The following is a 49,796-nucleotide window of genomic DNA, read 5'->3' on the forward strand; positions in this document are numbered from 1 at the left end:
CGAACACGTCTCGTGACGTCCGCTCACGGCTGCCGTCGTGGGGTCTCTCGTCGGTTCCCTGTAGTCTGGGCCACTCGACACACGACGGACCACCGCGCGTGGTGACGAGCGCTCCGCGAACACGATGCGGTGCAGTGCGGTGTGGTGCGGTGTGATGCAGGCAATGCGGTGTGGTGCAGTGCGGTGTGGTGCGGTGTGATGCAGTACAATGCGGTGTGGTGCAGTGCGGTGTGGTGCGGTGGCGCGCGCCTCGCGAGGTCGCCGCAGGCGGCCTCGTGAGCGCGTGCGAGGGATGAGCGAGAGAGCGAAGCGACCGAGCGAATCGGTTGGGGAGGGTGTGGCTAAAGTGGTGTCCGGCTGTCGCGGGGTCGTGTCCGTCACGTACCCCTCGGCATATGCGAGCGAATCGGTTGGGGAGGGTGTGGCTAAAGTGGTGTCCGGCTGTCGCGGGGTCGTGTCCGTCACGTACCCCTCGGCATATGCGAGCGAATCGGTTGGGGAGAGTGTGGCTGAAAGGAGTGCTCGGCAGCCACGGAGTCGTCTCGAGCACACGACACCTGTGTCACACTCTTTCGAGCCGATTCGATACGTTGTTGACATCCTCCCCGCGCTGAAGCGCGAGGCTTTCTCCTCGATTCTCCGTACTGATTATATGACCGAGACGACCGCGCGACACCCGGGCACCACTTCGCCACGCCCTCCCCAGCCGATTCGCTCGGTGGTCGTCGTTATATGACCGAGACGACCGTGCGACACCCGGGCACCACTTCGCCACGCCCTCCCCAGCCGACTCGCTCGGTGGTCACGAGTCGTCGCCTCCGGCTCCTCCTCGTGCCACCTCGCTCATCCCTCGCACGCGCTCGCGAGCACGCCTCTGGCGGCTCGCGAGGCGCGCGCCAGTAGGATCGTACGCGTGCTATCGACGCACGGCGTTCGTCAGCGCACCACGCTAGCGGTTCGTCGGCTCCCGTGGGAGGTCAAGCGCCTCCGTCAGGTCGTGCTCCTCACCGGTGAGCACGTAGAGCACGTCCTCGAGGATCACGACGAGCTCCGGCAGCTGCCGTGCGACGAGGTACGTGATCCCGATCAGCGCGACGAGCGCGAGCAGCTGGCTCAAGATTCGGTCGGAGACGAGAAACGAGACCCGGTACGGGTTCGTCGCGCCGAACATCGCCAACACGAGCTCCGGCTGCCAGTGCATGTACTGGTTGCCGGCGACGACCGTGATGAACGTGGTCCGCAGGATGTTCAGCCCGTAGATGAGCGGTATCGACACGGCGAGCGCGCGCAGCTTCCGGTCGAACGGACCGTCCACCGCGGCCACGAGCCCGCCGAAGATCGCCATGCTCCCGAGTCCGGTACACGCGAGCACGACGTTGATCCGCATCAGGTGGCCGTCGGAAAGCGTCCACGCGAAGGCCGCGTCGTACCCCTCGTAACTCGCTACGCGCTCTGGTGCGTACCCCAATAGATCGATGAGCGCGCCGGTGTGGCCCGCGACGATCTCGATGAGCACTCGACGAGGCTCCGGCACCGCCACGCCGGCGAGGCTGAGCGCTGGGATCGTCTCGAACGGGAGGTAGATGAAGAACATGATCGACACCGCCCGGGTGAGCGTGAACAGCGAGGCTCGACCGTCGTACAACAGGTACCCCACGTACACGCAGGCGGGGACCGCGACGAGCGCGAGAATCGACTCGACGTAGCTCTGGTGTTCGAAGACGAAGTACGGCACCGTCGAGAGCCAGAACACTCCGAACAGCCCCCACGTGCCGGCCGCGAGCGACCGCCCGAGCCCAGAACCGCGGGCGTCGAGGACCCACGCGGCCGCAAAGAGGATCGCCACGACCCACGCGAACGTGAACGTGTCAGGGAGGGCGCTGAGTGCCGCGGACGCGGCGGGTATCGTCATCGCCTCTTCGTCGGCCGGCATCGGATAAAATCCTTGTCGTTAGGCGTGATCGACCGCAGAGCCGACACAGCGCGTCGTAGCCGCCCGGGGCCGGTCGCCTCAGCGCTCGTCGCTGTCGAGCACGCGGATCTGGTCGCCGCGGACGGTGACCGGGATCGGGACCGTCGCCTCGTACAGCTCGACGGTCACCTGGTCTTTGCCCTCGTCGATGCGCTGCACCCGCGCCTTCTCGCCTTTGAACGGGCCAGCGATGAGCTCGACGATGTCGCCCTCCGCGATACCCTCGACGTCTGGCGTCGGCGAAAGGAAGTGTTCGACCTCGGAGAAGGGGCTTTCAGCGGGTCCGTCGGGCCCTTCGATGACGCCGCGGGCGTGTGGGATCTCGTCGAGTATCCGGGCGAAGACGGAGCCGTCGGCGGCTTCGACCATCACGTAGCTGGTGAGCTGGTCGGGAGCGATCACCGCCTGGATCTCCGGCATCTCCTTTTCGGCGAGCATGTCGGCGACGGTCCGCTCCTGGCGAGCGGTGGTCTTGACCGAGTAGATCGGCATTACGCGCCGACCCCCGGCAGGAGGCTCATCGTGGCGAACATCAGAAAGCCCAAGAACCCGATGAGCAGGATCCCGGCGCCGGCGATCTTCGCCACCTGGAGGAACTCGTCGGTGCTCGGCGTGCTCGCCAGCTTTAACACGCGAACGTAGCTGGTGAGGTCGTACGGGACGTCCATGTTGGTCGGTGGTTCGTCGTGAGACGGTTTTTACCTTTTGATGCGACGCGTCCGGCTACGAGCCGCTCGCGTTCGTCCGATTTCCGCGGGCTCGTTCGTCGTCGGGGCCGACGATCGTCGCCTCCTGGCCGGGTTCGACCGGGATCCGCTCAATCACCTCGCCGTCGGCGTCGGTGACAAGCACGTAGTACACCGCGTCGGCGGACTCGCCCGTGCCCGCGTCCTCCGTCGGCGTCAGGTCGTCTTCGGTCACCGTCCCACCGACGAACGACCGGACCGCCGCGTCCTCGCGTATCTCCACGGTCCGGTCGGTGTCGGCGTTCACGAAGACGCTGCGGGTCACGTCGGTGGCGTCCGTCGGTGTGACCTTGAGGTGCCACCAGAGGTCGCCGTCGACGGTGACCGGCACGGGTTCTGTGACGACGAAGTTCTCTCCCCAGTTCGTCCGCGAGTCGGCCGAGCGAGCGATCCCCATGGCGCGTTCGGGACCGGTGAGCGTGCTCTCGCCGGTGCTGAAGAACCGGTACTCCCCGGTCTCGGCGTCGGCGAACCACACCTCGTCGAGCCCGCGAGTGTCTTCGCCGTACGGCTCGAGAGCGGTCACGTACGAGAGGCGCTCGCCCTCGAGGTCGATCACGAACGGCTGGTCGTTGTCGGCACCGGCCGGGAGGCCGGCAACCTCGACTTCGCCCTCGTGTGCGCCCACCACGGGCAGCTGGTTGACGATCCCGTTACGGTACCCGAGCGACGCCATCTCGGCGCGGGTGAGCGTGAGCGGATACAGCCGCTGTCCGTCGAGTATCGCGCTCTCTTGAGCGGCCGCAGGCGTAAGGTGTTCGACCGTGCCGTCCGGATGGACGAGGGCGCCGCCGTCCCACGTCGGTGTCGTGTGCGGGATCGGAAGCAGATGCCACTGATGTGTCGTCTTCGGGTAGTACATGTACGGGCGTCCGTTGTGAATGAACTCGACCGCGTCGTCGTCGTACCGCGCAAAGTAGTCTGTCGACTTCAACAGCCAGTCGGCTGACCGCCACAGGATCATCCCCTCACCGCGGACGAACGGCTCCTCGGCCGTTCGTATCTGCCGGTCGTCCATCCGAGTCATATCGGTGACGAGCACGCCCTGTTGGCGCTCGATCAACGCGTTGCGGAATCCGTCCGGCTGGATCGGGTACGACCACGCGAGCGACCCGTTCTCGGTGCGCGCGATGTCACTCGTCCCCAATCGATACTGGCGATACGAGACGGACCCGCGCGTCGTCACGTCGGCCACCCGGCGAGGAACGACCCGCGGGTTGTCGGGATTCGCCTGCGGGAACGTCTCGACCGGTGTCGCCTCGCTCGTCGTCGTCTCGGCCAGCGTCCGTTGTTCGAGCGCGCCCGCCGGCACACCCACGAGGACCGCGAGGAGCCCGAGGACGCCGAGGACGCCGGCGAAGATCCGAATCTTTCGGCCGGCCGTCCCCTCGAGTTCGAACAACAGCGCGACCGGTGAGTCCGCTGCCCGAAGCGCGTCGAGGTGGCTGCGAGACGATGCAGACTCCCCACCGACCGCGCTCGGGGGAAGCAGCCAGAGGGCGAGCGCAGCGAGGGCTCCGCCCCCGCCGACGATCGCTCCCGACGGCGAGTAGGCGATTCCGTACACGACCCCGTGCCAGAGCGGTCTGGTGAGATACCCGACGCCAACCAGTGGTGCGAGCATCGCCACCCGTGTCAGCAGGTGGACCGCGAGCGACCGACCGCCACCGGATCGGCTACCGTCTGGTCGGCCACCGTCCGGTCGGCTACCGTCTGGTCGGTCCGCAGCAGGCGTGCTGTCAGTCATCGAGCGGTCGAGGCGGCAGTCGTGCTCGTTCGGTACCGGTCAAGCGACCCGTGTGGCCGGAGCCGTCGCTCGGGTGCGGTACGATCCGATGATAGCTGTACGATAGTCGGTGGTGTCGTCGAGAGGTGCATCGTGGAGGGTGATCGTGGGTGAGTCGGTGTGCGTCTGCGGTCGCGTATGCGTCTGCTGTCGTGCGTCTGCGTTGCGTTTCGGTCTGCGGTCGCGTGCGGTCGCATTCTCGCTGCGTCGCGTTTCGGGCTGCGGCCCCGTCACGAACTCGGGGTGCCGAGCGGGGCGACGGTGTCGGACAGTGGGATAGTGCCGGGAGGAGCCGAGGCCTCGGATGGAGACCAAACCACCGCAGCCGACACTGCCGGCAACTCACTCGACGAAGTCGATGTCCTCGTCTTCGGTGTCGGCCGGGTCAGCCACGTCGTTGGTGCCGTAGATCTGTGGCGACTGCACGCCCGTGACGACGATCATCGTGCGCATCGTCCCCTCTAGCCCATCGTCAACGGAGGTGCCCCAGATGATCCGGGCGTCGGGGTCGATCCGCTCGTAGATCTCTTCGACGACGCCCTCTGCTTCCTCTATCGACATGTCGGCGCCGCCGGTGACGTTCACGAGCGCCGAGTTCGCGCCGGAGATGTCGACGTCGAGCAACGGCGAGCGCAGCGCCGACTTGACCGAGTCCTGCGCCTTCGACTCGGAGTCGGACTCGCCGAGGCCGATCATCGCGACGCCGCCCTTCTCCATCACCGTGCGGACATCGGCGAAGTCGAGGTTGACGAGCCCTGGCTTCGTGATCAGCTCCGTGATCCCCTTTACCGAACGCATCAACACCTCGTCGGACACCTTGAACGCCTGCCGGACGGGGAGTTTCCCGACCGCGTCGAGCAGGCGGTCGTTGGGGACGACGATCACGGTGTCGCTCACGTCACGGAGGCGCTCTAAGCCGGCTTCGGCGTTCGTCCGTCGCACCTCGCCCTCCGCCGTGAACGGCGTCGTGACGATGGCGATGGTGAGCGCGCCCGAGTCGCGGGCGGCCTTCGCGACGACCGGGGCCGACCCGGTTCCCGTCCCGCCACCGAGGCCGGCAGTGACGAACACCATGTCGGAGCCGTCGATCGAGTCTTGGATTTCCTCTTGTGACTCGATGGCGGCCTCCTCACCGACCTGCGGGAGCGAGCCGGCACCGCGGCCCTGAGTCTTCTGCTGGCCCATCAGGATCTTGGTGTCGGCCTCGACGTTGACGAGGTGTTGCACGTCGGTGTTGGCCGCGACGAGCTTCGCGCCGCGGATCCCCTCCTCCGTCATCCGGTTCACCGTGTTGCCGCCGGCACCGCCGCAGCCGACGACGGTGATGTTGGTCTGGAGGTCTTTGAGAACGTCCTGTAGCTCCTCGTCGGTCATCGTTCCACTCTGTGGTGACGTGCCGGCGTGGCCGTCGGCGTCGCCGCCCCCGCCCGCGGCGTCCGCCGAGGCGTCCTCGGCCTCGTCGATGGCGTCCTCAACGATGGAGTCCATGATACCGTGGCTTGCGACCCCGAGGTATATATTATTGACCGATCGTCGGACCCACGTCGGACTCGAGCAGGCGCGTCGGCTGGCTCGCTGCCCGATTCGAGACGATCTGCGGCCGCGTCGAACGGCCACCCCGGCCGGCGGGCCGGGGTCAGACCGGAAATCGGTCTTCTCGGTCCGTCGAGACGTCGGTCGGCGTGACCGTCTCGCCGTCGACGTCGACCGGTTCGCCGGACGCGAGTCGGCCGAACGCCGGACCCTCCGGCACGCCCTGGTCGGCCGCGAGCGCCGGGTCGAACGCAGTCTCACGCGCGATCACCGCCTCGTCGTCCACGCGAACCGTGTCGTATCCGTGTTCGAGGACGGCCGCCAGCGCCTCGACGAGACCGGCGTACCCGGGCGTAGCCTCGTCTGCGCCGAACGCGACCGACCCGGCTGCGCGCGTGCCGGCCTGCTCGGTGTCGAACGCGACCGCGTGCGACTCCACGGCCGCGCGGGTCGCCTCGGCGTCGATTCCCTGCGCTCGCGACAGCAACGCGGCCGGGAACGACCGGACGGCCACCGCGGAGGCGCAGTCGGCCGGGTCGGGGTCACTGTCGACGGGGACGACCGACCCGAACCGGAGCCCCTCGTCGACGGGTCCCACGGCCGCTTCGAGCGTCTCGACGAGCGCCAGGGGGCGATCCCCGACCGTCCGGACCCACGTCTCGCTCACGATCCGATGTCCAAGGTCTTCGATCACCGCCGCGAGCGCGGGCCGGTCGCCGTCGATCACGGCGTGGTCGGCGCGGCTCCGCTCGAAGGCCGCCTCGATCACGTCGGGGTTCGCGGCCGGGTCGCCGAGTTCACCCAGCGCCCAGTCGGCGCCGACGTGACCGACGGCCCACGGCGTCTCGCGGACGATACGGGTGAATCGCGGGGCGTAGTGGCCTCCGCCGAAGCCGACGAGGTGGCGGCGCTGCCCGTCCGATCCCCGCACGTCCGGGCCGGTGCCGCGGAGGTCTAACACCGCGCGGGCGACCGCCTCGGCCCCGGCCGGGTCCCGCCACTGCGGCTCGTCGGAGCCGAGTTCGGCGAACAACGAGGGGACCGCGGTGTCGGTCGGGCCGTGGTGGGTGCACTCGATGCCGACGTCGTAGCCGTCGGGAGCGTGCGCCGCCATCGCATCGACGACCCGGGAGACCGCGCCGGGCGCCGCGAGGGCGAGCGTTTCGGGCGCGCCGCCGTACGGCGACGGGCCGAAGTTGCCGGTGACGTGTGCGGTCAAGAGCGGGCCGGAGTCGCCGGCGTGTCGCGAGACGAAGACGAGGAGGTCGACGTCGTCGGAGGCGGCATCACCGTCCGCACCCCCGAAGGCGGCCGCCGGGTTCGACAGCTCGACGTGGAGCGTCTCGAACTCCCGAAGCTCGAAGCCGTCGGTTCGGTAGTAGGTGCCGCCGCCCGCGGCGTCCGATCGGGTCGTGTCCTCGTGGGCCGTCCAGTCGCCGACCGCGAGCAGCCGGTCGCCGACGTGCTCGGAGGCGCTGTCGGCCCGGCTGACGACGATCGCTATCACGGACGCGACTGCGTGATCGACGCACGAATAGCCGTCGGTTCGCCGCCGAGCCGGCACGTGGACGGCCGGCTCACGGCACCAGTAGGTAGACGAACGCGCCGTACGCGCCGAGGAGGACGCCGCCGTCGAGCCGGGTTATGCGACCGCCGCGAACCATCATCCCAGCCGCGACGAGCGTGAACGCGAGAAGCGCCGGAAACTCGAACGCCCGGACGCCAGGACCGACGTCGATCGGCGAGAGGACCGCGAGGATGCCGACGACCGCGAGGACGTTGTAGATGTTCGACCCGAGGACGTTGCCGACGCTGAACGTTCCCTCGTCGCGGGCGGCGGCGACGACGCTGGCGGCGAACTCCGGCAGCGAGGTGCCGACGGCGAGCACCGTGAGCCCGACGAAGAGGTCGGAGAACCCGGCCGCTGCGAGCAACGACCGGCCGCCGGCGATCAACCAGTTCGATCCGGCGACGAGCGCGACGAGCCCACCGACGACGGCAGCGACCTCGCGGACCGTGGCGTTCGGCATGCCGTCGCGCTCGCTCGCCGTGATCGCCGACTGCGTCCGTCTGACTCGGCGCAACACGACGAGGGTGAACCCGACGAGCGTTGCCAAGAGGACGCCGCCCTCCACCGACCCGATCTGTCCGTTCCAGCCGAAGCCGACGAGCAGGGCCGCCGCGAGGAGCATGAACGGCACGTCGCGTCGAAGCGCCGCCTCGGAGACGTCGAGCGGGCGGATCAGGGCGGCCGCGCCGAGCACGAGCCCGATGTTGGCCACGTTCGACCCGAGAATCGCGCCGAGCCCGATGTCGGTCGAGACGGTGAGCCCGCCCAAGACCGCGACGAACAGCTCCGGGGCGGTCGTCGCGAATGCGACGACGGTGACGCCGACGGTCGCCGCCTTCAGGCCGACCGCCAGCGCGAGGTCCCGTGCGCCCGCGACGAGCAGTTCGGCACCGACGTACAACAGCGCGACGCCGGCGAGCAGCAGCGCGAGTTCGGTCACGGGCGACCCGAGTGGCATATCCGAGGAACAGACCGTCGTCACAAAAGGAGCGCGGTTCGTGCGACCGCCGCCCGCGGCCGGCCGCTCAGACGTTCGTCGCGCGGAACTCGCCGTGTTTCATCCCGAGGACGAAGACGATCGCGCCGAAGACGGCCATCGAGGGGACGACCATCATGAGGACCGTCTGCAGTGCCATCGGGGTTCCGACGCTGATGCCCACGGTTCCGACGGCGATGATCAGCGCCACGAGACCGGCCGCGCGCGGAAGGTCGTACTCCATGGGCACAGTAGCACGCTAACCGATATGAACGTTCGGTCGTCGGCTCGCGCGGACGACGGTGAGCACAGATGCGTCCTCGCCGGCGATCGCTAGCGTATTTGTCGACCGCTTACGGAACGAACGCATGCGCGTACTGTGCGTCGCCGGACCGTCGGACTCCGGCAAAACGACCGCCGTGGCAGCGCTGACGACCCAACTTCGGGATCGCGGCAGCGTCGCGACCGTCAAACACCTCACCCACGAACCGGACGTGGACACCGAAGGGAAAGACACCGACCGCCACCGCGCGGCGGGCGCAACGCACACCGTCGGCATCACGGAGGACGGCGGGTGGTTCGCGACGGGAGACGACCGCACGCTCGACGCGGTCCTCGACGACCTCACACCACACGTCGACTACGTCCTCGTCGAAGGCTTCAGCGGGCGTCACCTCCCGACGGTCGTGCTCGGCGGCCGCGAGACGGCCCCGCCGGTCGTCGCCGAGGCGCCGTGTGCTGACGATCTCGACTACGGGCGTGTACTCGATCGGATCGAAACGATCCCGCCGACCGAGACGCCGAGGTCGCTCGCCGCCGCGGTCCGGGCCGTCGTCGGCGAGCCGTCGGTCCCGGTGGCGACGAGCGAGGTACCGATCTCCGCCGAGCGCGTCTCGGGCGAGTCGTCCGGGCAGCGCGCTGCACGCGCGTCGAGCGTCGAAGAGTCCCTCCGTACCGACGACAGCGTACGGGCGGTCCGCGTGCACCACCGCCGGCCGGTCGACCCGACGGCCCCGACGAGCGTCTGCGTCGCCGTCGCGGCCGACACGAGCCGACTCGCCGCCGAGGCGGTCGCCGACGCACTCGAGCGGTTCGGTGACGTGTCGTCCAGATAACACGGTGCGGAACGACTGTGGGGTCGTCCGACCGGCGCGAAACCAAAATCGGCTCCGTTCTCACGTATCTGCAATGCCGGCAAGTTATAACCGGTGCCGAACCGACCGTACACTAGATGCAGACGCGAACGCGCCGGTCCCTGCTCACGACGGTCGCGGCGGGGTGTGGCGTCGGGGTCACCGGCTGTCTGGGCGGGACGGACGCCGTCTCGGTGCTCGCGGCCGGCAGCCTCGCGGTGGTGTTCGAAGACCACGTGGGTCCGGCGTTCGAAGCGGAGACGGGGACCACGGTTCGCGGCGAGTACCACGGCTCGACGGCGGTGATGCGGATGATAACGGACGACCAGAAGCACCCAGACGTGGCGGTGAGTGCGGACCACCGGTTGCTCCGGGACCGGCTCTACGAGCGCCACACCGACTGGGACGTCGCGTTCGCGTCGAACGCGGTCGGACTCGCGTACGGGCGCGACACGTGGGTCGCAGACAGACTCGCGGCCGGCGATCCGTGGTACGAGGTGGTCCGTGACGCGCCGGCGGGCGATCTGGCGATCAGCGATCCCGCACTCGACCCGCTGGGGTACCGCGCCGTCCTGGCGTTTCGACTGGCGGAGCGCGAACACGGACTCGACGACTTCGCCGCGCCGACGCTCGAGCGGGCGTATCGGGAGCCCGAGGAGCCGCAGCTGCTCGCCGGCGTCGAGACCGGCAACCGCGCCGCCGCCGTCGCCTACCGGAACATGGCGGTCGCACACGACCTCTCGTTCGAGCCGTTCCCGGCCGCGTACAACTTCGCGGACCCCGATCGGGCCGAGACGTACGCCTCGGCGTCGTACACCACCATGGACGGCTACACCGTCACCGGCGCCCCGATCGTCTACAACGCGACCGTGCTCGCGGACGCAGCGGCACCGACGGCGGGCCGTCGATTCGTCCAGTTCCTCGCCACTGCCACCGACGTGCTCCGCGAGAACGGCCTCGCTGTGGCGTCGTTCCCGCGCGCACACGGTGCGGTCCCGAGTGGGGTGCTCCCGTGAGTCTCGCGAGCGAGACGATCCGACACCAGGGGAGTCGGGCGCCGGCGCGGCTCGTCGCCGGGCTGCTCGGGGGACTCCTCGTCGCCGGGTTCGCGCTGCCGTTCGTCGCGTTCCTCTGGCGTGCCGGGTCGGTCGCCCTCTGGGAGACGCTCGCCGAGCCGGCGACGCGGACCGCGATCCGCAACTCCCTGCTCACCGCGCCGGTCGCGACGGGGATCGCGACGGCGCTCGGCGTCCCACTCGCGTACGTCCTCGCACGGGCGTCGTTCGTGGGGAAGCGCGTCGTCGAGGCGCTCGTGATCCTCCCGCTCGTCGTGCCGCCGGTCGTCGGCGGAGCACTGCTGTTGAGCGTCGTCGGGCGGTTCACGCCCCTCGGGGCGGCCGCCGCGAGCGCCGGCGTTCCGCTCACCGACAGCCTGCTCGGCGTGATCCTCGCACAGACGTTCGTCGCCGCCCCGTTCGTCGTCATCACCGCCCGTGCCGGGTTCGCCGCCGTCGACGAGCGGTTAGAGCAGGCGTCGCGGTCGCTCGGCCACGGACCGATAGCGACGTTCACCAACGTATCGCTCCCGCTCGCGCGCGGGGCCATCGTGGCTGGCATCGTCCTCACCTTCGCGCGGGCGACCGGCGAGTTCGGCGCGACGATGATGGTCGCGTACAACCCGCGGACGATGCCGACACAGCTGTGGGTCGCGTTCATCTCGGGCGGGATAGACGCCATCGTGCCGCTCGCGGTTGCGCTGTTGACGATCACCCTCGCCGTGCTGGCGCTCGTCAGGCGTGTCGCGCGCGTCCCGACGGTGGTGGACGCGTGACTGGCGTCGAACGGACACGCGACCGAGCGGTCGCCGACCGGGACGGCGACGAGACCCCGGCGCTGGAGGTCGACGGGCTCTCACACCGATACGGCCGGACGCAGGCGCTCACCGACGTGTCGGTCGCCGCCGCACCCGGCGAGCTGATCGCGCTGCTCGGGCCGAGCGGGTGTGGCAAGACGACCCTCGTGCAGGCGATCGCCGGCCACCTCCACCCCACCGCCGGACAGGTGGCGCTCCACGGGACGACAGTCACGACGGTGCCTCCCGAGTCGCGCGGCGTCGGCGTGGTGTTCCAGCGGTCGACGCTGTACCCGCACATGACCGTCGCCGAGAACGTCGCGTACGGCCTCGCCGCCCAGGGGGTCCCCGACGAGACGCGCGCAGAACGGGTTCGTCGGTACCTCGAACTCGTCGAGCTGACATACCTCCGTGCGGCCTCCCCGGACGCCCTGAGTGGCGGTCAAGCGCGCCGCGTCGAGCTCGCGCGTGCGCTCGCGCCAGAGCCCGACGTCTTGGTGCTCGACGAGCCGTTGTCCGCACTTGACAGGCGACTCCGCGTCCGGCTTCGCGACGAGATCACACGGATCCAGCGAACGACGGGTGTGACGACGCTGTTCGTGACGCACGACCAGGCCGACGCGATGACGGTCGCAGACCGGCTCGTCGTCATGCGTGACGGGACGGTGGCCGCGACCGGCACGCCGCGGGCGCTGTACGAGTCGCCCCCGAACCGATTCACCGCCCGGTTTCTCGGCCGGTCGAACGAACTCGCCGGGCGGGTCGTCGACGACGATGTCGGCCGCGCGCTCGGCGACGCCGCGAGTGACGACGAGCTCGATCTCGTCCGCGTCGCCGTCGGCGAGACGCGCTTCGTCGTCCCCGACACGGCACCGAAGACGGACCGGGTTCTGGTGCACGTTCGCCCGGAGGCCGTTCGCGTCGCTGCGGCGGGTGTCGGTGACGACCGCGAGAGGACCGATCGAAACGGGAGCGACCACGACGCCGAGAGCGGCGGTCCGAACGCGGACCGCGACGCGACCGTCTCGCTCGACGGGACCGTAGCGCGCGTCGCGGACGCCGGAAGCCGGTACGACGTGCACGTGAGCCTCGATTCGGCGACGGCTATCGACGAGGGCCTGGAGACGCCGCGAGCAGTCGACTCGCCGCCGACGGTGACGGCCGAGTGTACCCGATGTCGGCTGGCTGCGGGCGACCGGGTTCGGATCGCGTTCGACGGCCGCGACGTCTCCGTGTTCCCGCGGTCGACCGAACGTGCCGAGTCGGGCGGCGCAGGCGACCCCGTTCGGTAGTCGTCGCTCGTCGGTCACCGGCGGGTCGCCGTCGTTCGTGGCCGTTCACGCTTCGACGATGTCGTCGTCGGCCGCGGGTGGGACGCGGAGCGTGGCGTCGAGGGCGACCACGGCGTCCCCGCCGACGCTCACGCGAACCGCGTCGTCGGCCGCAGCGTCGGTCGGCTCGGTCAGTCGAACGTGGACGCGGCCGGGGCGGTCCAGGACGTGTCCCTGTTCGAGGACGAACTCGTCCGGTGGGTCGCCGTCGAACGCGTCGACGGTCCGGAGGTAGCCGGCGGCCGCGCCGCTCGCCGTGCCCGTCACGGGATCTTCGGGCACCCCGACCGCCGGGGCGAAGGTCCGACCGTGGAGGGTCGTCGACGGCGACAACGTATCGAAGGTGAACGTGTACACGCCGGCGATGTCGAACTCGTCCGAGAGCGCTTCGACGGCGGCCCGATCCGGGTCGGCCTCGGTGAGTCGTTCGAGGAAGTTGACCGGAACGACGAGGAACGGCAGCCCGGTCGAGGCGACCGCGACCGGGAGATCCGCGCCGACGTCACGGAGGGCGGCGGCGTCGATGCCGAGCGCCGCCGCGAGTCGATCGAGGTCGACGTCGACGGCGTCGACGCGGGGCGCATCCTGACGCATCCAGACGCGTCCCGTGTCGGTCACGCGGACGGTGAAGCTCCCGGCGTTCGTATGGATCGCGTGTTCGCCGGCATCGATCGCGCCGTCGTCGAAGAGGACGGCGAACGCCGCGATGGTGGCGTGTCCACAGAGGTCGACCTCCGTGCTCGGCGTGAAGTAGCGAACGCGGTAGCCGGTCTCGAGGCCGTCGGTCGTCGCCGCGGGCGTCACGAACGCCGTCTCTGATGCCCCCAACTCGGCGGCTATCCGTGCCAGCTGGTCGTCCGTGAGGCCGGTCGCGTCGGGAACGACGCCGGCTACGTTGCCGGCGAGCGGCTCCGTGGTGAACGCGTCGACGAGGAGCGCACGTGTGGTGTCCATCGCTCGTTCGTCGTCGAGCGTGAGGAAAAATCTCCCGGCGGTCGACCTCAACCCTTTTTTCCCCGCTCCGCCGACAGAGTGGGTATGGGCCTGTTCGACCGCTTGCGCGGGAACGACACACCACGGGTGGCGTTCGTCGGGATCGAGGGGCTCCCGTACGACCTCGTCGCCGACGAGCCGGAGACGTTCCCGACGCTCGCGGCTATCGCCGACGCGGGCGACGCCGGAGCGATAGACAGCATCGTCCCGCCGGAGTCGAGCGCCTGCTGGCCCGCGCTCACGAGCGGGGTAAATCCCGGTGAGACCGGAGTCTACGGCTTTCAGGACCGCGAGATCGGGTCGTACGACACCTACGTGCCGATGGGCCGTGACGTCCAAGCGACGCGCATCTGGGACCGGGCGACGGCCGCCGGGCTCGATGCGACGGTGTTGAACGTCCCCGTCACCTTTCCGCCCCAGCGCGACCTCCAGCGAACGGTCGCCGGGTACCTCTCGCCCGACGTCGACGCCGCCGCACACCCCGAGGAGCTGCGGTCGTACCTCGAGTCGGCCGGCTACACGCTGTCGGTGAACGCGAAGCTCGGTCACCGCGAGGACAAGTCGGCCTTCCTCGAGGACGCCCGCGAAACGCTCGACGGACGCGCCGCGCTGTTCGGGCGATACGTCGACCGCGACGACTGGGACCTCTTCGTCGGCGTCTTCACCGCACCGGATCGGGTCAATCACTTCCTCTGGCGTGACTACCGCGAGGCGGGCCGCTACCACGACGCGTTCGTCGACTTCTACGCCGCACTCGACGCACACCTCGCGACCCTTCGCGACGCACTCGCGGACGACGTGACGCTCGTGGTCGGCTCGACGCACGGCTTCGCCAGCCTCGAGTACGACGTCTACTGCAACGAGTGGCTCGAACAGACCGGGTGGCTCTCGTACGCGGACGACGACCACGCCGCGCTCGCCGATATCGACGACGACACTCGCGCGTACTCACTCGTGCCCGGGCGGTTCTATCTCAACCTCGAGGGGCGCGAGCCGAACGGGGCCGTCCCCGAATCGGCGTACGACACGGTCCGCGCCGAGCTCGCGGCGACCCTCGAGACGTGGGAGGGACCGAACGGCGAGCCGGTCGTCGACCGCGTCGTCGAACGAGAGACCGCCTTCCGCGGCGACCACGACGAGATCGCACCGGACCTCGTCGCACTCCCGAACCCGGGGTTCGACCTGAAGGCCGGATTCCGTCCACGCGACCGCGTGTTCGACCCCGACGGTCCCCGGACAGGAATGCACACCTTCGAGGACGCCGCGCTGTTCGTCGACCACCCGGCGGCGACCGTCGAGGACGCCGACCTACTCGACGTCGCACCCACACTGCTCACGCTACTCGACGTCGAGTACGGCCGGACGGACTGCGACGGCGCGAGCCTGGTGTGAACCACGCCACGATCAACGGAGACAGACATGGAACGGACCCCAGACGGCACGCCGGTCGGCGTCGACGACCCGTACGCGGTCGCCGGCATCTGTGACCACCTCACCGACGACGGTCGGTGTCGGTTCGCGCTAACGCGGGCCGGCGACGACCCGGGATTCGCCGACGCGCGCCGCGCCGACGACTACGCCTGCCACGTCGGACCCGAAGGAACCTGGCGGGCGTGTCCGCACTACCGGTCGACGACCGACGGTCGAGAGTGCGTGCGGTGTGGCCTCGAAGAGGTCCGGCTCGCGGGCGAGGACGCACGGCCGCTCGTGGAGGCACACCACCTCTCGTACGGTGACGCCGAGACACCGGACGAAGCCGAAACGTCGGGCGACGCCACGACGACGGCCGACGCCGCAGCTGCCGGCCCACACGAGATCACCGTCGCGCTATGCCGGTGGTGTCACACCAAAGTACATCGATCGATAGCACGGATCGACGACGACGCGAGCCCGGATCCAGAGGCGATCGCCGAGTGCGAGGGACGCCGGACAAGAGAACGCGAGGAGACGGCGTTCGAGACCGCACGCGAACGGTTCGACGAGTCGACGTGAGGGACGGTCAGCCAGTGACCTCGCCGGGGCGGTTCACTCGGGTGCCGGCCGGACGAGGTCGGCGAGCGCGACGAGCGCGCCGAGGAACCAGCCGATCGGAATCGAGATTCCGATCCACATCAGCAGGTAGCCGATCCCTGGGAGCCCGACGCCCGCACCGAACGTCTCGAGGTCGAACGCACCGCGGATGACCTCGTTGAGACCGCCAACAGCAAAGACCGTATCGAGGATCCAGACCGCGAGCGCGTAGCTCGGGTCGAGGACGTACGGCTCGAGCGAGGGGGTGACGAGTGCGGCGACGACCGGCGGGAGAAACAACGCGGTCATCGCCAGCGGGTACGCGAGCAGGACGCTGGTGAGTCGACCGCCTGTCTTCGAGGTGACCGCAGCGAGCCCGGCGGCAACGACGGCGACGACGCTCGCGATCCCCACGGCGAGGACGTCGGCGAGCCCGAGTTGGAAGTACGTGAACAGGGTGAGCGCGCCCCACCCGAGCGCGGCCGCGAGGATCACGCCGGCGACGCCCAGCCGCGTCACCGCACTGTCGAACTTGCGGGCGTAAAACCTGGTCGCGAAGCCAACGAGAAGAAACGGGTACACGAGAGCGACGAGCGGTGCGCCGAGCGCACCCCACAAGTAGTACGCGGCCCGCTGCGGGAGCGTCTCCGGCTTCCACTTGCCGAGCACCGTGCTCGGGTCGAGCTGTCTGGGGAAGACCGTCTCCATCCAGGTCTCGTGGAGGCGAACGACGTCCAACGCGAGCGCCTCCAGCAGACCGGGCTGCCCTCGTCGTTCCATTTGGCTCTTCTCTCGGGGGAGTCGACGTGAAGGTTGTGGGTTCGTCGGCCCGTGCGTGAGGGATGCAGACCGGACGCACGACGTGGCGTCGGGATCGGATGTGCTTTGTCCACCAGCCGCCGAGCGTGACCGAGTATGTCTCTGGCCGCGTTCACGCACGGACTGGTGCTCTCGTTCGGGCTCATCGTCGCGTTCGGGCCACAGAACGTGTTCATCGTTCAGCAGGGCGCCACACAGCCGCACGTCGGCCGAGCGCTGCCCACGGTCGTCACCGCCGGCGTCGCCGACACGCTGTTGATTCTCCTCGCGGTGGGAGGGGTGTCCGTCGTGGTGCTCGAGTTCGCGTGGCTGCAGACGGCGTTGTTCGCCGCTGGGTTCGTCTTCCTCTGGTACGTCGGCTGGGTGCTCTACACAGCACCGGACTTCGAGCCCGGAGCGATCGGAGCAGACCGACTCGGGACGCGCGAGCAGGTCGGTTTCACCGCCTCCGTCTCGATACTGAACCCGCACGCCATTCTGGACACGGTCGGTGTGATCGGGACGAACGCCCTGGCGTACGCCGGAGGAAGCCGCTGGTCGTTCACCGTCGGCTGTCTGATCGTGTCGTGGGGATGGTTCACCGGACTGGCCGTCGCGGGGCGGCGACTCGGCGGGGCCGCACCCGGGTGGCTGCGCCACCTCAACACGATCTCGGCGGTGCTCGTCTGGCTCGCCGCGCTCTACATGGGCGTACAGCTTGTCGATCTCGTCGTGTGAACTTGCCGACGAGTGGGACGAGACGTCGGACGAGGCGTGGTCTGGACGTAGTGAATGAGCAACGACACCGAGATTCAGCGCGGTGATGTCGTTGTCGTTCGACTCGATCCTGCCGAGGGCCATAAAATGCGGAAAACGCGGCCTGCGGTGGTGGTGCAGAACGACGTCGGGAACAAGAACGCTACTACCACAATCGTCGCACCTGCGACGGGAACGTACCGAGGCTATCCATTTGAGGTACTCGTGGAAGCGTCTGGCTCACCGTTCGAGAAAGACGCCTCCGTGCGGCTTGACCAGATTCGAGTCGTGTCTGTTGAGACGCGAATCCATTCGGTGGCTGGCAGTCTCGCCGACTCGACGATGAGCGAGGTCGACGACGTGCTCACATTGAGCCTCGGACTCAACTGAAAGCCACGAAAACGACGGCGGAAAGTCACGGGTGACGACGAAGCGGGGAGAATCGTATGCATTGCGGTGACCAGCCTCAACCACTGCGAGACGAGATTTTGATATCGTAGAATACGATTTATTGAGCGTCGATAGCCCGCACCGACTCGAAGGTACCATCGACGATTGCGTCGGCGACCGCACGGATATCGACCGGCTCGACCGCATTGGGATACTTCCGAGTGAAGTACCGCGAGAGGTTCCGAACGTCGCGTTCGAGGAACTCCCGGGCGTTCTGGTGGTCAACGGGAACGGCCTGCGGCCAGTCGAAGACGGTGACACCACTCGCTGCGACCGCGACGTTGTGTTCGGAGGCATCGGCGTGGACCCATCCCAGATCGTAGGCGGTTGCGAGTTCGCGATAGACCAAGTCTAGGACGCCCGATGCCTGAGCGGGCTCCAGCGTAGCCCGGGCGAGTTCCACGCCGTCGAAGGTGTCCATCACGATGGCGTGACGGTTGTGATCGACCGGGCGCGGAACGGAGACGTCCGGGTACAGCGCTTCCATCACCTCGTACTCGCGTTCGGCCGCCTTGCGCGCCGTGTAGAACCAGGAGACGTGGTCGCGGTCGGCGGTGTACTCGCGCTCGCGGTTCACCTCACGGAAGTTGGTGTACCCCTCGCGGTGGTACTTCAGCGCGTGCGGCCGGAACGACCGCACCTCGTAGACGTCACCCTCCTTGCCCAGCCCCAGTGGTGAGCCGACGCCGTCGATGGTCCCACGCTCGGAGAACGTCCGTAGCGCCAGCGCGTCATACCCCTCGAAGGTCAGTTGGTACCCCTCGTACTGGATCGTCTTACGCTGGATCAGCTCGCGGTCGAGACAGCGATCGAGTCGGTAGTCGACCTCCTCGCGCGTGAGCGTAGCGTACTCCGGGAGTTTGTCCCGTCGAACCCACTCGGAGAACCGCATCCCCTGCTCGACACCCGAGAGGAGATAGAAGTCCTCGGGCTCGAGCTCCGCCATCTCGCCGGCGACGTTTCGAACCATACGGGCTCTACTTCGGCAGTTCCTAAAAGCACCGCGCGTCCGGTCGATGGAGTTGATAAAGTATATGTCGCAATAGCAAATTTGCAGGAGGACGACATCGGGTGGCGGACCGGTCGTCGGTAACGAGGCCCGCCACAACGGCAGGCCGACACAGAGCACAACCGATTTGATCCCACAGCGTCCAGACAGCGTATGACCGCGCCGGCGGGCGAGTGGCGGTTGATCCGCGAAGAGTGCCGACCGGGACCGATGCAGATGGCACTCGACGAGGTGGCCGCAGAGACCGTGAGTGCGGGAGGCCCGGCGACGATCCGGACGTATCGGTGGGACCCGAGCTGTCTCACCCTCGGGTACAGCCAACCCCCCGACACGGTCGACTGGGAGGCCTGTGCGCGGGCCGGCGTCGACGTCACGCGGCGGCGGACCGGCGGCGGTGGGATATACCACGACCACGTCGGCGACATTGCGTACTCGATCGCCGTCGACGCAAACGACGTGCCCGGTGCGCTCCTCGAGGCGTATCACCTGCTCTGTGCGCCAGTACTGGACGCGTTCGGGCGACTCGGCGTCGACGCCGACTACGTCGACGAGACGGTCCCAGCGCTGTACCACCCGGCATGTTACCTCCGCGAGCTGCACCCGGCACACGACGTCGTCGCCGACGGTCGAAAGATCGCGGGGAACGCCCAGTATCGAACCCGTGAGGCGGTCGTCCAACACGGCTCGCTCACGTACACGGTCGAGGCGGCAGCACATCTCGACAGCTTCACTGACCCGCCGGTGTCGGCCGCGACCGTCCGCGAACGAGTGGTTGGGATCGACGAGCTCGCCGACGTGGACGGGGCGACCGCTGTCGACCGAGCGACGGCCGTCGACCGGTTGGAGGCCGCACTCGCCGACTGGGTGGCCGCCGGCGGCGGGACGCTGGACCGGGACGGCGCATGGACGGACGACGAGCTTGCACGTGCCCGAGAGCTCGTCGAGACGCGCTATCGCGACGACGAGTGGGTCCGCCAGCGACCGGGTACGTGAGTCGGGCTGACGTCCGGAGGCGTCGACCGGCGGTTTCGAAGCGGCTTTGAGACTCCCGGCCGTGGTCCGGGTATGAGTCTTCGAGTCGGTGCACACGTCTCCATCTCGGCGTCGCGCGCGTCGAACGACCCCGAGACGCCGCCGCACGGCAACATCGCCAACGCGGTGTTCAGACAGACCGCGTTCGGCGGAAACTGCGGGCAGATATTCACCCACTCGCCGCAGGTGTGGGAAGACCCGAACGTCGATGCGGCCGAGGCCGAACAGTTCCGATCGGCCACCGAGAGCGACCTCGATGGACCGTGGGTGATCCACACCTCGTACCTCGTCAATCTCTGTACGCCGAAAGACGACCTCCGTGAGAAGTCGCTTCAGTCGATGCAGCGGGAGGTCGACGCCGCAGACCAGCTGGGTATTCCGTACGTGAACGTCCACCTCGGAGCACACACCGGGGCGGGCGTCGAGGGCGGGCTCGATAACGCGGCGGGGGTCGTCGACGACGTCGACGTGCCGTCGGACGTCACGATCTTGATCGAGAGCGACGCGGGCGCGGGGACCAAGCTCGGCGGCGAGTTCGAACACCTCGCGGGGATCATCGACCGAACCGACACCGACATCGACGTGTGTCTCGACACCGCGCACGTCTTCGCGGCGGGCTACGACCTCTCGTCGGCCGCCGCCGTCGACGAGACCGTCGAGGCGTTCGACGACGTGGTCGGCTTAGAGCACCTCCAGTGTATCCACCTCAACGACTCGAAACACGACTGTGGAACGAACAAAGACGAGCACGCACACATCGGTGAGGGACTGATTGGCGAGGCGGGAATGGAGCGGATCGTAAACCACCCCGACCTGCAGTCGGTGCCGCTCGTCTTGGAGACGCCGACGGAAGACGGCAAGAGCTTCGCGTGGAACATCGACCGGGTTCGGTCGTTACGACGCGAGTGAGCCGGTGGACGGACCCGTGAGGCGGTTTTCGGCGTCGTACCTCGCACACACCCGCGAAGGGATGTGGAGCGGCGGCCGCGAGGCGCTCGCCGACTGTTCGCTCGGGGACCGCGACCGCGCCCTCGACGTCGGCTGTGGGACGGGCGCGTTCACTCGGGTGCTCACCGAGGAGACACCACAGGACGCGACCGTGATCGGCGTCGACGCCGACATAGGGTTGTTAGACGTCGCGAGCGACCGATACGACCCGGGAGATGGCAGTGCCCCGTGCCGCCCGCAGTACGTCGCCGGTGACGCCACGCGGCTGCCGGTCGGTGACGACGCCGTCGACCTCGCGGCGTGCCAGGCGTTGTTGATCAATCTTCCCTCGCCGGCGGCCGCGGTCCGCGAGCTCGTTCGAGCGTCGTCGGATCTGGTCGCCGCGATCGAACCGAACAACGCGGCGGTCGCGGTCGCCTCGACGGTCGACCGCGAGACGACTCTCGAACGGGAGGCGCGGGCGGCGTACCTCGAGGGTGTCGGCACCGACGTCGCGCTCGGGGACCGCGTCGAGACGCTGTTCGAAGCGGCCGGGCTCGTCGACGTGCGGTCGCGTCGGTACCTCCACGAGAAGCGGACGGTACCGCCGTACGACGATCGGTCGCTCGAGTCGGCCGCGCGAAAGGCGTCGGGAGCCGGGCTCGACGCACATCGCGAGGCGCTTCGTGGCGCGCTTTCGGCGGCTGACTACGACGACCTCCGACGGCGGTGGCGAGCGATGGGCCGCGAGGTCGTCGCCGGAATGCGCGACCGCGACTACGAACGCGTCGAGCTCGTCCCGTTCGAGGTGACGGTCGGGCGCGTGCGGTGAGGCCGGAGCCCACGGCCGGACGACTCGCCTCGGTCACCGGGGTCGGTACACCGAAGTCTTCGGGGGACCAAGACGACAGATATGCCAGCCACGCTCGTGACGGGCTCGTCGAGAGGGATCGGCCGCGGGATCGCACGCCGCTTCGCCGACGACGGGTACGACGTCGCCGTCAACTACCACACGAACGAGGAGGCCGCCAACGCCGTCGCCGAGAGCGTCCGCGACCGCGGACAGTCGGCCGTCGTCGTCGGTGCGGACGTGTCGGATCCAGACGCTGCGACGCGGTTGGTCGAGACCGCAGTAGACGCATTCGGCGGGCTCTCGCACGTCGTGAACAACGCCGGAATCGACCAGCACGTCTACACCGAGTCACTCGACCCCGCCGACTTCGACCGGGTGATGGACGTCAACGTCAACTCGGCGTTCGCCGTCACGAAGGCGGCACTTCCCCACCTACGCGCCGCCGACGAGCCCGCGTCGGTCACGAACATCTCTTCGATCCTCGCGCACACGGGTGCGCCGATCGAGTGTCACTACGCCGCCTCGAAGGGCGCACTCGTCTCGCTCACGCGGAGTCACGCCGCCGACTTCGCGCCCGACGTCCGGGTGAACGCCATCGCGCCGGGCCACGTCGAGACCGACATGACGGCCGATCGAGATCCGGAGCGCAAACGCGAGGAGCTCGCGGCGATCCCCGTCGACCGATACGGACAGCCGGCAGACATCGCAGACGCCGCGGCGTACCTCCGCGACGCGACGTTCGTCACAGGGGAGACGCTAAACGTGAACGGCGGCGAACGGATGGGGTGAGCCGCTCAGTACGCCTCAAGGCCGGCTTCGATCCGGTCGAAGCCCTCGCGTAACTCGGCCGGCGAGCTCGCGAACGAGAGTCTGAGGTGACCCGGTGTCGTCGCCCCGAAGCCGTCGCCGGGCGCGAGCACCACGCCGTGCTCCTCAAGCAGGTACGTCGCGACGTCGAGAGCGGGCTCGTCGAGTCCGGGGTCGAGGTAGGCGTAAAACGCCCCCTCCGGCCGGGGACACGAGAGCCCGTCGATGGACGCGACGCGGTCGACGACGAGGTCGCGACGGGCCTCGAAGGCGTCGTACATCTCCTCGAACGGCTTCTGTGGCCCGGTGAGCGCGGCGATCGCGGCGTGTTGGGCGACGCTCGACGCGCAGGCGGTCGTCGATTCGTGGATCGTCACCACCTCGTCTGTGAGGTGGCGGTCACCGGCGAGCCAGCCGAGCCGCCACCCGGTCATCGCGTACGTCTTCGAACAGGAGCCGACGGTGAGCACGTGCTCCGGGTGGTCCGTGTACGCGGCGATCCCCTGACCCGGCCCGTCGTAGGTGAGTCCGAGGTACACCTCGTCGGCGATCACGTACGCGTCGTGGTCGGCCGCGGCCTCGACGACCGCGCGACAGGCCGCCTGGTCGTAGACCCGCCCGGTCGGGTTCGACGGGGTCGTGAGCACGATGGCGGCCGTCTCGTCGCTCATCTCGTCGATCACGCGGTCGGCGTCGAGCGCGAAGCCCGTCTCGGCCGGCATCGGCACCTCGCGGAACGTTCCCTCCGCCAGTCGCGCCTGGGTCTCGTAGTTCGGCCAGACCGGGCCGGGCGCGAGCAGTTCTTCGCCCGGCCCGACGGTCGCGAGCACGGCGAGGTGGAGCGCCTCCATACCGCCGACGGTGACGACGATCTCGTCGGGATCGTGCGTCACGCCGTACCGATCGGCGAGGGTGTCCGCGATGGCACGACGACACGCCGGCATGCCGGCGTTCGAGGTGTAGTGGGTGGCGCCCCCACGAGCCGCCTCGGCCGCCGCATCGACGACGTGGTCGGGCGTGTCGAAGTCTGGCTCGCCGACCTCGAGACGGATCAGGTCGCCGTCGTGTCGTTCGGCCAGGTCGTACATGACCCGGATGCTCGAGCGACCCGCCTCACGGACGCGGTCGGTGGGTGTGGGCATACGATCCCCACGGCCATGGACGGCAAAAGCCGTCGGGTGGCGGAAAACGTCGTCTTCTCCCGCGGGGAGCCTGAAGCCGACGTCAACCCAAAGCGGCTCACACCATGTCGCCGCGAACCGAGGTCGTCGCTTGCTCGGCGCGGGCCGTGGCGATGGCGTCGGCGATTCGCTCGGCAGTCGCCTCCTCGTCGACGCCGAGCATCTCGAGTGCGGCCGGGAGCGTCGGCATCGCGAACGTACCGGCGCGGAGCCGCTCCATCGCCGCCGTGTCGCGCTCGCCGTCGACCCACAGACACACCCCGCGGGGATCTATCACCTCGTCGTACGCGTCGCGGGCGAGCGCCCCCCGCAGTCGCTGGGTGACGGTATCGTCGAAGCTCGCGTTACACACTTCGAGGTGGATCGGATCGTCGTCGGGTGCAGGCGCGAGCAACTCCGCCCCAAGACACTTCTCGGGGGCGGCGTACCCGTTGTCGCTCGCACGGACCCGGTCGGGGTGTGCCTCGGCCCACGAAGCGCGGACGGTGCTTCCGACGCCCTGAACGCCGTACCGGTCCGCGAACGACGCCGCGGCCTCGTCGTCGCTCGCTAAGAGCACGTCTTTCGTGAGGTAGACGTCGAGTCGGTCGATCGGGTCGAGCCCGAGTGCGACGTCGCCGTACGCCCACACCTCACGGACCGGGACCGGTAGCGGCTCCCGGTCGACCCGGTCGAGAATCGATTCAAGCCGGTCGACGGCCCGTTCGCGTTCCATCGACTCCGGATACATCCCGGCGAGTAATACCGGTTGCGCCGTCGATCGGGCCGAGTCACGAGGGGTCGTCTTCGCCACCCGGCAGCCCCGCCTCGGCGAGCCGCTCGTCGACCGACGCCCAGTGGCTACCCTTCCAGAACCACTGGCCACAGTCGCGACACCGCCAGTGTCGCTCCGGGCCGTCCGCCGGGACGTACGAGGGGCGGGGCGCGTCGAGAGCGACGCGTTCTACGGGACTGTTGCAGGCCCCACAGCGGGTCGGCTCGTCGGCGAGTCCGATCGCATAGCCGGCCGCGTCGAGTTCGCGGAGCTGGTCGAGGACGTCGCGCTCCGTGAGACGGACCGCATCCTCGACGCGGGCGGCGAGCGCACGATCGCGGGTCAGGAGCGTTCGGTCCGTCTCGGCGGCCAGCGTCGCGAGTTCGTCGTCGGCTTCGATTCCCCGGTCGAGTGCGTACAGCGCGTCGTACCCGCACATCCGGAGGTACGTCACCAGCGTCCCACACATGACGTCGACGAGGACGCGTGGCCGCTCGGTCTCGGCGGCGTGGTCCGCGTCGCGGCCGTCGGTCGTCACGAGAGGAACGACCGAAGCGCGGAGCGGTCGTAGGTGTTGAGCACGTCCGCGGTCTCGGCCCAGCCCCGACGAGCGGTGTGGACCCCGTACCGAGCGTTGTCGAGCTCTTCAGGCGCGTGGGCGTCGGTGTTCACGACGATCGTTGCGCCGGCGTCGACGGCGGCACGAACCGCGGTGTCGTCCGCGTCGAGCCGTGCCGGATTCGCGTTCACTTCGATCGCCACTCCTTCGCGCGCCGCCGCCTCGGCGACGACCTCCACGTTCGGCGACAAGCCCGGGCGACTGTTGATGAGCCGGCCGGTCGGATGCCCGAGGACGTCGACCATGGGGTGTTCGACGGCGCTGACGAGTCGTTCCGTAGCGGCCTCCGGATCGGCATCGAGTGCCGCGTGCGGCGAGGCGACGACGATGTCAAGATCTGCGAGAACGTCTTCGTCGGGCACGATCGATCCATCGGCTGCGATGTTCGCTTCGACGCCGTGGAGCACCTCGATCGAGGCGTCTTCGGCGACGTCGGCGATCGCCTCGGCCTGGGCCGTGAGTGCCTCGCCGTCGAGAGCGATGTCGCCGAACACACCCGGTCCCTCGCCGTGGTCGGTGACCGCGTAGTAGTCGTACCCGCGCGCTTCGGCGGCCGTCACCATCGCGTCGATGGAGAACCCGCCGTCCGACCAGTCGGTGTGCGTGTGGAGGTCACCGCGAAGTGCCTCCGTCTCGACGAGGTCAGGGAGGTCGCCCGCAGCGGCGGCCGCGATCTCACCGGTGTCCTCTCGAAGCTCCGGCGGAACGAACGAGAGGCCAAGCGCCTCGTAGACGCCCGTCTCGGTCTCGCCGGCGACCCGGTCGCCGGTCTCTCTGTCGACTGCGCCGGCGTCGGCGTCACCGCCCTCGTCCGTGTCTGCGGTCTCTTCAGCCACCTCGTCGGGCGATTCGGCGAGCTCGAACAGCCCGTACTCGTTGAGCGTGAGCCCCTGATCGAGTGCGCGGTTGCGGAGCGCAACGTTGTGTGCCAACGACCCCGTGAAGTACTGGAGTGCGGCGCCGAACTGATCCTCGTCGACGACACGGAGGTCGACGCGGGTGCCGGTTGCGCGGACGCTGGCCTTGCTCGTGCCCGCCTCGATCGTCTCGTCGACCGCCGGCCACGCGAGAAACGCCTCGAACACCGGGTCGCGGTCGGTGCTCGCGACGAGCAGGTCGACGTCACCGATGGTGTCACGCCAGCGGCGGATCGACCCGCACACCTCGGCCCGCGAGACCGCGTCGATGTCCGCTAGATACGCGAGTGCGTCGTCCGCGAGCGGCCGGGCGTCGCCGAGACGCGTTCGCTCTCGGGACTCCCTCGCGAAGGGGATGTGCTCGAGGATCGACGTCTCCGTCTTCGCGCCGAACCCGCTCACCTCCCGTATCTCGCCCGCTTCGGCGGCCGCTTCCATCTCGTCGAGGGTGGTGATACCGAGCGCCTCGTACAGGGTGCCGACGGTCTTCGGGCCGACGCCCTCGATGGCGGTCAACGCCTCGACGTTCGCCGGCAGCTCCTCGCGAAGCGCCTCGAGTTCGTCTATCGACCCCGTGTCGACGTACTCGACGATCTTCGCCGCGATGGCCTCGCCGACGCGATCGATCGCCGCGACGGCGTCTTCGCCGTCGGCCGCGAGCGACTCGATCGGCGTGGCGTGCTCGCGGACGTTCTCGGCCGCACGGCGGTACGCCGACGGCTTGTACTCGACGCCCGTCGCCTCGAGTCGGTCCGCGAACTCCTCAAGGAGGGTGGCGACCTCGTCGTTCCGACTCATTCGTGATCGGCTTCGGCGTCACCGCATATATACTGTCGGCCGCGGCAGCTGGCGGCAGTCCGCGGGACCTAACTTCGTCGCGACGCTACGATACTACGTGTCATCCGAAGCGCGCCCCGAACAGGAGCGAAACGTGTTTGGCGATCCCCTCGAGCCGTGTAGCACCGATCCGGAGACCGGCTACCTACGCGACGGCCGATGTCGTGACGTCGACGGTGACGTTGGTGAACACACGCTGTGTGCCGTCGTGACCGCCGAGTTCCTGACGGACAGTCGGGACCGCGGCAACGACCTGATCACGCCCCAGCCGGCGTTCGACTTTCCGGGACTGACGCCGGGTGATCAGTGGTGTCTGTGCGTCGGACGCTGGCTCGAGGCCGTCGACGCCGGCGTCGCGCCGCCGGTCGTGCTCGAGGCCACGAACGAGTCGGTACTCGAGGCCGTCGACGCCGACCGACTCCGTGAACACGCCTTCGACCCGGAGACGTTCGAGCCAGGGACGCTCGACGGGTAGCGGCGGCACCCCTCGGCGTCGAGAGGCGGGTTCCATCTACCCCCTCGGCGAGCGGCTCATCGCGTCGCCCACAGACCGGCTGCGACGAGCGCGGCGAGCGCGAGCGAGCCGGCGAGCGCGGCGAACGCCGGGCGGAACCCGGCGCGGTCGGCTATCGCACCGACGACAGCGGGCGCGAACGCACCCGCGCCCATGAGCAGCGTCCTGACGACGCCGAGCCCGCCGCCGGCGATGTGGTCCGGCAGCGTCTCGACGAGGAAGGCGCCGCGGGCCGGCCGGAATCCGTGCGACCCGAGACCGAAGGCGACGACGAGCGCGCCGAGCGTGATCGGGGCGTATCTCCCGGTGAGTGCGAACCCGTCTGAGCCGAGCGCGACGACGACGGCGAGTGCGACCGACGCGAGCGCCAGCGCCGCGGCCATCACCGGAAGCCGACCCAGCCGATCCGAGAGGTCACCGGAGACGAGCTGGACGAACGTCGCGGCGAACAGCGCGGCGTAGATCAGACTCGCGGTCGACGTCGAGAGTCCCGCCACCGCCGAGAGGTACAGCGGGAAGAACGCGACCGCGCCGTTGTACGCGAACGAGAAGGCAACCGTCACGAACACGAAGGCGACGAGCCGCGGGTCGCGGAACGCGACGAGGTACGCGTCAACGCTGGGATCGGCGGCGGGGTCGGTGGGAGCCATCGCACTCGCCGAGAGTTGAGCGGGCACCCGTAGGGCGAACACGGTGGCGGCCACAAGGGCGGTGATTCCGGCGGCGACGAACAGGCCGCGCCAGTCGGCACCGGGGAGCGAAGCGAGGAGCGCGGCGAGCACCGGCGGCGGCGTGAGGACGAGGACGACCGCGGCGGGCGCGGCGACCCCGCCGAGTGCACCGAGGGTGTCGTGTACACCGAGGACGCGCCCCGTTCGGTCGGGGTACGTTCGCGCGAGGAGCCGCACCGCCACCGTCTTGTGTGCCCCGGTGCCGGCCCCGATGACGAGCATGATCCCCGCGAGCACGATGAACGGGGTGTCGACCACGAGCGCCAGCGACCCGACGCCGGCGACGCCCGCCCCGAGCGCGATGACGGGGACCGGACCGACCCGATCGGCGATCGCCCCGCTTGGAAACTGCATCAGCGCGTACACGAGCATGAACCCGGTGAAGGCCGTCCCGACCGCGGCGTTGCTGACGTCGTACCCCGCCTGAAGCGGGCCGAAGAGCGGCGGGAACGCGTACCGGACGAACTTCCCGAGAAACCAGAGGAGTGCGGTGAGTGCGACGGCGTCGTACGTACGGAGCCGCCGGACGTCCATCGGCGGTCGTACTCCCCTCGGTGGCTTAAACGGGTCGGAGACGGAACGCGGTCGGGGTGAGGTCGGGCGGGGCTTCGGGTGTGGGCGAGCAGGGCTACGAGTGGGCGTTGACCGCGAACACGACGTCTAGCCGAAGGGACCCTTGCCGCCGCCCATCATGCCACCGAGGCCGCCACCGCCCCCGCCCATCTTCTTCATCATCCGCTGCATGTCTCCGTCGCCCATCCCCTGGAACTGCTCTATCGTTCGCTCCATCATCGAGTGCTGTTCGAGCAGCTGTCTCACGGTCTCCTCGTCGGTGCCGGAGCCGATCGCGATCCGCTCGGTCCGCGACTGGCCGACGACGCGGGGGTTCTCGAGTTCCTCGTCGGTCATCGAGTCCATGATCCGTTCGAACTTGCGCATCCGGTCTTGGGTGACGTCCATCGCGTCGTCCGGCAGCTGGTCCATCAGGCCGCCGCCCATCCCCGGGATCATGTCCATCACCTGATCGAGTGGACCCATCCGGTTCATCGCCTCCATCTGTTTTTGCATATCTTTCAGCGTGAAGCTCCCTTCGAGCAGCTGTTCGGGGTCCCAGTCGTCGTCTTCGGCCTGGGCCTCCTGCATCGCGCGTTCGACCCGCTCCGAGAGCTGCTTGAGGTCGCCCATCCCGAGCAGCCGCGAGATGAACCCCGACGGCTCGAACCGCTCGACGTCCTGGACCGTCTCACCGGACCCGAGGAACGCGATCGACGATCCGGTCTCGTTGACGGCCGTCAGCGCCCCGCCACCCTTCGCGGTCCCGTCGAGTTTGGTGATCACGACGCCGTCGATGCCGATCGACGACTCGAACTGTCGAGCCTGGTCTTTCGCACCTTGGCCGATCGCCGCATCAAGCACGAGCAGCGACCGATCTGGGTCGACCGCCTCGTCGATCGCTTCGATCTCGGCGATGAGGTCGTCTTCGAGCGCGTGTCGCCCCGCGGTGTCGACGATCTGGACGTCTGCGTCTGCGGTCGCCGCCATCCCCTCGCGCGCGATCTCGACCGGGTCGTCGCCATCGGGGTCGCCGTAGAAGTCGACCTCGGCGCGCTCGGCCATCTGTTTCGCCTGGTCGTACGCGCCCGGTCGGAAGGTGTCCGTCTGGATCACCGCCGGCTGGAGCCCCTTCGTCGAGAACCACCACGCCATCTTGGCGGCGGAGGTGGTCTTCCCGGAGCCCTGCAGCCCGGCGAGGAGGATGGTCTGTGGTTCTAACGGCAGCGCGGTGGAGTCGCCGACGAGCTCGACGAGCTCTTCGTAGACGATCTTGAGGACGTGGTCGCGGGCGGTCGTCCCGCCCGGCGGCTCCTCTTCTGTGGCGCGCGTCTCGATCGCGTCCGACAGCTCCATCACGAGCGAGACGTCGACGTCGGCCGCCAGAAGCGACCGCTGGATTTCCTTTACGATCGCCTCGACGTCGTCCTCGTCGAGACGTGATTTCCCCTGGAGTCGATCGAGACTGCTCCGAAGGGACGTACCGAGGTCGTCGAGTACCATTTGCCGGTACTAGGCGGCTCGCGGGCTAAAGCTTTGTTCGTCCGGCAGCCGAGCCCGACGCCGGTCGCGTGCCGCCTGACGTTCGATCGAGCGGCCCGAGTTGAGCGGTGGGTCCGTGCGCCGGTGATGCATGAGCCATGCACACCCGCGACACGGTTTATTCGCTGAAACGAGTACGCTGGCGCATGCCGACGTGTCCAGACTGTGAGACCGAGACCAGAAAGCGGCTCGCGATAGTCGAGCCGTCGGAGCTGAGCGCAGAGCGCGACTACTGTCTGACGTGTGGAACCTTCGTCGACGACGACGCCCACCCGCGACGGAACCGGTCGGGTGAGTGAGCCGGCCGAGTCGTCGAGCCGGTCACTGAACGGCGATCGACTCGTCTGCGGCCGAATCGTCACGGAGGAGTCGAGCGCCCGAGGGGTGTGTCCGACAGACGTGCGGGTCGTACCCAGCGTCTGAGAGGCCCGTTTCGAGGGCGAACACCGTCTGGCCGAGCATCGCCATCGCCGCGGATCCGCCGGCAGCCGAGACGGCGTCTATCGCCCTCTCGACTGGGGGGGCTAGCAGATTCGCACGCTCGGCGAACGCCCGCGACGCGGCCATGAATGTCTCGAGACGCGGGTCATCGGTCACGCGGTCGAGTGCGTCGGTGCCGGCCGCAGAGAGGCGGTCGGTGTCGCCGGCGAGGACGTCGGCGGTCGACAGCGGACCGAACGAGACGTACTCGACGCGGGGACTGGCGGGGATACCGTCGAGCGAACCGTATTGCGGCGCACCGGGTTCGAGCCGGAGCGGCACGCCGCCGCGTGCCTGTGCGACCACGTCGCCGAGACCGGTCCCACGCTCGACGTCCGCCTCGTGTGCGATCCGAACGAGGTCGTTCTCCGACCGACCGCAGTCGGCCGCAGCGTTGGCCGCCATCGCGGCCCCGAGCGCCGCGGCACCCGAGACACCGAAACCGGCACCGACCGGGAGATCGGTCGTCATCTCGACCCGCGCTCGGACCCCGAGCGCGTCGAGCACGTCCGCGACGGCGCCCACCGACGTGGGCTCGCCGTTGAGCGCGAGCGACGTCGCCGCGTCGGTCGGGGTGACGGTAACAGTGACGCCCGTCGAGAGGGTGACGCCGGCACCGCGCGACCCCGCCGCCGCCGCCCGGGTGGCCGGGTGGGCGCTGAAGAACCCGGTGACGTGGCCGGGGACGACGGCGGTCTCACACGAGCGACTCATACCGAGCTGGAGGGGATCCCTCCGATTAACCGTTGCCATCTGGCCGCCGAAGGACGACGCGGTAGTCGGCGGCCCGACCCGCCGGGACCGGTGTACTCATGTGTCGGGAGTCGCAAGCCGCGTCGACCGATGCAGTTCGTTCCGTTGGTGGTGCTCGTCGGGGGCAGCGCGCTCGTGAGTCTCGCCGTCCTCGTGCCGTACTGTGTCGACCGAGACCGGATCGATGCGGTGGTGAAGAGTCGGGAGCGCCGTCGACGCCGGCTGCGAGCCGTCGCGCCGTACCTCGGGGGGCTGGCGCTCGTCCTACTCGTGAACAAGGGACTACTCGGGCGACTCGAGGCGCTCTCGCGTGCACACGGGGTTCGGGCGACCCTGTGGTTCTACGAACTCGAGGGCAACGCGGTCGCGACCGTGCAGTCTGCCGTCCCCGAGTGGGGGGTGTACGTCTTCGGACCGGTGTACGTGCTCGGCTACGTGGTCGTCCTCACCCTCCCGCTCGTCGCGTACGTCTTCGCTACGAACGCGCGCGCCGTGAAGACGCTCGTCACGGCGTACGCGGTGGAGTACCTCGCTGCGATCGCGTGTTACACCGCTGTGTTCGCGTACGGGCCTCGAAACTACCACCGGCTCCCCGGGGCCGACCCGAGTGCCGCACGAGTCGAGGCGCCGCTGCTCGAGGCGTTTCGAAGCGTCACACGGCTCACCGCGCGGGTGAACGTCGAGACGAACGTCTTCCCGTCGATGCACGCTGCGCTGTCGATCACCGTGTTCCTCGTCGCGGTGTCGACGCACGACGAGTTCCCCCGGTGGACGGGTGTCGCCGGCGTCCTCGTCGCGAGTATCCTGCTTTCGACGCTGTACCTCGGCGTCCACTGGGTCACCGACCTCGTCGCCGGCGGCGTGCTCGCGGTCGGCGGCGTGGTCGTCGCCGACCGGATCGTCTCGCGCGGCGACCGGGCGAACTGGTGACGTCCCGCGACGGAGAGCGCACGCTCCGTCTCGTCGTTAGTAGTACCCGAGGGCGGCGAGCTGTGCCTCGACGTCCGCGTCGGGTTGTCGACCCGCGAGCGGCTCGCGGACGGGGTCGCGGTCGTCGCCGCCGTCGCGGTCGTTGCCGTCACGGAAGGCTCGGTCGACCGTCTCCGGCTCGATCGGCTCGCGGTGTTCGACGACGCCCGGCGCGTGGACGAGCGTCGTCACCCCCGTGTCACCCCAGTACGAGTGCTTTCGGACGGCACCGGAGGTGTCGGGCGCGTTCTCGTAGACGGCACGGCTCGGTTCGAGGTACGGCTCGACCGGATCACAGCGCCGTTCGAACCGCTCGCGAAGGTCGGCGGTGACGGGTTGTTTGAGCGCGAGTGCCCGGTCGACGGTGAAGCCGCGAGACGGCGGATCGCCGCGGGCGTGTGCGCGAGCAACGGCAGGGAAGCGGGTGAGTGCGGCGAGCTCGTCGACCCGTTCGCCGGTCGCCCCGCCGGGTGGCCGGACGACGAGGGGGACGTGCAACAGCTCCTCGTGCATCGGGAGGATGTGTGAGACGGCGGGGGGTTCGCCGGGGACGCGGCCGGGTTCGCCGAAGCCGTCGCCGTGGTCGCCACAGACGACCACGAGCGTCTCGTCGAGTTCGCCTCTGGACCGGAGCGACTCGAGTGCGTGTTCGAGGACCGCGTCGGCCTGTCGGATCCCGCCGTCGTACAGCGATTCGAGCGCGCCGAGCTGCCAGTACGGCCGGTCGCCGCCGTAGAACGCCCACTCCCAACGGATCGGGAGGTCGGCTTGAATCGTCCGTGCGCGGTCGTCACCCCAGTGGTCGTACGCCTCGCGCGGCTCGAACGGGCGGTGGGCGTCCATCAGGTTCAGACACGCGGCCCACGGGCCGTCGACCCCGCCGCTCCACGCCAGCACCCGGTCTGCGTAGTAGAAGCCGTCGGGGCCGGGGTCGAGCACGGTCGTGTCGTATCGGTCGTCGTAGTCGTCTGGGACGCCGACCACCGTCTCGAAGGGGTCGGCGAGGCCCGCGTCGCGACCGGTCAGAAAGCCGTTCTCGCTGAACAGCCCGGTCGCGTAGCCGTCGGCGGCGAGCGCCTCGAAGACGGTGTGTCCGGCCCGGAGTCGGTCGTGGACGGTCACTTGGTGGACGTGCGCGTCGAGCCCGGTGAAGAGACTCACGTGGCTCGGCAGCGACCAGTTCGACGGGGCTCGAGCCTGAGTGTAGACGGTCGACTCGTCGGCGAGTCGTGAGAGATACGGCGTCGTCTCGCGAGCCGCATCATATAGCGAACAGTTTGCGGCCCGCACGGAGTCGAGCACGACGAGCAACACGTTCGGGGAGGCGTGGGTGCCCATGGGGCACACGCCGGGTGCTGGAGCGTAGTCTTTGGTATGTGTCCTCCGTATCGACGCAGACCGAAATGGACGGCTCGGGACGGGGACGGAGGACCGTAGAGCACGGTCGAGACTCGCTGCGGTGTGAGCAGACCGCTCCGACAGGGGACGGAGATCACACGAACCGGTCGTCCGACCGCGTCGACGCGGGCGAGTTCGACGACGCCTCTACCCAGCCCGCGCTCGTCGACGCGGGCACGTCGAAGGCCGGAACGAACGGCTTGACGTCGAGCACGGGCGTGCCGTCGACGACGTCGACGCCGCGGACGACGACCTCGGCGTCGCGGACCGTCTCGATCGCGACCACCGAGAGGCCGATCGGGTTCGGGCGTCGTGGTGCCCGCGTCGCGAACAGCCCGCGCTCGCGGTCGTCGAGGAACGGCTCGACCGACAGCGGGGCCGACCCCTCGGCGGCGTGAAAGTGGTACAACACGTAGCAGTGTGAGAATCCCTCGAGGTCGGCGAGTGCGGGCGCGTACGTCTCCTCGAGCTCGACGACTCCCTCCGCGTCGGCCGCACCGGCCGGCTGTATCGGCATTCCCTCCGGATCGTCGAACGGCGATCTGACGACGCCGATCGGCTCGTACGTGACCGGCTCCGTCGTCGGTGTGTCCTCGGACATGGATTGGCTGAGAGTGTCGATGGTAAAGACCCGTCGGGAGTGGTTCAGGCTCAAAACTCCTCGATCGAGGCCTGTCCGTCCGTGGCCCGCGCGTCGGGTGGGACGTTCGTCGCGACGATCTCGTCGACGGTCCCGCGGGCGGTCTCGTCGCTGTTAATGGCGCGCGTGGCCGGTACCGTCTCGACGAAGAAGCCGGCGTCGTCGTACAGCTCGTACGTGACGCCGCTGTTGCTGAGGACGACGTGCACGCCCGCGTCGTCGAGGGTTTGGACGGTCTCGAGCAGTCGATGTTGGTCTTCTCGGTCGAAGCCCTCCGCGCTGTACTCGGCGAAGTTCGCCGTCGCGCTCATCGGCTGGTACGGGGGGTCGGCGTAGACGAGGTCACCGGGGTCTGTGGCGTCGGTGACGTACGCGAAGTCCTCGCCGTGGACGGTCGCTCCCTCGAGCACGCGGCTCGCGGCGCGGATGCGGTCGGCTACGACCCAGTCGGGGTCGGCGTACCGTCCGATCGGAACGTTGAAGCCGCCGCGGCTGTTTTCGCGGTAGAGCCCGTTGTAACAGGTTCGGTTGAGATAGAGGAGGAGTGCCGCCTCCTCGATGCGGTCTCGCTCGGTCTGCGGCCACGGCTCGTCGGCGTACGGCCGGCGGTTGAACCGAGCGCGTTGCTGGTAGAAGTACTGGTCGACGGCCGTCCCGTTCCAGGTCTCCGCGCTGAACGCCTGGGTGTCGTCGGGATCGGCCGTCGGGTCGTCGAACGCGCGGAGGCGATCGATCAGCGCGTCCGGGTGGTCCCGAACCACCTCGTAGAAGGTGACGAGCCGCGGGTTCGTGTCGTTGATCGTGGCGTCGACGGGTTCGAGATCGAAGAAGACGGCACCGCCGCCGAAGAAGGGCTCGTGATAGCGGTCGTAGGTGGCGGGAAAGCGCGCGTATATCGCGTCCAGAAGCTGTCGCTTCCCGCCCGCCCACTTGAGCACGGGATCAGCCATCCACTCGCCCGTGGTCCGTGCGGTCACATAAGTACCTCGTCACGCTCGATACGGTGTGTCGAGTAGTCGATGTCGACGCTATACGTGTGTAGTGGGCGTGTGAACAGCACGACGTCGATGCGACACCCGGACACTACTTTGCCACGCCTTCCCGGGCCGATGCTGTACAACTGTGACAGTGGCAGCGTGAGCAACACGACCGCACGACGCCCGGGCGCTCTTTCAGCCACGCCCTCCCGGGCCGATTCTGTACGGGTGTTGTAGTAGCTCTGTGACGAACACGACCACGCGGCTCCCAGGCACTACTTGGCCACACCCTCCCCAGCCGATTCTCTATGCGTGTGGTGGTTGTATGAGCGAGACGACCACACGGTAGCCGGGCGCCAGTTGGGCCACGCCCTCCCCAGCCGATTCGCTCGGTCGCTCCGCTCCCTCGCTCATCCCTCGCACGCGCTCGCGGGCACGCTTCGCGGCCCGCGAGGCGCGCGCCACCGCTTGATGTGGGTGTCGTGAGGCGAGACGTGTGTCTCGTGGGGCACGGTGTGTGAACGCGCTCGTATGCGGGGGAAGGGATCGAACCCCAGTCGGACGTGCTCGCTTCGCTGCGCGCGACCTCCTTGATTCGAATCCCTTCTGTGCCGAGTGCTGTCGCTCGCGAGTTGCTCGCGACAGCATGCGGGGGAAGGGATTCGAACCCTCGAACCTCTACAGGAGCGGATCTTAAGTCCGCCGCTTTTGGCCAGGCTCAGCCACCCCCGCGCATCCGCTGGTTCCCCCGGCGCGATAAAACGCCTTTCGGATACGCCTCACCAATCGACCGAGAGCGTTCCGTCGCCGTGCGGGTCCGGCGCGATCTCCTCGTCTGTCCGCCGGTCGATCACGTGGATCACGCCGCGCTCTTTTTTCGCCGGGCACACCTCGGCCGCCCGCACGTTCTCTGCGAGGTCGTCCTCGCCGACGTAGTACGTCTGCGGCTTCGCGATCCCGCTTATCACGTCCATTTCCCAGTTCTCGGCGACCTCCGCGCACTTGCCCGCGCCGAAGCACTTGTTCGCCTCGAAGATGATCTTGTACGGCTTCTCTTCGACCGGCGGCCCCGACCCGCCGATGTCGCTCGCCGTCAGCACCTCGTCGCTCATACCCCCCGATGCGTGACGACGTGACTTTCGTCTGTCGGTCCACGAGGCCGCCAGCGACGACGAGGATCACCACCCGCCGCAGATCGGTCGCGATCGGCCGTGAGAGCGGCTCGACCGGAGTCGAACGGTTCAAGTATTCGCTGGCCGCTTGTACGCACATGAAGGACCAAGGACGCTCGACGCGCAAGCGAACCGGCGGTCGCCTGAAACACGCCGCGAACAAGAAGCGCCACCAGCTCGGCCGCGAGCCGGCCGAGACGACCGTCGGTGAGACCCGAGTCCGCTACATCGACTCCCGCGGCACCGAACAGAAGGTCCGCGCGCTGTCGACGAACCTCGCCCAAGTCGCCGACGACGGTGAGGTCGTCGAAGCCGAGATCGAAGACGTCGTCGAGAACCCCTCGAACGTCAACTACGTCCGCCGAAACATCGTGACGAAAGGCGCCATCATCGAGACCAGCGAGGGTCGCGCTCGCGTCACCTCCCGACCGGGTCAGACCGGCCACGTCAACGCCGTCCTCCTCGGCTAAACAGCTACTCTCGCCCACGTTCCCCACGTTTCCTGACGCGCCGTGTCCCACACACCCACCGACGAGCACGCGTACGTCGGGGTCGACGAAGCCGGCAAAGGGCCTGTGATCGGGCCGATGGTCGTCGCGGCAGTGCGCACCGAGCCGGCTCGGCTTCCGGCCGACGTCGACGACTCGAAACGGCTCACCCCCGAGCGACGCACCGAAATCGCGGCCGCTCTCCGAGCTGACGACGCCGTGGCGCTCGCGGTCATCACCGTCGACCCACCCGCGATCGACGCACCAGCGTCGGACATGAACACGCTCACCGTTCGTGGTCACGCGCGAGCCGCCGGGCAGATCGTTCGTCCTGGAGACCGCGTCGTCGCCGACGCGGGCGACACCTCGGAGTCGCGGTTCGCGTCGCGACTCGCGTCGACTGTGGACGACAGCATCGACAAGCGCGAGGCGATGGCCGTGGAGGCAGCTCACGGCGCAGACGAGACCGACCCGGTCGTCGGCGCGGCCAGCATCGTCGCGAAGGTCGCTCGCGACGCGCGGATCGAAGCGATCGACCGCACGTATTCGGCGTACGAGAGCGTCGGCAGCGGCTACCCGAGTGACCCGACGACGCGCGCGTTCCTCCGGGCGTACGTCGGCGACCACGGCGACGTGCCGCCGCACGCCCGCCGGTCGTGGGCGACGTGTGCGGACGTCCTCGCGGCCGCCGAACAGTCGGCACTCGACGAGTTTTGAGTCGACGGCACCGCTCGCCTCACACTGCCTTGAGCGCCAGCGTCGCCAACAGCGCCTCGAGTTGCACCTGCTCGTTCGCGCCCTCGGCGATCCGGTAGTCCGCCTCGCCGATGCGTTCGAGGAGACGGACGGCCTCGCGCTCTTCGAGGTCGAACTCCCAGACCGAGCGGTGGAGCTGATCGATGACGTCGCCGCCGGCCATCCCGATGTCGGTCAACAGCGTGTCGAGCGTTGAGCGCGCGCGGGTGAAGTCGCCCGCGAGCGCGTCGGTCACCATCGACTCGATCTCCTCGGGGCGGGCCGTCGCGGTTATCGCGTACACCGCCTCCTCGTCCACGACGTCGCCGGTCGTCGCGGCCGCCTGTAGAGAGTTGATCGCGCGGCGCATGTCGCCGTCGGCGGCGTACACGATCGCGTCGACCCCGTCGTCCGTCACCTCGATCGACTCCGTGGCGGCGATCTCGCGGATCTGGGCGGCGACCGCCTCGTCGCCGAGTGGCGAGAACCGAAACACCGCACACCGCGACTGGATCGGGTCGATGATCTTCGAGGAGTAGTTACACGAGAGAATAAAGCGGGTGTTGTCGGAGAACTGCTCCATCGTTCGACGGAGCGCCGCCTGCGCCGAGTCCGTGAGCGAGTCGGCCTCGTCGAGGAACACGATCCGGAAGTCGCCGCCGAACGAAGACCGGGCGAACCCCTTGATGCGGTCTCGAACCACGTCGATACCGCGCTGGTCGGAGGCGTTGAGCTCGAGGAAGTTACCGCGCCACTCGTCGCCGTACACCTCACGGGCGATCGCGGTGGCGGTGGTCGTCTTTCCGACGCCGGCCGGTCCAGAGAACAACAGGTGCGGCACGTCGTCCTGGTCGATGTAGCTCTGGATCCGCTCGACGATGGCCTCCTGGCCGTGGACGTCGTCGAGTCCCTGCGGACGGTACTTTTCGATCCAGATCTCTCGACCGGTGGCGGTCGCCGCCGGCTGCTCGTCGGCCTCACTCATTAGCTCGATTAAGGGCCGGCGGGGTGATAAACGACCCGAGAACGCGGTGAGACGCGCGTGGGGACGGGCGGGGAGGAGCGCCGGACGGAGGACCCCGGCCTCACCGGCTCCCGATCGCTCGCGCGGCCGCGACCATCTGGTCGTGGAGGTGGCCGTTGGAGGCGACGAGCCCGGTGGCGTCGTGGCGCCACCGGTCGCCGTCGAGGTCGGTCACCCGCCCGCCTGCCTGCCGGATCATGAAGACGCCGGCGACGGAGTCCCAGGGGTTCGCCCGGAGGTTGGAGACGACGCCCTCTAGCCCGCCTGCCGCGACCGTGGGGAGTGCGACCTGTGCGGCGCCGAGACGCCGCATGTCGGCGAATCGCTCGACGATCGCCGCACAGGCGTTCGCGTACTCGTCGCGGGTCGAGTGGTCCCACCAGAGCGTCGGATTGACCGCTGCCTGGCGTGGCTCGGTGACGTCGCTGACGCGTATCGGCTCGCCGTTGCGGTACGCGCCGTCGGCGTCTGCGGTGTACACGTCGCCGAGGGCGGGACACACCGTCGCCGCCGCGACCGGTTCGGCGTCGACGACGGCCGCCACCGCAGTCCCCCAGGTGCGCATGCCCCTGACGTAGTTGTGCGTCCCGTCGATCGGGTCGACGATCCACGCGGGTCCGTCCGCCGGGACGCGTTTGCTGACGTCGGCTTCCTCGCCGACGACCGCGTCGTTCGGGAACGACTCACGAATCACCTCGATCACGGTCCGCTGTGCGGCCCGGTCCGCTTCGGTCACCACGTCGTCTTCGCCTTTCGTCTCGACCGGTACGTCCGTCCGGAAGGCGTCGGCGGCGACGCGAGCACCAGCACGGGCCGCCCGCTCGGCGAGCGCAGCGCGCTCGTCGGTGTCACTCATGCGCTCGTTTGGCCACGAAAGCGCCTATAGACGTCGATCCGTAGATCGAACGCGAGACGCTCGGTCCGGGCCGACGGCGTCGACCGCTGCGTCCGCACGGGATTAACTCAGTTATGAATTCGAGTAGCTTTAAGCATGTACAGACAGTTGAGTTGAATATGCGCCCCCAAGAAGCGGTCCGTCAGCTCGAGAACGCCATCGACGCATCACTCGACGAGGAGGGCTACCGAACCGCGGCCGGCTACCGACCGACCTTCGAGCGCGTCGCCGACAAGGCCGGCGGCCGAGCCGTCTACGCGCTCGCCGGCGAGCTCACCGAGACGGTCTTCTGTGGCGATTGTCCGACGCCCGCAGACGCGAACGAGACCGCAGAGCGCGTGGTCGACGACCGGCTTTACACCGACGGCGGCGAGTGATACGCGCGACGCGGTCGACGACCGCGGTCACTGGATCCCTCTTTGCGGCTCGGTTCTCAGAAGAGTCGGCGTCGACGGCGAGCGTGCCGCGACGGCGAGACGGCACACGCGACGACACGAGATCGACTCACACCGACACCGTCGTCCCGAGTGTCGGCGCGCTCGCGTCGAAGCCAGCCGCACGGAGCGACTCGGCGAAGCGCCCACAGCGGTCCCCGTGGGTGACGAGCACCCTCGTGTCCCGATACGCGTCGAGGAATCCGCGCAAGCCGTCGCGGTCGGCGTGTGCCGAGAAGTCGTACTGTTCGACCTGGGCACTGACCGACATCGGTCGCCCGTCGATCGTCGCGGTGCCGGTCTCGAGGAGCTGTCGTCCCGGCGTCCCCTCGACCTGATAGCCGGTCATGGTCACCTTGTTCACGGGGGTACCGCGAACGGCCGGGATGTACGTCATCGCGGGGCCGCCGGAGAGCATCCCACTCGTGGTGACGATGACCGTGGGCTGGTCGGTGATCCGCCGGCGCTGCCCGTCGCGGCCGGTGACGACGCGGGCGTGACCCGCCGCACGACGGAGCGCCTCGGCGTCACGGACGAACTCGGGGTGGTGTCGGAGCATCGCGGTCACCTCCGTTCCCATCCCGTCGACGTAACAGGGGAGATCGTGTGCCGCACAAACCAGCAGCAGCTCTTGTGTTCGACCGATGGCGAACGCGGGGACGACGACCGTCCCGCCCTCCCAGAGCGTCTCTTCGACGCTCGCGACGAACCCACGTTCGACGTCGGCACGGTCGTCGTGGGTCACGTCGCTGTAGGTGCTCTCACAGATCACCACGTCGGCGTCGGGACGCGCGGTCGTTCCCGCCACGATCCGCTGGTCGTCGGTGTGGAAGTCGCCGGTGTACAACAACCGCGTCTCGCCGTCGTCGACGAGAACGTGTGCCGAGCCGGGGATGTGACCCGCATCGAAGAGCGTCACCTCGTAGGTCGTGCCGCCGGCCTCGACGGCAAACGGCTCCTCGTATCCGTGCCGGCGTTCCACCTCGCCGAGTCGTGACACGTGCTCGTCGGTGAACGGACACCGTGGGCTACCGCCGTGGAGTTTCAGCGTGTCGTTCGCGAGGAGCTGGGTGAGCTCGCCGGTCGGTGGCGTCCAGTGGACGTCCGGTCGGCGTCGTCCCTTCAGCAGCGCCGGCACGGCGCCGACGTGGTCGAGGTGGCCGTGTGAGGCGACGACGGCGTCCGGCTCGGGAGTCTGCACGGGGTACTGTGGCGGGTCGCTCGCGAGCACACCGTAATCGAGCAACAACGAGTCGTCGACGAGCACCGCGCTCCGACCGACCTCTCCGGCTCCGCCCAGAAACGACGCCTCCATGTAGTGAGGCGACGGGTCGAAGACGGGAGAGCCCGTCGGTCTGTGACCGCGGTTGGAGACGACGACCGGTCGATCCGTGCCAGGGTCACTCGATTCGCTCTGCGGCGTCGCGCTCGACGAGCGGCGTCGCGTTCGCCGCCGGGAGCGTGACGACGTCGTCGCTCGCGAGCTCGTACTCACGCTCGTCGACGCCGAGGATCGCTCCCACGTCGCGGGTGATCCGAACCGTCTCGCGGTCGACGCGTGCGTCACGGCCGGTCGACACACCGTCGTCGGTCGCAGCCGCCACCGCCGCGCCGCCGTCCGTCTGGGTCGCACCCGCTTCCGGTGTCGACGCGTCGGTACGGTCGTCCACGACCGGGTCGCTCGCCGGGGGCGCATCGGGCGTCGGATCGTCCGAGGTGGTGGGTCCCATCGCTCCGGCGAGCACGTCCGACCCCGTCTCCGTCGACGGCGACGCAGGGTCGTGGTCTGGAGACGTGGCCGTCGCGTCGGCCGCGGTCGGTGTGTCCGGGCGGCTCGACTCGGTCGCGTCGGCCGGTCCGTCCGTCTGTGTTGCTGTGCGCGTCGACCCCGTCGGTTCGGTCGTCGCCGCGTCCGTCGCACCCGTCTCGGAGTCACCCGTCGCATCGACCGGCGTCTCTCCGGAGAGGGTTGCGAGGACGGTCGACTTGTTCGACCGGATACGCGAGACGAGGTCGTCGAACAGTGCACGCTCCTCGGTCGTCATCCCGTCGGTGTCGACGGACATGTCCGCGGCCGCAAACGAGGCCAGCTTCACCACCTTCCCGACTCGTCGCTCGTACAGGGCTTCTGCGACCTCTTCGGTGGTCTCGAGTTCGTCCGACAGCCGCCGGACGTCGTCGTCCGAGAACGGATTCTCGACCTGTTCGGCCCGCCGGTCACGCGACGCGCGCAGGTCGGCCACGTACGCGGCGACGTCGTCGTAGAAGGCGTCGCGCAGGTGCTGGAGGCTGTCCTTCCGGCGTTCTTTCGCCTGGGCAGATCGGAGCTCGTCGAGGTTCATCGTTCGGGTGTCTTCCGCGCCGCGCCGCGGGCCATCAAGAAGACGCCCACGGATTCGGGGACAGTGTTGGTTCCGGGTCGGACACTCACGCTCGTCCCGTTTAATTCTACCGTCGCCGACCGCTCGCACTCGATGCCGATGTCGCGGCCGACGAAGCGGTCTGGAACCGCGTCACGAAGCGGGTCGAACGCGTCGAGCTCCTCGCGGTCGATCGGCGTAACGACGAGACCGGTGCCGCCGTGGAGGGTCCCGGGGAGCCTGATGAGGCGTCTCGTGTCGGTCGTCACGGGTTCGTCTATCGGGGCCGTCTCGGTGGCCGTCACCCGCGAGACGAGTGCGCCGACGAGGCGGCGGACGCCCGGTCCCCCCGCCTCGACGTTCCCCTCGCGAACCGCCTCGGGATTCCGTTCGAACGCGCCGAGGATCGTCTCGGCACGGCCCTCGCCGATTCCGTCGAGCTCCATCAGCCGGTCTCGTGCCGCCGTCTCGTCCATCGAACGGAGGTCGTGTGCGTACTCGACGAGCGCCTCGTGGACGCGGGCGCCCCACCCGCCCGCCGTCTCGAGGACTCGCTTCGTCGTGCCGCGGTCGGCGACCGTGCGTATGAGCCCGTCTGCATCGAGGTCGACCGCCCGCACGTAGTCGACGATCTCCCGGCGTGCCGTGCTGTCTAGTGCGCGTACGGCGTCGTCTCGGACGTGGACGTGGTACCCACGGCCACCGGAGAAGACCACGGTGAGGTCCTCGAAGCCGAAGTCTTCCTCGAGAAACGAGAGGAGTCGGCCGAGCGCGTCCTTACACGCCGCGAGCATCTCCGCGTAGCTCGCATCCGTGGGATCGACCGACGGGAGGTGGTCCGCGTCGAGGTCGAAGACGAGGTCGGCCGACCGCCACCCCTTCTTCGACATCGTCGACGCCCCCGGGTCGTCGTACCGAGCGGCAGAGAAGTAGGCGTGTCGAGGGGCCGTATCGGCGAAGAACGTGTCGAGGTCGCCGAGGTCGTACAACGACCGGTGACGGACCATGGTCGTCCCCGAGCCGGGCGTCCAGGGGATGTGGCCCCACTCACGGAGGTGTGCGTCCGGCGGCGGCGACAGCGAGGTACCCCGGTAGTAGTCACCGAAGCGTCCGGAGAGGTACTCACGCGTCCGGTCGTCCATCGTCTCTCGTAGTAACGACGGTCGAAGTATAGTCGTGTCGTTCGTCGGTGATCGACCTGGAGACGCGTCGCCCAGCGGTCGGCGACGGCAGACGGATCGGGCGGGCGAGTCGACGGCCCTCGATGGGTTTATGTACCTCATGACTGTAGCACGAGTCGACGCTTCGTCTGGAGGGCCGAAGCGTCAGCGGGGACCACAGTCGACGCGAGCCGCACGCGGCATTTTTCTGCGTGCGGCCCACGTCGCTTTCGGCTCGACAATGACGACGCGACGCGACGACGCCGATCGCGAACGGGATCGTCTACAGCACTGACAGTACTGGGACGACCACTGACTGGCTCTTTCGACCCGTCTATCGCCGTTTCGTGGTATACGTACCGATATATTTATGTGTGTGAATCAGATATGTTCGAATATCCTCATGTATGACCTGACCGGGTTCCAGCGGGACCTCCTCTACGTCATCGGCGGGCTCGATGAGCCGCACGGCTTGGCGATCAAAGACGAACTGGAGGAGTACTACGAGACGGAGATCCACCACGGCCGACTCTACCCGAACCTCGATACGCTCGTCGAGAAGGGACTCGTCGAGAAGGGACAGTTGGACCGCCGGACCAACTACTACACGCTCACGCGTCGCGGGCGCCGCGAGATAGACGCCCGGTCCGAGTGGGAGACGCAGTACGTCGACCGCTGAGCGCGGCCACCCGGTCGATCGAATCACCACCGATAAACCGCGCTCGCTCGGATACTCGACATGACCGACGCAGACGAGGGCAGCGACGGGACGGCCTTCGCCGGTGACGCGTCGCCGTCCGCCGCGGCGCTGGAGCCCATGCGCGAGGCGCTCGTCGCCTGGTACGAACGCGACCACCGGGCGTTTCCCTGGCGCGAGACGGACGACCCGTACGCGATCCTCGTGAGCGAGGTGATGAGCCAACAGACCCAGATCGATCGCGTCGTCCCGGCGTGGGAGTCGTTTCTCGACCGATGGCCGACCGTCGACGACCTGGCGGCCGCCGAGCGGAGCGACGTGGTGGCCTTCTGGTCGACGCACGCGCTCGGATACAACAACCGCGCGACGTACCTCCACGAGGCGGCGACGCAGGTGGTGGACGCGTACGACGGGGTCTTCCCGAAGACGCCCGACGAACTCCAGTCGCTCATGGGCGTCGGCCCGTACACCGCCAACGCGGTGGCCTCGTTCGCGTTCGACAACGGCGATGCCGTCGTCGACACTAACGTGAAGCGCGTGCTCTACCGCGCGCTCGACGTCACCGATGGAGCCTACGAGTCGGCTGCTGGAGCACTCATGCCGGCCGGAGAGTCCCGAATCTGGAACAACGCGATCATGGAACTCGGCGGCGTCGCTTGTGCGAAGAAACCACGGTGTGACGAGGCCGGCTGCCCGTGGCGCGAGTGGTGTCACGCCTACCAGACTGGCGACTTCACTGCGCCCGACGTTCCGACTCAGCCGAGCTTCGAGGGGAGCCGTCGCCAGTTCCGCGGTCGGATCGTTCGACTCCTCGGCGACCACGACGAGATGGAGGTAGACACGCTCGGTCATCGGATCCGAGTGGACTACACTCCTGATGGGGAGTACGGACGTGAGTGGTTGCGAGGCCTCCTTTCGGACCTCGACGACGACGGTCTCGTTAAGATCGATGACGGAGGCGATCGAGTAACAGCGCGGCTCCGGTGACATCCTAGGGAGCGTTTCGTCCGCGTACGAAAAATCGAGGGAACGTATCGCGCTTCAACGTGGGAAAGATAGCACCATTCTCACGACACCTCGACGGTGTTCCGGAGCGTGCCGACACCGTCGTAGGAGATCTCGATCACATCACCAGGCTCGATCAGGCCCGGGTTGGCCGGGCTGCCAAATGCGATGACGTCGTCCGGCTGGAGGGTGAACCGAGCAGAGAGGAACGAGACCACTTCGCGCGGCGAAAACAACATCTGCTCGGTGGTGGCGTGCTGTCGCTGCTCACCATTGATGACCGTCCGCATCTCTATCCCCGTCGGGTCCACGTCCGTCTCGATCCACGGGCCGAGCGGGCCCGACCCATCGAACGCCTTTCGGGCCGTCCGGCCCGGCTGGTCGAGCGCGTCCAGGTCGTTCAGTATCGTGTACCCCTTCAGAACCTCGTCGACGTCGTCTACGGCAACGTCCGCACATCGGTCGCCGATAACCGCCGCGAGCTCGCCGGCGTACGTGAGCTCGTTCGTGAACGAGGGGTACGGAATCGGCGTGTCGGGTGGGTGCGTCGAGACGGACGGCTTGATAAAGAAGTCGGGCTCGCTCGGCCGCTCGTACTCCATCTGCTCGAGCGTAGTGGCGTAGTTCCGGCCGACGCAGTACATCGTCGTCGGCCGGACGGGAGCGAGGAGGTCACCGTCGACGTCGTAGGCGTCCGTCGCCGTCTCGAGGACGCCGTCTTCGTACGCGCCGCTGACGATTCCGCGAGACGTCTGTGCGCGAGCGAGTCGCATGCTCGCACCCACTGGACAGATTCTAAGAAGACTTCCCATCGACGGCGACCGGTCTCACCGACCGTCGTCCGGCCACGGGGACGCCTGAGACGACGGCGGACCGGTCGACCGCGCGCGAATCGTCATTCGTTTAGCGGTAGAGCCGTTGTGTCTCGTATGAGCGAGACCCTCGACTCGGACCTCTACGAGCGCACGAAGGCGCTGTTAGAGCCCGGCGACATCGACCTCGTCGGCTGTATCGTCCACACGACGTTGAGCGGGCGCGAAGACCTCGAGATGCACGAGCTCACCGTCGCGGCGAACGACGTGATCGCCGAACACGCCGGGGCGGGCGAGACGTACATCGAGGCGGGCAACGACGACACCGACTTCGCCTCGAACCAGTTCCAGGGGCTCACCCTCGACGACGAGTCGTTCGTCTGGGAGTGTCAACAACTCCTGCGAGAGGGCAGCTTCGACGTGGTGTTTTACTACGAGGCCGGCGTCGACCAATCGGCACTGGCCGACGCGCTCGCCGGGCTCGAGGACGTCGACCGGGTGACGCCGGTCCCGTGAGCCACCCGCCGTCGCTACAGCCGTGAGCAACACTGTCGTGATCCCCGGCGGCCGTGACGTTCGTGCGACGCGAGACGCCGCGAACGACACAGCCCCGTCCGAGACACTCGTCGTCGGCTGTCCACCACATCCGCTGCAGGGCGGGTCGCGCCACGACCGACGCTTACGAGCGGTCGCCGAGGCGCTGACCGAGGCCGGTGCCGACTGTCTCAGGGTCGACTACGGCGCCTACGACGCCGGTCGGGGAGAGTGTGTCGACGTCAAGCGGGCCGTCGAGTGGGCAGGCGCGCGTGCCGAGTGCGTCGGGCTCGTCGGGTACTCGTTCGGCGCGACGGTCGCCCTCTGTGCGGCGGCCCGTGGCGTCACCGATACTCCGGTCGTCGACGGCGTCGTCGCGCTCGCACCGCCGTCTCGGCTCCCAATCGCGGCCGGCACAGACGACACGCGTGCGGGAGAGACCGCACCGGCGCTGGAGGCCGACGACCACGGTGTCGACGGGCGCGAGGACACCGAATGGAGTGCCGTGACGGCGCTCTCGACGCTCGCCGATTCCGACTGCGCCGTCGACGTCGCGTACGGCACCCGCGACTCGACCGTCGAGACGGGCCCCGTCGTCGAGGCGGCACGAGCCGCCGGGGGTGCGGTCGTCGACGTCGACGCAGACCACGGCTTTACCGGCCGTCTCGACGAGGTGGCCGACGTCGTCGTCGACGCGGTCGACCAGTGGCGGTGAGGAGACGAACGCAGACCGGCGAGGTGACGGGCGCAGGCGGCCGAGGCGGTCAGTCGAGGGCGTCGAGCAGTCGGCGGATCCGGCGCTCGCCTTCGGCGGGGTCGTATCCGTCCATGCGGAGGTGTGCGAGCGGTGCCACGTACGGGTTGCGCTCCCAGTGGGCCCACACCTCGGTGGTGCCGTCCGGAGCGGGAAAGAGCCGAACGTGGAGCTGTCCGTCTCCGAAGAGACCGTTCGGGCGCCGGACGAAGCTACCGACCTCGTGAACGGTCTCACCGTCTCGCTCGTACGCGTGGAAGTACGCCCGCACGAGCTCGTCGAAGCCAGCGCGCGGGAGGTGCCGTCGACGGACCGCCGCGGGCGACACCGGAATCGTCCCGACGTACTCGTCTTGCGGCGGCGGCAGCACGCGGACGTGTGTCGGCGCGCGCTCCGGGAGCCGAGCGAGCAGGCGTCCGGCGGCGAGTCGCAGTCGCCACGCGCCGAGCGGGCGAGAGCGCGAGAACAGTGCGGCAACGACTCCGCTGAGAGCAACGAGCCACACCGAGCGACGCAGTGCCCGTCCGCCCTCGTGGCTCCGGCGCATGCGGTCAGCGAGCCCCGCACGCGGTCGACGGAGACCGTTCGATGCGCTCGCCCTCGGTCGGTTCACCCTGGTGTTTCTGTGCGCTCACGACGTACGACAGGACGAGCAGACACAAAACGATTGGCGGTGGCGTCGGCGGGTCGGCACGCGTGGCGTGGTTCGAAGTTCGAGCGCAGAGCCGAACTGCATATAGCGGCCGGTGGCGTACGTCAGCGCGTCGACGCGGCAGCGCCTCGACACACCTATGGACCTCAGATCGTCGCTCGGAACCGTCACGACTGTCTTCGTGATCGGGTTCGTCGTCGCGATGCTCGTCGGCCAGCAGCTCGGCCAGCCGATCTTGCTCGGGTTCGTGCTCACCGGGAGCATGAACGCCGAGCCGGCCAATATGGCGCCGGGCGATGGGTTCGTCGCGGTTCCACCCGCACTCGCCGGCGAGGTCGAGTCGGGAGACGTGGTGACGTTCAATGCACGCGAGCTCCAGGGGGGAGGGTTGACCACACACCGCGTGGTCGGTGAGACGGACGAGGGCTACATCACCCGCGGCGACGCCAACCCGTTCACCGACCAAGACGGTCCGGAGCCACCCGTACGGGAGGCGCAGATCGTCGCGGTCGCGTTCCAGCCCGGCGGAGACGTGCTCGTGATCCCCCGGATCGGACTCGCGGTGCTCGCGATGCAGGGCGTCTTCGAGGCGCTCGTTCCGGTGCTCGGGTCGCTGCCCGGACTCGGCGGACTCGCCGACGGCGACGCCGGCTCGATCATGACGGGCGCGGGGGTCCTCCTGCTCGTGTACAGCGTCGTTCAGGAGGTGCGCGCGGGCGGCCGGCGCGCCGGCTCCGAGGGGCGGTCGCGCGACCGCCGCGGCAAGACGAGCGCCGTGCTCGTCCTCGGGGTGATCCTGTTGTTGATCCTCGTGCCGGCGACGGCGAGCATGGTGATCCCCTCGGAGACGACGGAGCTCACCATCGTGAGCTCACAGTCCCCGAGCGAGAGTCCGACCGTGATCGAACGCGGCGGGAGCGTCACCTACGACTACAACTTCACCAACGAGGGGTTCTTGCCGCGAGTGGGCGTCGTGGAGTCACAGAGTACCGGCGTCACCGTCGCCGAGCCGGTGCTCGTCGCCGGACGCGGCGAGAGCGTCGGCACGACCGTCACCATCTCTGCACCCGAGGCGACGGGTGCGTACGTTCGCGCCGTCTCACAGCGGCAGTACCTCGGCATCCTCCCGCTACCGATGCTTCTGGCGTTGCACTCGCTGCACCCGTTCGTCGCGATCGCCGCCATCGACGCCGTGATCGGCACTCTCGTCACGGCCGTGTTCGTGCTCGCCGTCGGGCTCGAGCCGTTCCGGTTCCGCTCGCGCGACCGTGACGTCTCGTTCGTCGACCGGGCCCGTCGGGCGGTTCGCAAGTGGCTGTGAGCCGGCTCGGTGAGACTTAATCGAGCGGAACCCCACCCGTTCACGGGTGGGTCTGAGCGGATGAATTGGCCACAACCGCCGACGATGGCCCGACCGGGGTCTCAATGGATGTGATACACTTATTTGTGTGGCACATCTATATACTGCCAATGCCTCGCGGGTATAGCAAAGAGCGGACCTCGGTCCACCGCTTGCACTACCACTTCATCTGGTGCCCGAAGTACCGCAAATCGGTACTCACTGGCGAGGCAAAGGACCGACTCGAAGCACTCATCCAAGAGAAAGCCGACGAACTCGGCCTCAAAGTACTGGCGCTTGCGGTCCGTCCCGACCACGTACACCTGTTCATTGAGGG

General features: G+C 68.6%; 54 protein-coding genes and 1 tRNA gene (1 of these 55 only partly in view). 25 read left to right on the forward strand and 30 right to left on the reverse strand.

The features are described from left to right. Positions 1–16, forward strand: the end of a protein-coding gene (locus ACNTAO_RS11170; RefSeq protein WP_435162086.1) for a CBS domain-containing protein. The gene continues 359 nt to the left of window position 1, outside the view; only the last 16 of its 375 coding nucleotides appear in the window; its start codon lies off the left edge, out of view; the stop codon is at positions 14–16. 933 nt (positions 17–949) lie between these two features. Here the strand turns inward: ACNTAO_RS11170 and artA are convergent. The 8 genes from artA to ACNTAO_RS11210 form a co-directional block, all read right to left on the reverse strand. Beyond that, positions 950–1,912, reverse strand: a complete 963-nt coding sequence (artA, locus tag ACNTAO_RS11175; protein ID WP_435162087.1) for an archaeosortase A — start codon at positions 1,910–1,912, stop codon at positions 950–952. Between the two features lie 99 nt (positions 1,913–2,011). Beyond that, positions 2,012–2,464 (reverse strand): transcription elongation factor Spt5, encoded by a 453-nt coding sequence (locus ACNTAO_RS11180; protein WP_435162088.1) that lies wholly within the window; start codon positions 2,462–2,464, stop codon positions 2,012–2,014. Further along, the gene (locus tag ACNTAO_RS11185; RefSeq protein WP_435162089.1) at positions 2,464–2,640 is read right to left on the reverse strand and encodes a protein translocase SEC61 complex subunit gamma; all 177 of its coding nucleotides are present in this window, start codon (positions 2,638–2,640) and stop codon (positions 2,464–2,466) included. The genes ACNTAO_RS11180 and ACNTAO_RS11185 overlap by 1 nt, the downstream gene beginning before the upstream one ends. Positions 2,641–2,695: 55 nt before the next feature. Beyond that, positions 2,696–4,465, reverse strand: a complete 1,770-nt coding sequence (locus ACNTAO_RS11190) for a hypothetical protein (protein WP_435162090.1) — start codon at positions 4,463–4,465, stop codon at positions 2,696–2,698. Positions 4,466–4,846: 381 nt separating this feature from the next. Next, the gene (gene ftsZ / locus ACNTAO_RS11195) at positions 4,847–5,992 is read right to left on the reverse strand and encodes a cell division protein FtsZ (RefSeq protein WP_435162091.1); all 1,146 of its coding nucleotides are present in this window, start codon (positions 5,990–5,992) and stop codon (positions 4,847–4,849) included. A 148-nt stretch (positions 5,993–6,140) separates the two neighbouring features. Then, entirely contained in the window at positions 6,141–7,544 is a 1,404-nt protein-coding gene (locus ACNTAO_RS11200) for a D-aminoacyl-tRNA deacylase (protein WP_435162092.1), read from the reverse strand. A gap of 70 nt (positions 7,545–7,614) precedes the next feature. Beyond that, positions 7,615–8,565 carry a calcium/sodium antiporter gene (locus ACNTAO_RS11205; RefSeq protein WP_435162093.1) on the reverse strand — a complete coding sequence of 317 codons (951 nt, stop codon included), beginning with the start codon at positions 8,563–8,565 and terminating at the stop codon, positions 7,615–7,617. A gap of 67 nt (positions 8,566–8,632) precedes the next feature. Then, complete coding sequence (locus tag ACNTAO_RS11210) at positions 8,633–8,827, reverse strand: DUF7333 family protein (protein ID WP_435162094.1); 195 nt, start codon at positions 8,825–8,827, stop codon at positions 8,633–8,635. Positions 8,828–8,951: 124 nt separating this feature from the next. Between ACNTAO_RS11210 and mobB the strand changes: the two genes are divergently transcribed. The 4 genes from mobB (at position 8,952) to ACNTAO_RS11230 (ending at position 12,860) form a co-directional block, all read left to right on the forward strand. Further along, the gene (gene mobB, locus ACNTAO_RS11215; protein ID WP_435162095.1) at positions 8,952–9,698 is read left to right on the forward strand and encodes a molybdopterin-guanine dinucleotide biosynthesis protein B; all 747 of its coding nucleotides are present in this window, start codon (positions 8,952–8,954) and stop codon (positions 9,696–9,698) included. A gap of 116 nt (positions 9,699–9,814) precedes the next feature. After that, positions 9,815–10,732 (forward strand): extracellular solute-binding protein, encoded by a 918-nt coding sequence (locus tag ACNTAO_RS11220; protein WP_435162096.1) that lies wholly within the window; start codon positions 9,815–9,817, stop codon positions 10,730–10,732. Beyond that, positions 10,729–11,547, forward strand: coding sequence for an ABC transporter permease (locus ACNTAO_RS11225; RefSeq protein ID WP_435162097.1), 819 nt, complete (start codon positions 10,729–10,731; stop codon positions 11,545–11,547). The genes ACNTAO_RS11220 and ACNTAO_RS11225 overlap by 4 nt, the downstream gene beginning before the upstream one ends. After that, complete coding sequence (locus ACNTAO_RS11230; RefSeq protein WP_435162098.1) at positions 11,544–12,860, forward strand: ABC transporter ATP-binding protein; 1,317 nt, start codon at positions 11,544–11,546, stop codon at positions 12,858–12,860. Before ACNTAO_RS11225 ends, ACNTAO_RS11230 begins: the two co-directional genes overlap by 4 nt. A 45-nt stretch (positions 12,861–12,905) precedes the next feature. Here the strand turns inward: ACNTAO_RS11230 and ACNTAO_RS11235 are convergent, their stop codons facing one another. After that, positions 12,906–13,853 (reverse strand): PhzF family phenazine biosynthesis protein, encoded by a 948-nt coding sequence (locus ACNTAO_RS11235; protein WP_435162099.1) that lies wholly within the window; start codon positions 13,851–13,853, stop codon positions 12,906–12,908. An 84-nt stretch (positions 13,854–13,937) separates the two neighbouring features. Between ACNTAO_RS11235 and ACNTAO_RS11240 the strand changes: the two genes are divergently transcribed. Together ACNTAO_RS11240 and ACNTAO_RS11245 are read left to right on the forward strand one after the other, a co-directional pair. After that, positions 13,938–15,284: an alkaline phosphatase family protein gene (locus ACNTAO_RS11240; RefSeq protein ID WP_435162100.1), complete on the forward strand. Its 1,347-nt coding sequence runs from the start codon at positions 13,938–13,940 to the stop codon at positions 15,282–15,284. A gap of 27 nt (positions 15,285–15,311) precedes the next feature. After that, complete coding sequence (locus ACNTAO_RS11245; RefSeq protein ID WP_435162101.1) at positions 15,312–15,884, forward strand: DUF7097 family protein; 573 nt, start codon at positions 15,312–15,314, stop codon at positions 15,882–15,884. A 33-nt stretch (positions 15,885–15,917) separates the two neighbouring features. Here the strand turns inward: ACNTAO_RS11245 and ACNTAO_RS11250 are convergent, their stop codons facing one another. Further along, entirely contained in the window at positions 15,918–16,655 is a 738-nt protein-coding gene (locus ACNTAO_RS11250; protein WP_435162146.1) for a hypothetical protein, read from the reverse strand. A gap of 162 nt (positions 16,656–16,817) precedes the next feature. Here ACNTAO_RS11250 and ACNTAO_RS11255 point away from each other — a divergent pair, with 162 nt between their 5' ends. Together ACNTAO_RS11255 and ACNTAO_RS11260 are read left to right on the forward strand one after the other, a co-directional pair. After that, positions 16,818–17,438 carry a LysE/ArgO family amino acid transporter gene (locus tag ACNTAO_RS11255; protein ID WP_435162102.1) on the forward strand — a complete coding sequence of 207 codons (621 nt, stop codon included), beginning with the start codon at positions 16,818–16,820 and terminating at the stop codon, positions 17,436–17,438. A 54-nt stretch (positions 17,439–17,492) separates the two neighbouring features. Next, positions 17,493–17,846: a type II toxin-antitoxin system PemK/MazF family toxin gene (locus ACNTAO_RS11260; protein ID WP_435162103.1), complete on the forward strand. Its 354-nt coding sequence runs from the start codon at positions 17,493–17,495 to the stop codon at positions 17,844–17,846. Between the two features lie 118 nt (positions 17,847–17,964). On the opposite strand, the gene ACNTAO_RS11265 is transcribed toward ACNTAO_RS11260, so the two are convergent. Further along, entirely contained in the window at positions 17,965–18,876 is a 912-nt protein-coding gene (locus ACNTAO_RS11265; RefSeq protein ID WP_435162104.1) for a serine/threonine-protein kinase RIO2, read from the reverse strand. Positions 18,877–19,068: 192 nt separating this feature from the next. On the opposite strand from ACNTAO_RS11265, the gene ACNTAO_RS11270 reads away from it, so the two are divergent. From ACNTAO_RS11270 to ACNTAO_RS11285, 4 genes are all read left to right on the forward strand, one after another. Continuing rightward, on the forward strand, positions 19,069–19,908 hold the full coding sequence (locus tag ACNTAO_RS11270) for a lipoate--protein ligase family protein (protein ID WP_435162105.1): 840 nt from the start codon (positions 19,069–19,071) through the stop codon (positions 19,906–19,908). 72 nt (positions 19,909–19,980) lie between these two features. Beyond that, on the forward strand, positions 19,981–20,856 hold the full coding sequence (locus tag ACNTAO_RS11275; RefSeq protein ID WP_435162106.1) for a deoxyribonuclease IV: 876 nt from the start codon (positions 19,981–19,983) through the stop codon (positions 20,854–20,856). Between the two features lie 16 nt (positions 20,857–20,872). Next, positions 20,873–21,706 carry a class I SAM-dependent methyltransferase gene (locus tag ACNTAO_RS11280; protein ID WP_435162147.1) on the forward strand — a complete coding sequence of 278 codons (834 nt, stop codon included), beginning with the start codon at positions 20,873–20,875 and terminating at the stop codon, positions 21,704–21,706. 81 nt (positions 21,707–21,787) lie between these two features. Then, positions 21,788–22,516 (forward strand): SDR family NAD(P)-dependent oxidoreductase, encoded by a 729-nt coding sequence (locus ACNTAO_RS11285; protein WP_435162107.1) that lies wholly within the window; start codon positions 21,788–21,790, stop codon positions 22,514–22,516. Between the two features lie 5 nt (positions 22,517–22,521). On the opposite strand, the gene ACNTAO_RS11290 is transcribed toward ACNTAO_RS11285, so the two are convergent. The 4 genes from ACNTAO_RS11290 to ACNTAO_RS11305 form a co-directional block, all read right to left on the reverse strand. Continuing rightward, a complete protein-coding gene (locus ACNTAO_RS11290) occupies positions 22,522–23,676 on the reverse strand; it encodes a pyridoxal phosphate-dependent aminotransferase (protein WP_435162108.1) in 1,155 nt (384 codons plus the stop codon). Between the two features lie 97 nt (positions 23,677–23,773). Continuing rightward, positions 23,774–24,430, reverse strand: coding sequence for a DUF7095 family protein (locus tag ACNTAO_RS11295; protein ID WP_435162109.1), 657 nt, complete (start codon positions 24,428–24,430; stop codon positions 23,774–23,776). 55 nt (positions 24,431–24,485) lie between these two features. Next, positions 24,486–25,007 (reverse strand): Mut7-C RNAse domain-containing protein, encoded by a 522-nt coding sequence (locus tag ACNTAO_RS11300; RefSeq protein ID WP_435162110.1) that lies wholly within the window; start codon positions 25,005–25,007, stop codon positions 24,486–24,488. Further along, complete coding sequence (locus ACNTAO_RS11305) at positions 25,004–26,803, reverse strand: DNA polymerase/3'-5' exonuclease PolX (protein WP_435162111.1); 1,800 nt, start codon at positions 26,801–26,803, stop codon at positions 25,004–25,006. The genes ACNTAO_RS11300 and ACNTAO_RS11305 overlap by 4 nt, the downstream gene beginning before the upstream one ends. Positions 26,804–26,900: 97 nt before the next feature. Here ACNTAO_RS11305 and ACNTAO_RS11310 point away from each other — a divergent pair, with 97 nt between their 5' ends. Next, complete coding sequence (locus ACNTAO_RS11310) at positions 26,901–27,317, forward strand: DUF2237 family protein (RefSeq protein ID WP_435162112.1); 417 nt, start codon at positions 26,901–26,903, stop codon at positions 27,315–27,317. Positions 27,318–27,373: 56 nt separating this feature from the next. Here the strand turns inward: ACNTAO_RS11310 and ACNTAO_RS11315 are convergent, their stop codons facing one another. Together ACNTAO_RS11315 and ACNTAO_RS11320 are read right to left on the reverse strand one after the other, a co-directional pair. Beyond that, the gene (locus tag ACNTAO_RS11315) at positions 27,374–28,621 is read right to left on the reverse strand and encodes an MFS transporter (protein WP_435162113.1); all 1,248 of its coding nucleotides are present in this window, start codon (positions 28,619–28,621) and stop codon (positions 27,374–27,376) included. Between the two features lie 126 nt (positions 28,622–28,747). After that, entirely contained in the window at positions 28,748–30,142 is a 1,395-nt protein-coding gene (locus tag ACNTAO_RS11320; protein ID WP_435162114.1) for a signal recognition particle protein Srp54, read from the reverse strand. Between the two features lie 185 nt (positions 30,143–30,327). On the opposite strand from ACNTAO_RS11320, the gene ACNTAO_RS11325 reads away from it, so the two are divergent. Further along, positions 30,328–30,480, forward strand: a complete 153-nt coding sequence (locus ACNTAO_RS11325; RefSeq protein ID WP_435162115.1) for a hypothetical protein — start codon at positions 30,328–30,330, stop codon at positions 30,478–30,480. A gap of 22 nt (positions 30,481–30,502) precedes the next feature. Here ACNTAO_RS11325 and ACNTAO_RS11330 read toward each other — a convergent pair whose 3' ends face one another. Further along, positions 30,503–31,375, reverse strand: a complete 873-nt coding sequence (locus ACNTAO_RS11330; protein WP_435162117.1) for a pantoate kinase — start codon at positions 31,373–31,375, stop codon at positions 30,503–30,505. 129 nt (positions 31,376–31,504) lie between these two features. Between ACNTAO_RS11330 and ACNTAO_RS11335 the strand changes: the two genes are divergently transcribed. Further along, positions 31,505–32,344, forward strand: coding sequence for a phosphatase PAP2 family protein (locus tag ACNTAO_RS11335; protein ID WP_435162118.1), 840 nt, complete (start codon positions 31,505–31,507; stop codon positions 32,342–32,344). A 36-nt stretch (positions 32,345–32,380) separates the two neighbouring features. On the opposite strand, the gene ACNTAO_RS11340 is transcribed toward ACNTAO_RS11335, so the two are convergent. The 5 genes from ACNTAO_RS11340 to ACNTAO_RS11360 form a co-directional block, all read right to left on the reverse strand. Then, positions 32,381–33,721: a sulfatase gene (locus tag ACNTAO_RS11340; protein ID WP_435162120.1), complete on the reverse strand. Its 1,341-nt coding sequence runs from the start codon at positions 33,719–33,721 to the stop codon at positions 32,381–32,383. 154 nt (positions 33,722–33,875) lie between these two features. After that, complete coding sequence (tsaA, locus tag ACNTAO_RS11345) at positions 33,876–34,382, reverse strand: tRNA (N6-threonylcarbamoyladenosine(37)-N6)-methyltransferase TrmO (RefSeq protein ID WP_435162122.1); 507 nt, start codon at positions 34,380–34,382, stop codon at positions 33,876–33,878. 50 nt (positions 34,383–34,432) lie between these two features. Then, positions 34,433–35,371: a DNA adenine methylase gene (locus tag ACNTAO_RS11350; RefSeq protein ID WP_435162148.1), complete on the reverse strand. Its 939-nt coding sequence runs from the start codon at positions 35,369–35,371 to the stop codon at positions 34,433–34,435. Positions 35,372–36,045: 674 nt separating this feature from the next. Next, positions 36,046–36,130: transfer RNA gene (locus tag ACNTAO_RS11355), tRNA-Leu, on the reverse strand. Positions 36,131–36,177: 47 nt separating this feature from the next. Continuing rightward, entirely contained in the window at positions 36,178–36,510 is a 333-nt protein-coding gene (locus ACNTAO_RS11360; RefSeq protein WP_435162123.1) for a ferredoxin, read from the reverse strand. A gap of 158 nt (positions 36,511–36,668) precedes the next feature. On the opposite strand from ACNTAO_RS11360, the gene ACNTAO_RS11365 reads away from it, so the two are divergent. Then, on the forward strand, positions 36,669–37,040 hold the full coding sequence (locus ACNTAO_RS11365; protein WP_435162125.1) for a 30S ribosomal protein S8e: 372 nt from the start codon (positions 36,669–36,671) through the stop codon (positions 37,038–37,040). A 42-nt stretch (positions 37,041–37,082) separates the two neighbouring features. Beyond that, positions 37,083–37,775: a ribonuclease HII gene (gene rnhB, locus ACNTAO_RS11370; RefSeq protein WP_435162126.1), complete on the forward strand. Its 693-nt coding sequence runs from the start codon at positions 37,083–37,085 to the stop codon at positions 37,773–37,775. A 19-nt stretch (positions 37,776–37,794) separates the two neighbouring features. Here the strand turns inward: rnhB and ACNTAO_RS11375 are convergent, their stop codons facing one another. After that, positions 37,795–38,778: a replication factor C small subunit gene (locus ACNTAO_RS11375; protein WP_435162127.1), complete on the reverse strand. Its 984-nt coding sequence runs from the start codon at positions 38,776–38,778 to the stop codon at positions 37,795–37,797. A 100-nt stretch (positions 38,779–38,878) separates the two neighbouring features. Continuing rightward, the gene (locus ACNTAO_RS11380; protein WP_435162128.1) at positions 38,879–39,673 is read right to left on the reverse strand and encodes an inositol monophosphatase family protein; all 795 of its coding nucleotides are present in this window, start codon (positions 39,671–39,673) and stop codon (positions 38,879–38,881) included. Positions 39,674–39,831: 158 nt separating this feature from the next. On the opposite strand from ACNTAO_RS11380, the gene ACNTAO_RS11385 reads away from it, so the two are divergent. Further along, positions 39,832–40,089: a hypothetical protein gene (locus tag ACNTAO_RS11385; protein WP_435162129.1), complete on the forward strand. Its 258-nt coding sequence runs from the start codon at positions 39,832–39,834 to the stop codon at positions 40,087–40,089. A 127-nt stretch (positions 40,090–40,216) separates the two neighbouring features. Here ACNTAO_RS11385 and ACNTAO_RS11390 read toward each other — a convergent pair whose 3' ends face one another. The 3 genes from ACNTAO_RS11390 to priS form a co-directional block, all read right to left on the reverse strand. Further along, complete coding sequence (locus ACNTAO_RS11390; RefSeq protein ID WP_435162131.1) at positions 40,217–41,461, reverse strand: MBL fold metallo-hydrolase; 1,245 nt, start codon at positions 41,459–41,461, stop codon at positions 40,217–40,219. Positions 41,462–41,546: 85 nt separating this feature from the next. Continuing rightward, complete coding sequence (locus tag ACNTAO_RS11395; protein ID WP_435162133.1) at positions 41,547–42,488, reverse strand: DNA replication complex subunit Gins51; 942 nt, start codon at positions 42,486–42,488, stop codon at positions 41,547–41,549. Next, positions 42,485–43,648, reverse strand: a complete 1,164-nt coding sequence (gene priS / locus ACNTAO_RS11400) for a DNA primase small subunit PriS (RefSeq protein ID WP_435162135.1) — start codon at positions 43,646–43,648, stop codon at positions 42,485–42,487. Before priS ends, ACNTAO_RS11395 begins: the two co-directional genes overlap by 4 nt. A 421-nt stretch (positions 43,649–44,069) precedes the next feature. Here priS and ACNTAO_RS11405 point away from each other — a divergent pair, with 421 nt between their 5' ends. Then, the gene (locus ACNTAO_RS11405; RefSeq protein ID WP_435162136.1) at positions 44,070–44,345 is read left to right on the forward strand and encodes a PadR family transcriptional regulator; all 276 of its coding nucleotides are present in this window, start codon (positions 44,070–44,072) and stop codon (positions 44,343–44,345) included. 60 nt (positions 44,346–44,405) lie between these two features. Further along, complete coding sequence (locus ACNTAO_RS11410; RefSeq protein ID WP_435162137.1) at positions 44,406–45,350, forward strand: HhH-GPD family protein; 945 nt, start codon at positions 44,406–44,408, stop codon at positions 45,348–45,350. 80 nt (positions 45,351–45,430) lie between these two features. Here the strand turns inward: ACNTAO_RS11410 and ACNTAO_RS11415 are convergent, their stop codons facing one another. Then, positions 45,431–46,141, reverse strand: coding sequence for a fumarylacetoacetate hydrolase family protein (locus ACNTAO_RS11415; RefSeq protein ID WP_435162138.1), 711 nt, complete (start codon positions 46,139–46,141; stop codon positions 45,431–45,433). Between the two features lie 156 nt (positions 46,142–46,297). Here ACNTAO_RS11415 and ACNTAO_RS11420 point away from each other — a divergent pair, with 156 nt between their 5' ends. Next, complete coding sequence (locus tag ACNTAO_RS11420; RefSeq protein WP_435162139.1) at positions 46,298–46,696, forward strand: DUF5778 family protein; 399 nt, start codon at positions 46,298–46,300, stop codon at positions 46,694–46,696. A gap of 22 nt (positions 46,697–46,718) precedes the next feature. Next, entirely contained in the window at positions 46,719–47,429 is a 711-nt protein-coding gene (locus ACNTAO_RS11425; RefSeq protein WP_435162140.1) for an alpha/beta hydrolase, read from the forward strand. 49 nt (positions 47,430–47,478) lie between these two features. On the opposite strand, the gene ACNTAO_RS11430 is transcribed toward ACNTAO_RS11425, so the two are convergent. Further along, positions 47,479–48,015, reverse strand: a complete 537-nt coding sequence (locus ACNTAO_RS11430; protein ID WP_435162141.1) for a hypothetical protein — start codon at positions 48,013–48,015, stop codon at positions 47,479–47,481. Positions 48,016–48,259: 244 nt separating this feature from the next. Here ACNTAO_RS11430 and ACNTAO_RS11435 point away from each other — a divergent pair, with 244 nt between their 5' ends. Next, positions 48,260–49,441 (forward strand): S24/S26 family peptidase, encoded by a 1,182-nt coding sequence (locus ACNTAO_RS11435; RefSeq protein WP_435162142.1) that lies wholly within the window; start codon positions 48,260–48,262, stop codon positions 49,439–49,441. A 149-nt stretch (positions 49,442–49,590) separates the two neighbouring features. Further along, a partial coding sequence (gene tnpA / locus ACNTAO_RS11440) for an IS200/IS605 family transposase (protein ID WP_435162143.1) occupies positions 49,591–49,796 on the forward strand: 206 nt, incomplete at its 3' end.

Source organism: Halorubrum zhoui (assembly GCF_051194155.1).
In the GTDB taxonomy this organism is placed as follows: Archaea; Halobacteriota; Halobacteria; order Halobacteriales; family Haloferacaceae; genus Halorubrum.

What these genes read in the sequence shown, in the direction of transcription:
- ACNTAO_RS11255 (WP_435162102.1), top strand. Translation starts at nt 16,818, where the DNA reads ATGTCTCTGGCCGCGTTCACGCACGGACTGGTGCTCTCGTTCGGGCTC.
- ACNTAO_RS11415 (WP_435162138.1), bottom strand. Translation starts at nt 46,141, where the DNA reads ATGCGACTCGCTCGCGCACAGACGTCTCGCGGAATCGTCAGCGGCGCG.
- ACNTAO_RS11410 (WP_435162137.1), top strand. Translation starts at nt 44,406, where the DNA reads ATGACCGACGCAGACGAGGGCAGCGACGGGACGGCCTTCGCCGGTGAC.
- artA (WP_435162087.1), bottom strand. Translation starts at nt 1,912, where the DNA reads ATGACGATACCCGCCGCGTCCGCGGCACTCAGCGCCCTCCCTGACACG.
- ACNTAO_RS11405 (WP_435162136.1), top strand. Translation starts at nt 44,070, where the DNA reads ATGTATGACCTGACCGGGTTCCAGCGGGACCTCCTCTACGTCATCGGC.
- ACNTAO_RS11435 (WP_435162142.1), top strand. Translation starts at nt 48,260, where the DNA reads ATGGACCTCAGATCGTCGCTCGGAACCGTCACGACTGTCTTCGTGATC.
- ACNTAO_RS11385 (WP_435162129.1), top strand. Translation starts at nt 39,832, where the DNA reads ATGCGCCCCCAAGAAGCGGTCCGTCAGCTCGAGAACGCCATCGACGCA.
- ACNTAO_RS11265 (WP_435162104.1), bottom strand. Translation starts at nt 18,876, where the DNA reads ATGGTTCGAAACGTCGCCGGCGAGATGGCGGAGCTCGAGCCCGAGGAC.
- ACNTAO_RS11220 (WP_435162096.1), top strand. Translation starts at nt 9,815, where the DNA reads ATGCAGACGCGAACGCGCCGGTCCCTGCTCACGACGGTCGCGGCGGGG.
- ACNTAO_RS11420 (WP_435162139.1), top strand. Translation starts at nt 46,298, where the DNA reads ATGAGCGAGACCCTCGACTCGGACCTCTACGAGCGCACGAAGGCGCTG.
- ACNTAO_RS11315 (WP_435162113.1), bottom strand. Translation starts at nt 28,621, where the DNA reads ATGGACGTCCGGCGGCTCCGTACGTACGACGCCGTCGCACTCACCGCA.
- ACNTAO_RS11185 (WP_435162089.1), bottom strand. Translation starts at nt 2,640, where the DNA reads ATGGACGTCCCGTACGACCTCACCAGCTACGTTCGCGTGTTAAAGCTG.
- tsaA (WP_435162122.1), bottom strand. Translation starts at nt 34,382, where the DNA reads ATGTCCGAGGACACACCGACGACGGAGCCGGTCACGTACGAGCCGATC.
- ACNTAO_RS11365 (WP_435162125.1), top strand. Translation starts at nt 36,669, where the DNA reads ATGAAGGACCAAGGACGCTCGACGCGCAAGCGAACCGGCGGTCGCCTG.
- priS (WP_435162135.1), bottom strand. Translation starts at nt 43,648, where the DNA reads ATGGACGACCGGACGCGTGAGTACCTCTCCGGACGCTTCGGTGACTAC.
- ACNTAO_RS11210 (WP_435162094.1), bottom strand. Translation starts at nt 8,827, where the DNA reads ATGGAGTACGACCTTCCGCGCGCGGCCGGTCTCGTGGCGCTGATCATC.
- ACNTAO_RS11430 (WP_435162141.1), bottom strand. Translation starts at nt 48,015, where the DNA reads ATGCGCCGGAGCCACGAGGGCGGACGGGCACTGCGTCGCTCGGTGTGG.
- ACNTAO_RS11290 (WP_435162108.1), bottom strand. Translation starts at nt 23,676, where the DNA reads ATGCCCACACCCACCGACCGCGTCCGTGAGGCGGGTCGCTCGAGCATC.
- ACNTAO_RS11375 (WP_435162127.1), bottom strand. Translation starts at nt 38,778, where the DNA reads ATGAGTGAGGCCGACGAGCAGCCGGCGGCGACCGCCACCGGTCGAGAG.
- ACNTAO_RS11275 (WP_435162106.1), top strand. Translation starts at nt 19,981, where the DNA reads ATGAGTCTTCGAGTCGGTGCACACGTCTCCATCTCGGCGTCGCGCGCG.
- ACNTAO_RS11350 (WP_435162148.1), bottom strand. Translation starts at nt 35,371, where the DNA reads ATGGCTGATCCCGTGCTCAAGTGGGCGGGCGGGAAGCGACAGCTTCTG.
- ACNTAO_RS11305 (WP_435162111.1), bottom strand. Translation starts at nt 26,803, where the DNA reads ATGAGTCGGAACGACGAGGTCGCCACCCTCCTTGAGGAGTTCGCGGAC.
- ACNTAO_RS11190 (WP_435162090.1), bottom strand. Translation starts at nt 4,465, where the DNA reads ATGACTGACAGCACGCCTGCTGCGGACCGACCAGACGGTAGCCGACCG.
- ACNTAO_RS11285 (WP_435162107.1), top strand. Translation starts at nt 21,788, where the DNA reads ATGCCAGCCACGCTCGTGACGGGCTCGTCGAGAGGGATCGGCCGCGGG.
- ACNTAO_RS11260 (WP_435162103.1), top strand. Translation starts at nt 17,493, where the DNA reads ATGAGCAACGACACCGAGATTCAGCGCGGTGATGTCGTTGTCGTTCGA.
- ACNTAO_RS11240 (WP_435162100.1), top strand. Translation starts at nt 13,938, where the DNA reads ATGGGCCTGTTCGACCGCTTGCGCGGGAACGACACACCACGGGTGGCG.
- ACNTAO_RS11325 (WP_435162115.1), top strand. Translation starts at nt 30,328, where the DNA reads ATGCCGACGTGTCCAGACTGTGAGACCGAGACCAGAAAGCGGCTCGCG.
- ACNTAO_RS11295 (WP_435162109.1), bottom strand. Translation starts at nt 24,430, where the DNA reads ATGGAACGCGAACGGGCCGTCGACCGGCTTGAATCGATTCTCGACCGG.
- ACNTAO_RS11335 (WP_435162118.1), top strand. Translation starts at nt 31,505, where the DNA reads ATGCAGTTCGTTCCGTTGGTGGTGCTCGTCGGGGGCAGCGCGCTCGTG.
- ftsZ (WP_435162091.1), bottom strand. Translation starts at nt 5,992, where the DNA reads ATGGACTCCATCGTTGAGGACGCCATCGACGAGGCCGAGGACGCCTCG.
- mobB (WP_435162095.1), top strand. Translation starts at nt 8,952, where the DNA reads ATGCGCGTACTGTGCGTCGCCGGACCGTCGGACTCCGGCAAAACGACC.
- ACNTAO_RS11360 (WP_435162123.1), bottom strand. Translation starts at nt 36,510, where the DNA reads ATGAGCGACGAGGTGCTGACGGCGAGCGACATCGGCGGGTCGGGGCCG.
- ACNTAO_RS11270 (WP_435162105.1), top strand. Translation starts at nt 19,069, where the DNA reads ATGACCGCGCCGGCGGGCGAGTGGCGGTTGATCCGCGAAGAGTGCCGA.
- ACNTAO_RS11205 (WP_435162093.1), bottom strand. Translation starts at nt 8,565, where the DNA reads ATGCCACTCGGGTCGCCCGTGACCGAACTCGCGCTGCTGCTCGCCGGC.
- ACNTAO_RS11320 (WP_435162114.1), bottom strand. Translation starts at nt 30,142, where the DNA reads ATGGTACTCGACGACCTCGGTACGTCCCTTCGGAGCAGTCTCGATCGA.
- ACNTAO_RS11380 (WP_435162128.1), bottom strand. Translation starts at nt 39,673, where the DNA reads ATGAGTGACACCGACGAGCGCGCTGCGCTCGCCGAGCGGGCGGCCCGT.
- ACNTAO_RS11235 (WP_435162099.1), bottom strand. Translation starts at nt 13,853, where the DNA reads ATGGACACCACACGTGCGCTCCTCGTCGACGCGTTCACCACGGAGCCG.
- ACNTAO_RS11390 (WP_435162131.1), bottom strand. Translation starts at nt 41,461, where the DNA reads ATGGAGGCGTCGTTTCTGGGCGGAGCCGGAGAGGTCGGTCGGAGCGCG.
- ACNTAO_RS11180 (WP_435162088.1), bottom strand. Translation starts at nt 2,464, where the DNA reads ATGCCGATCTACTCGGTCAAGACCACCGCTCGCCAGGAGCGGACCGTC.
- ACNTAO_RS11340 (WP_435162120.1), bottom strand. Translation starts at nt 33,721, where the DNA reads ATGGGCACCCACGCCTCCCCGAACGTGTTGCTCGTCGTGCTCGACTCC.
- ACNTAO_RS11330 (WP_435162117.1), bottom strand. Translation starts at nt 31,375, where the DNA reads ATGAGTCGCTCGTGTGAGACCGCCGTCGTCCCCGGCCACGTCACCGGG.
- ACNTAO_RS11395 (WP_435162133.1), bottom strand. Translation starts at nt 42,488, where the DNA reads ATGAACCTCGACGAGCTCCGATCTGCCCAGGCGAAAGAACGCCGGAAG.
- ACNTAO_RS11245 (WP_435162101.1), top strand. Translation starts at nt 15,312, where the DNA reads ATGGAACGGACCCCAGACGGCACGCCGGTCGGCGTCGACGACCCGTAC.